This window comes from Microcoleus sp. K4-B3, assembly GCF_036704615.1.
In the GTDB taxonomy this organism is placed as follows: Bacteria; Cyanobacteriota; Cyanobacteriia; order Cyanobacteriales; family Microcoleaceae; genus Microcoleus.
Map to the genome: position 1 here is coordinate 57,672 of NZ_JAUBSF010000003.1, position 57,671 is coordinate 115,342.

Below are 57,671 nucleotides of genomic sequence, written 5' to 3' on the forward strand. Positions count from 1 at the left end.
AAGTTTTGCCTGACCACTCAGACTTATACTTGAGCATCGTACAAAATTGACCCCAACCACAATCTGATATTGCTTTCGCTAAGTTGTGATTGCGTACCATACCTTTCACATTCAGATTTTCTACGGCAATAACTTGGTTTTCGTTGACTATCTTGCGGGATAGTTTGTGTAAAAAATCTTCTCGAACTCGTCTAATTTTTGAATGGACTTTGGATACCTTACTTTTTGCTTTATATCTATTTTTACTACTCTTCTGTTTGCGAGCTAGACTTTGTTGTTTCTTTTTAAGATTGCGAGCATATTTTGTTGTATGACGCGGATTATCAAATTTACTACCATTGCTAGTAATGCAAAAATGAGTCAAACCTAAATCAATACCTATTGCTTTTCCTTCAGTAGAAAGTTGAGCAAGCTCTCTACCATCATCTACTAAAACCGAAGCATAATATTTGCCATCCGGGTTAAGTGAAACGGTAACAGTTTTGATTTGTCCGTCAAACTTTCTATCCTGTTTGCAATAAATTAAGCCTACTTTTCCAGGGATTTTGAGATGATCTCCATCAAGTTTGACGTTAGATGGGTAACTAATCGACTGTTTACCATACTTAGATTTGAATCTGGGGAAACCTGTTCGTTTTTCAAAAAAGTTTTTGTAAGCTGTTGATAAGTTCAGTGCGACATATTGTAAGCATTGAGAGTAGGCATCAGTTAGCCAAGAATACTCTTTCTTGAGACTTGGCAATAAACCTTGAATAGCTCCTCTAGACAAACCTTTCCCTGTTGTGAGATATGTTTCTTGGCACAAGTTCAAAGAATAATTCCAAAACCAGCGGCAACAGCCAAAAGCTTTGGCTAAAGCTATTTGCTGCTCATTGGTTGGATATATCCTAAACTTGTAAGCTTTGTACATTATCGGATTTACACAATAGTGATAATATTATAGCACAGACTAAAAAAATAATGTTGCTTCGCGGTTTGTTTTTTTGGTCGCTATCCATCCCCACCCTGTAGACGGATGGGGATGGATAGCGACATTTAGGTTAAAATTTGCAACCTTTCCCCTAGCATAATTAGCAATTACCAATTACCAATTACCAATTACCGATTACCAATTACCAATTACCAATTACCCAATCAAAAATCCTTAGCAGTTGTCAAAGTTTGCGGGTCAGAAGCAAAGGCTAACCACAGCGGAAATTGCAGCATTGACAAACTAATTAAATCCTCAGTTTCATCAATGACAATTAGCGGCAATTTGCCATCTTTCACCAGTCGATCGGCTTTTTGAGCCAAAGCTTCCGCAGACTCAAACATAATAATCCCCCTTTCCGGGCCAAAATCGCTGCGAGTAATGCCCAAACAGTCCTGCAAACCCCGGCGCCACTCTCCCAAGCGTTCGGGACTGTTGGCGAGCACCAAAGTCCGCACCCGTCCGCCGTAGACGCTTCTGAGTACAGAAATAATTGTCGAAGTAATCAAGATATTTTGCAAGCGCGAACCCATAGTCCGCAAAGCACCCCTTCCTCCTTGGGTGAAAAACCAGTTAGAAACTCGTTCCGCGTGGATGGGTTCAAAAGTGCGGCGGAGTTGCCAAGGGGGGCCGTAGTAGTCCGGGAGAGTGCGGTATTGATCGAGGGTGCGGCGAATTTGTTTGGCTTGTTCTTGAAATCCCTGTTCGGAAAATCTGGGATTTATCGGTGCTGAGGATTGAGACTCCTCAGCAGGAATTTGCTTGGGTGTCTCTTGCACCGGCGGGGTCAAATCTAAGAGTTCGGCGGTAGCGGCCAAATCCTGCAAACTGCCTACTAGATAGTCTTTGAAACCCTGGACTCGAATTGCTAAATCTTGGGAGACGCCGGCAAAAGTGGTTCGCATTTCCTTTTGAATTCGATCGCGCCGGCGTTCGAGTTTTTCTACTTCGATTTGTAACGTTTGTTTGCGGTGATCTAATTGAATCAAGCCGTCTTGTACCAAACGCCCGATCGATGCTTGAGCCTCGCCCAACGCTTCTAAGGCCTTGGCTTTGTCGGCTTCCAAGGCGGCAATTCTTTCAGTCAAGTTTTGTTCTTGCTGCTGCAATTCTTTGACTCTCTCTGCCAACTGTTCGGTAACATTTTCCGAGATGCGCGTTACCGTGTCTGCGCTTGCTGTTGGCGGGGAGTCGCTTGGAGGATCGATTTGAGCGATGGGACTTTCTGATTCGCGATCGTCGGTATTGGGCCCGATTTGGGCGAGTCCGCCTGCTTCGTTCACGAATTCGGCGATTTCGGCATCTGCCTCGCCCAGTGGCGGGTCTGTTTCGCCCGGGAGTTGGGCGGCGGACTCCTGAAGCTCGATCGACAAATCCGGTGTTTGAGATGGAAGTTGGTACTCCGTCTGATTCACGGGTAAATTGACTTCGCCGTCAGCGGTTGGGGCGGCTGGTTGTGCTTGCGGTTCTTGAGTTGGAGATTCGTCTGAATTCATGGGAAATTTAGTTCGGCGTAGGGCACGGAAAAGTTAAAAATTTAAAATTAACAACTTTTTTAGTCTTGACGGGGACAGCGCTGTTCTAAGCAGGTCTGTAGCATTTTACGATCGAATAGAATCGGGAAAGAGTGAATGCTGTTAATTTCTTTGAAGTAAAACCAAATCGGCACAGCGGGCCACAATATCCGCCAATTTTGCCATTCTCGGTAAGGAAAGCGGCGGATTAAGTTGGACGATCGATAAATGTCCAAATCGGTTGGGGTAAATTGCAGCCGGAGGGTGGCGGCTTGGTACATCAGAAACAAGCCGAACAGCGAAACCGACAAACTCGCCCACTTCTGCACGAACAGCAGCGGTACGGCGGCCAGTACCAAAACTAGGGGAAGCGCATAACTCGGAGCGAGTTCGATCGTACTTGTCGGCGCAGTCGAAGAGGCAGTGCTATTCACGGGTTTAAGTTAAACGAATTTTGTCAATACTTTATATTTTACCGTTTCCTAGCTTACAAGCCTTTGAGTACGCTAGAGCCCGTCCCCTGAAACATCAGCCAAGTCAGGAAAAAGTTCACAATAAAAATAGCCAGCAAAGCCGTCACCACCGCCGTAGTAGTAGATTGACCGACGCCTTTTGCCCCGCCAGTGGTGGTCAAACCCCAGCTAGTGCCGATTACAGCAATCAAACCACCGAATACAAAAGCCTTAATTGCCGCGCTGCAAATATCCCACAGACTTAGGAAATTGCGGACTGATTCTAAAAACACGCTTTGAGAAATGCCGTACATCGTCGTAGCAATTAGCAGTCCGCCGAGGATGCCGGTGACGAGACACATGATGGTTAAAATTGGCAGCATCAAGCAGCAAGCAAGGACGCGGGGAATTACTAAATAGTCGATCGGGTCTGTTCTGAGCATGAGCAGGGCATCTATCTGCTCTGTTACCTGCATCGTGCCGATTTCCGCCGCAAAAGCCGAACCTACCCGTCCCGTAACGATCACGGCTGTTAAGACGGGGCCGAGTTCGCGAGTCAAAGACAAAGCCAAAACGCCACCGACGACATTGCCGGCCCCGAGGTTAATAAATTCCCTCGCTACCTGAATAGTAAATACCATGCCGACAAAACCCGCAGTCAGCAAAGCAATCAGCAGAGATTCCGGGCCGACTGCTGCCATTTGGTCGAGGGTGTTGCGGCGGTGAATTTTGCCCTTCAGCAAGTGCAGCATGACTTGGCCGCCCAATAAAATTGCTGCCAGCAACCGCTGACTCCACAAACTGAGGCTCGAAGATTTAGTGGTGCTCAAGGGGATTTCGAGTATAGAACAACTGCCAAAAATGAAATCTATCTACAAATCTTAAACAAGTTTTTTCTATAACATTTAAGATTTCTGACAGAACTGGCCACTGAGGGCGATCGCTGCCTATTGTAGAAAAGGACAAGTTTTGTTTGCTTGCACCGTTCGGCAGTTTAGCTGAATTTACTGACTCTTATGAGCATTTTCCCCAATTTTCTTCGTTCTGTACTGCTGACCAGCCTGTTGAGCTTTGTCGCCCCCTTAGTGTTAATCGGCGCGGGATTGACTAGCTTTTCGCTGCTCGGCCTCGTGCCTGCTCTCCAAGGAGTTGGTCGTTCTGGAGAAGAGCTGATTTTGCAGTTCTTAACTACTTTCGGCAGCGGCTGTCCCCTCCAGGGTTTTTTCGTCATCGGCTTAACTTTTAGTTTGGTGGGTGCTTTGTTTGATACCTACGCTTCTTATCAGCATTCGCGGTGGGGTTAATTTTGTTTCGATTTTATATGTGGGATTTGAGATTTTAGGTTTGGAATTCTAAATTAAATCTAAAATCTCAAATTGTTGCGTTGCGGTGCGATCGAATAGCGCTACCTGCAATGACTTCGCCGAAAAACGGATACTTGGTAGCAGACAGGAGTGGTGGCGAGCTAAAAATTTTAGACTAAGGTTCAAACTTCCAGATTCATCTGTGGAGTCAATCTCAAATCTCAAATCTCAAATCTTCAACCTCAAATCGACTGACTCAACATTATTGATCGCAAATGTTCGGAAATGCGATCGCCCTTTTTTCGGAAAACCGAATCCCCCAGTTTCGGGAGCTGGAATATATTAAATACAGGTTGAGTCAAGTGTTTCTCAACCTCTAAAAACTTAAGAGATTCGAGGTATTAGTTATGGCACTTATTCGTTGGGAACCTTTGCGGGAAATGGACTCCTTGCAGCGAGAAATGAATCGGTTGTTTGATAGCTTGACGCCGGCAACCGATCGCGCATCTAACGGTGTTGCTTTTGTACCCGCCGCCGAACTCGATGAAACTCCCGAAGCCATCCACCTTAAATTAGAAGTTCCGGGCATGGAAGCTAAGGATTTGGACGTACAAGTAACCGCAGAAGCTGTTGCTATTAGCGGCGAACGCCGTCTGGAAACTAAGAGTGAAGATAAAGGCATGACTCGCTCTGAGTTCCGTTACGGTTCGTTCCGCCGGGTGATTCCCCTACCCGCACGGGTTCAAAATGACAGCGTAGAAGCTGAGTACAAAAATGGAGTTTTAAACCTGACTTTGCCTAAAGCGGAAGCCGAAAAGAACCGCGTAGTGAAAGTGCAAATCGGCGGTCAATAATTCTTTGCTACTTTAGTTAGTTAATTAGTAGGGGGGGCGCAAGGCACCCCCTATTTGTTTTGGAAATTGATTATTGGTCATTGGGAATTGATAATTGGGCCGAAAAGCATTGGGTATTGCGAGTTTGAGGAATGATCCTTCCTTTTTCCTTCTTCCTTCTTCCTTCTTCCTTCTTCCATCCATCCATCCGTTACATCCTCAGAAAGCGAATCCGTTGCCGAACTTCCTTGTTCCGATTCTTCAACCGTGCTAAACTCCAATAAGCAATGGTTGGTGAGGAGACTTGCGTGCCGAGCCAGGGAGTGGGAGGAAATGGAATTGCATCTGAGTTTGGAGACTTAACCGAGATGACTCGCCAAGAAGTCGATGATTTTTTGCGCGGATTGGGTGCAGAAATCAGAACTACTATAGATGGTTATGTTGCATATAAATTTTTTGATAAGTCAACAGTAATGATCCGTCCTAACGGTGAAGTGATTAGAACGCCTGCACCGAAATATGGCTCAGATGGAAGAAATATCAACAAAGGTTTGCGTCTCGATAGAGATGGTAATTTATTGCTGACGAGAGACGAATTTGGGAATTTAATTCCAGGTACTCACAATACGGGAGAAAAATTAAATGAGTGATTGGAAGGATGACTATAACTTGCTTGGATTGGGTGGTTTTACATCTTTAATCACAAAAGTCAACGTATCTTTATGGGGAAACGAAGTATTAATTGAATGCGTCTACAATCCAGAAGAAAGATTGCCTTATATGCTGGCATTCAAAGACTGTCGCGATATCAGTTGGACTGTACACGATGAAGAGGCAGTTGGCGAACTGGAAGCTGAATTCTTCGGAATTTCTTTGGGCGATACCGAACACCGCAAGCCTGCGGTGATTACTACAGACATTTTTGAAATTTCTATTTTGTACGGCAGTTTTAGCATTCACAAGGGAGAAAAATTAAATTCTGAAGATTTAGAAACAGAGGTTTTGGTATCACAAGGGCAAGCAGTCTTGTAGTAATTTCGATTTGAGCTTTTAGATTTGAGATTAAAGAAGTGGGAATGAGTTGATAAACAGAGGTTTTGGTATCACAAGCGTATTGCGTAGCTACTTGCACAAGGTAATGTGCTAAACTCTAATCAGCAATGCTTGATGAGGAGACTTGCGTGCCGAGTCAGGGAGTTGGAGGAAATGGAATTGCATCTGAGTTTGGAGACTTAACCGGGATGACTCGCCAAGAAGTCGATGACTTCTTGCGCGGACTGGGTGCTAAGGTAAAAAGTTCTTCAGGAAATTATGTTGAATACAAATTTTCTGACAGGTCAAAAGTCATAATCCGCACTAATAGTGAAGTTGTTCGCCTGCCAGCACCGCGATATGGCTCAGATGGTAGAAGAATAAACTGGGGTTTGCGTCTTGACAAAGATGGTAGCGTACTCCAAACACGCGATGAATTTGGCAATCAGATTCCTGATACGCACATTACTGGAGAAAAAGTGAGTAATTAATATGCCTGATGACTACAACTTGCTTAATTTAGGTGGACTTACATCCCTAGTGAAAAATGTCAATGTGTCTTTGTGGGGGAATGAAGTATTACTGGAATGTATCTACGATCCTACAGGCGATCAATTGCCTTACTCATTAGTTTTTCAAGACTGCCGAGAAATTATGTGGGAGGTGCATGATGAAGAGGAAGTAAAAGAACCATTAGCTGATTTGATTGGTTTTCATTTGGGTGAAAACGCGCACCGGAAAGCAGCTTTAATTCATACGGATATTTTTGAAATTTCAATTTTGTACGGCAGTTTTAGCATTCACAAGGGAGAAAAATTAAATGCTGAAGTAGCAGATTTAGAAACAGAGGTTTTGGTATCACAATCGCCCGCAGTCTTGTAGCAATTTAAAAGCACCGCGCCGTTAAATTGCCAAGCGGTTAGTAATATTATATCTGGTAAAATAACTATTAGAGGACTTGCGCACTCCGACTCCTAGAAACAGGGTTTTTTACCTAATCTGCGGGTTTTAACGCGTCTTTTCGTAAAAAACGCGGTTTCTGGGCCCCCATATGTAATATGTAAGTCCTATATTATTAGGTTTGTAGTGAGGACTGAAGTCCTCATCATCAAAAATCTGAGGATTGAAGTCCTCACTACAAAAGAATTACCAATTTTTCAAAAAAGACAGTAGGTATTGTTGCCCGCCTCAGTTTACGATACTTAATAGAACTTTTTTCCCAGATGAGGTAAAACACAATGCCTGATATTGTTGATATTGCCGTAGGCGCGGGTTCGTTCCAAACCCTCGTAACAGCCGTGCAAGTAGCTAATTTAGTAGACGCGCTCAAAAGTCCGGGCCCTTTTACTGTGTTTGCACCCACTGACGATGCTTTTGCGAAATTGCCGCCGGGAACTGTCACAACCCTAGTGCAGAACGTTCCCCAACTGACTAGGATTTTGATGTTTCACGTCGTCTCGGGCAAGTTTATGAAAGCTGATTTGGCAAAACTCGGTTTTGTTACTTCCTTAGAAGGTTCGCCGATTAAAATTGATTGTTTAGACGGTTTTGAGGTGAAAAATGCTACAGTTGTCGCTGCGGATATCGAAGCTGATAACGGCGTCATCCATGTGATAGATAACGTGATTTTAATGGGGTAGTTTCACCGTCCATCGATGATTTTCGATTTTCGATTTTTGATTGACTCTACAGATTAATTTGAGGGTTTGAACTTTGGTCTAAAGTTTTTTGATTTTGACCACGGAAGTCGGTAGCTTGCATCTGTCTTTGGGTGTGAAGTTAACTGTCGCAGCGGGAGCAAGAGCTGGCATCGAGCAGTGTCTCTTTGCTCCCGATCGCGCCCTTGTTTTTTAGCGGGTGAAGGTAATTTAAATATAAAAAAGTTGTTTTTTCGGCGAATGTATTTTAAGATCATTGCTTACAAAAGTTTCAAAATCAATAATTATAATATAAGCAAACCAGCGTGGTGAGCACTATGCAAATCCTAGCCGCCAGCCTCAAAGCAAAAGTCCGCCAGCGTACCTTGGAACTGCAAGTTCTCAACGAACTTACTGCGAAAGTACAACTCGCCACTTGCGCTGATGAAATTTGGTCTGCGTGTTTGGCACATCTCGATCGCCTGATTCCGGGCGCGGCGATCGCAATTTTGACGCCACCGGACGATCGACTATACCTGCAACACTTACAGCCCTTAACTGCTAGCGCCAGAGCCGAAATTGAAGGCCAGTTGCAAGCAGCTCGCGTTGAATGGCTCGCTGGAAATCGAGACTGGGCGGATAACATCGATCCGCCACCAATTGCTCAGTTTCAGTCGGTCTTGATGGCACCTGCTAACCCGGATGAAAGTGAAGAATTGTTGGGAGTAGTTTTCATTGGTGCAGAGCAAGCAACGGCTTTTAATTTGGAACACCTTTGTTTGCTCCACACAGTCGCTCAAATCTGTGCCAAATCGTTAATTACCCTAGCAGCTAAAACGACCAGTGTCAAGGGGAAAGCTCAAAATAATTTGGCTCTGGATGCGGAAAGTCAAGAACTTTTGTTGCGGGCTGTAATGGACGGTGCGCCGGACAGAGTTTTTGCGAAAAATAGAAACTTTAGATACATTTTGGTAAATCAAAGTTTTGCGGCATATTTGGGGAAAAATGTTGAGGAAATTATCGGCAAAGATGATATTGAATTAGGGTTTTCAGCCGAATTAGTATTTGGCGAGCGCAACGGCCGGGTTAGGGGCATCCGCGAGGAGGATCGAGCTGTGCTGGCCGGGGAGATTGTTCGCAATCCCTACCAGACGATCGCCTTTGAAGGCGGCAAACAGCACATCTTTGACACGCAAAAACTGCCGCTGTGCGATGCAGAGGGCAATATATTTGCGGTTTTGGGTTTTTCTCGGGAGATTGGTCAATTGCAGGCCACAGATGAAGCCAGGAATCAAAGCCAAGCCAAACTGCAAAAAATTACTGCTAGCGTACCCGGTACGGTATATCAAATTGACTTGCATCCAGACGGCTCAATGGCCTTCTCGTTTGTGAGCGCGGGCTGCCGAGAATTGTATGAAATAGAACCAGAGGCTGCTCAGCAGGATTTTAATGTAATTGTTGACATGATTCATCCCGAAGATCGAGATGATTTTCTCAACTCGGTGACGCTTTCTGCGGAAAATTTGCAGCCTTGGCGCTGGGAAGGAAGAATTGTCACTCCGTCAGGAAAACTTAAATGGGTTCAAGGAGCTTCCCAGCCAGAATTGCAAGCATCGGGGGAGATAGTTTACTACGGCTTGTTCACGGATATTAGCGCCCGGAAACAAGCTGAATTGAAGCTGCAACTTTATCAACAAATCTTTTTGAAATCCAACGATGCGATCGCGATCTTAGACCCCCAAGGCTATTACTTAGAAACAAATCAAGCTCACACGGCTTTGCTGGGTTACAGTTCCTCGAAATTGTGGGGGAAAACCCCGGCAACTCAAATGGGAGAACAGGCATTTGCCTCGGTAATGCAAAGCTTGGCAGAAACTGGGAGTTACCGAGGCGAAATGACCTGTATTAAGGCTTTGCAAGGGGGAACAGTTGAGGTGGAGCTTTCGGCTTTTGCGGTTCTCAATGATGCTGGGGATGTAGTTTGTTACGTAAGCGTCAAAAGGGACATCACCGAACGCAAGCGAGCTGAGGAAAAACTAAAACTTTACCGAGAAATATTTTTAAACTCCAACGATGCGATCGTCATTATAGATGCTGATGGGTTTTTCCTCGAACAAAATCGCGCTCACCAAATGCTTTTAGAATACACAGACGCGGAATTAGAAGCAGAAGGGTCGCCGCTGGTTGCGGGGGAGCGCTTTTCGGCAATTGCCAAAAGTTTAGCAAAAACAGGAAATTTTCGGGGCGAAATTACTAACTGCACTAAAAAAGGCCGCACGCTGGCGATCGACGTTGCGGCATACTCTGTGATTAACAACGCCGACGATGTAATTTGTCATGTCTGCGTCAAGCGCGACATTACCGAACGGATAAAAGGAGAAGAAGAACGGCAAAAATTTGTGTCGCTGATTGAAAACAGCAGCGATTTTATCGGTATGGCTACCCTGGAAGGTCAAACGCTGTTTGTCAACGAAGCCGGACGAAAACTGGTGGGTTTAGAAAATATTTCGGAACAGCTTTATACGGAGATATGGGATTATTTCGGCCCAACTTTTAAACAGGAATTCAGTCAAGAGATTTTGCCAATAATTATCAGTCAGGGTCAGTGGCAAGGAGAAGGTCAAATGCAGCACTTGCACACCGGAAGATGCATTGATGTTGTGATGAATGCTTTTCTGGTCAAGCACCCTCAAAGCAGCGAACCGCTGTGCTTGGCTGCGGTAATTCGCGATGTCACCGAACGCAAGCAAGCTGAGAGAAGGCTGCGGGAACAAGCAGAACAAGAACGGCTGGTTTCGGCGATCGCCCAGCGAGTCCGGCAGTCTCTCAACCTCACTCAAACTCTGAGCACTGCCGTACAAGAAGTGCGGCATTTGCTGGCAACTGACCGCACGGTAATTTATCGTTTTGATTCCGATGATACAGCGATTGTTGCTGTGGAATCTGTAGGGGATGATTGGATGCCGCTGCTGGGCAGAAAAGTTCAAAGAACATCCTTTGGGGAAAGTTATGTATCGCGGTACAGCGCTGGAAAAATTCAAGCAATGGCAGATATTTATACTGCCAGTTTGAGCGAGGTACACCGAGATTTACTTGCTAGTTTACAGGTAAGAGCTAATTTAGTTGTACCAATTTTTATAGGCGATGAAAGTCAAGACTTGGCAACAGAATATTCGCCGGAAACTGGAATTTTGCCGCCGGAAAGGAGTTTGGAAACGAGTCAAAGTCGGTTGTGGGGATTGCTGATTGCTCATCAGTGCAGCGCTGCCCGTGTTTGGACTGATTCTGAGGTGGATTTGCTGGGAAGGTTAAGCGTGCAGTTGGCGATCGCCATTCAGCAATCTACTTTGTTTGAACAAGCGCACCAGGCCCGAGAAGCGGCCCTAGAAGCATCTCGAATGAAGTCGCTATTTTTAGCAAATATGAGTCACGAAATCCGCACTCCGATGAATGGAGTGATGGGGATGACTGATTTGCTGCTGAAAACGAATCTTACTCCCGAACAACTCGACTTTGTGCAGACGCTGAAACTCAGCGGTCAAAATTTGCTGTCCATCATTAACGATATTCTGGACTTATCCAAACTGGAAGCAGGAGAAATGCGCTTAGAAACAATCGAATTTAACCTCAGTATCTGTATAGACGAAGTGCTGGATTTGTTGGCAACTCCCGCACAAGAAAAAGGTATAGAATTGGTGGCGGTGATTGACAGCGACGTGCCACTGCAAATTAGAGGCGATGCAGCGCGGTTGCGGCAAATACTTACTAATTTGATCAACAATGCTATTAAGTTTACAGAAGCAGGAGAAGTGGTAATTGAGGTTTCTATTGGCAGGGTTCAGGGGTTATTGGCAGACAGCGAGGAGCAGAAAGTTGTAGAGAAGATCCAACCGTTAGAACTCGCCAGCAATGGCTCGACATTCCTAGTTTTTAAAGTCACAGATACAGGAATCGGGATTGCTCAAGAAGACCAAAAAAAGCTATTTCAATCTTTTAGTCAAGTTGATGCTTCTACGACTAGAAAGTACGGTGGTACAGGTTTGGGTCTGGCTATTTCTAAGCAGTTAGTGGAGTTAATTGGGGGCAAAATCGGTGTGGAAAGTACCCCTGGCCGAGGCTCTACTTTTTGGTTTACTTTGCCGGCAGCCGAGGAAAATTTAACTGCTGTAGGAACGGCGTGCGAAGTGAATTTGCAAACGGTGCTGGCGGGGCTAAAAATGTTAGTTGTTAGCGATAAGCCGACAGTGCGAAAAGTGCTGCTGAGAATGGCTGTGGTGTGGGGAATGGAAGTTGAGGAGGTTGAGAACGGTTGGATGGCGATCGCATCTCTGTACAAAGCTGTCAGCGTTAATTGCCCTTACGATATTGTTTTGGTTGATATTCAGTTGCCGGAAATCGTGGCGGGAAGCGTGGAACGCTTGATGTTTTCTGAGCCGGCAATGCAGCAGACAAAGTGGGTGGTGTTGACTTCAATTACTCAGATATCGGAGGCGAAACGTTTGGTAAATAGCGGTTTTAGCGGTTATTTAACTAAACCAGTGAAAGCTCATCGGCTTTTTGGCTGCTTGGTGAATGCGATCGCCCCGGGTGCGGCGATGGATCAGCCGGTGGCAAATCCAAAGTCCAATGGAGCCTCAGCTATTGACAACCGGGAGTTAGCCAACTTAAAGATTTTGTTAGTTGAAGATACTCCGATTAATCAAAAAGTTGGTCTGAATCAACTCAGAGTTTTGGGATGCACGGCGGATGTCGCGAATAACGGTGCAGAGGCGCTATCGATGGTTGCTATCAAAAAGTATGACATTGTGTTGATGGACTGTCAGATGCCGGTTTTGGACGGTTACGAAGCGACGCTGGAATTGCGCCGCCTGGAAGCGGCAAATGCTGCTGCTGGTTCGATCGAGCCGCACCAAAAGACGGTGGTGATTGCGATGACGGCGAGTGCTTTGAAGGGCGATCGCGAAAAGTGTCTGGCGGCGGGCATGGACGATTATATTAGCAAACCTATTTCGATCGAAAAGTTAAAATCTGTGCTCGAAAATTGGTCTGCCCAGTTAAAAATTGAAAGTCCAAAGTTTAATGGCGAGGAACTCAAAAACTCTTCAGAGGATATTCAATCTTTAGTGGATATGCCACGTTTGCGCGAAATTGCTGGTGCTGATTTAGAGTTTGAGCGGGAAATACTGCAAGCTTTTGTGGTTGATACTGGCAGTTATTTAGAAGCGGCTAAGGTAGCGATCGCCTCGGCAGATGTCCAGACATTGGCCCGCCGCGCGCATCAAATTAAAGGTGTCAGTGCTACGGCGGCGGTGCGGTTAATGCCCGAGATGGCAGATCGGCTTCAAAGTCTTGGCGAATCAAACGATTGGGAGGAGGCCACGAAAATCATCGCTGAATTAGAAATAATTCTGGCGGGGGTTCAAAAGTGGGTGGCCCCTGAGTAAGCTGCTGCTATGTTCGAGAGGGAGAAGGTGAGAGGGGGAAAAGATTTGACTCTTTGGGGAATACGGCATTGAAATATACAATTTAAATGCGCAACAGCTTAATTAATTTTCTGGCGAACCGGGCAGGAGTGCCCGATCCCGGACAGCTCCTGGCAGCTCCCACGAGCTATAGTATGTAAAGATTGTTAATTTTTTATCAAGATTTTTATCTCAATGTGACAGAATTCGGAACTCTTATAACATCTTGTGTGTTGTAGCTTGTGACACTACTTTATTGAGTTATTGTGGTCAAATATAAAAAAATCATTAAGCCGATGGCTCTGACGGTGCTTTTCGTCTATCGGCTTGAGACACAAGACCAAGTTCTCGCCCAGTCCGCCCATTAACTGCGTATTTACGCTCCAGGAGGTTTTATGACTCCCATCATGTTACGTCAACTTTGGTCGTTAATTGAGACCACCCAAGCTACTCTGTTAGTGAATTTGGACGATGCCACCCTGGTACAGTGGCTGCTGAAGCAGTTGAAGATGAACTCTGCGCTTAATGGCAAAGAAGCAGATTTGTTGAACGAGTACATCGAGTCTCGGCTGTCCCTAATCCGCGATTTAGCTGAGCAGCGCCTAGCACCAGAGGTACAGTGAGCGCATTCAATCAAAATCGGATAAATATTCCAGGGAAGGGCGATCGCCGCGGGCAAAAATAGCAGCAAACAAACCGGGTTTCTATGATAAATCTTGGGTTGGACGGCGGTGCCTCCAGTCAAAAACCGGGTTTCTCACTCTCCGCGCCCTGCTTGCTGAAAAAAACACAGGCGGGTAGCTGGTGCAGTTGCCACAGTGCAGCACCGGATGCAAAACGGCTAATTTGAAGCCGGAGGCTGTTGTGCGCCACAGTTCTCGACATCTACAAGGTAGGATGATCAGGAAAGCGTTCTACTAAAATCTATGCGTAAATGGGGATTTCTGCTGCTAGCAAGCGTGTTATTTGCGGCACCGTTGGCATCTTGTAGGGATCGATCGGCACAAATCGGACAAACACCAGCAACAACTGCTGCAGGTGGCAACTCGCAACAAGGTTCGAGCCGGATAGATACAATTGTCAGCCGCGGCAAACTGATTTGTGGTGTCAGCGGCGAACTGCCGGGTTTTAGCTTTGTAGACGAAAAAGGCAAATATTCGGGACTGGATGTGGATGTGTGCAGGGCTGTCGCGGCGGCAATATTTGACGATCCCGAAAAAGTCGAGTACCGAAAGCTCAACGCTAAAGATAGATTTACAGTTTTGCAGGCTGGAGAAATCGACATTCTCAGCCGAAATACCACCTACACGGCGAGTCGCGACAGCACTACCGGACTGGAATTTGCCCCGGTGATCTTTTATGACTCTCAAAGCATCATGGTCAAAAAAGACAGCGGCATCAAAAGTTTAAAAGATTTTGCGGGCAAATCTATCTGCGTGCAGACAGGTACGAGCACCGAACAAAATTTGTCCGACCAAATGCGAAAATTAGGAATTAAATACACTCCTGTGGTGTTTGAAGATGTGAATACTACCTTTGCTACCTATCAAGAAGGTCGCTGTCAAGGTGTTACTGCCGATCGATCGCAACTTGTTTCTAAGCGGACAACTCTGCCGAATTCCGAGAATAATGTTGTTTTGCCGATCGTGATGTCAAAAGAACCTTTAGCCCCAGCGGTGAAAAGCGGCGATCCTAAATGGTCGGACGCCGTGAAATGGATTATTTTCGCGGCGATTGAAGCTGAGGATTTGGGAATTAATTCGGGAAATGTAGACAAAATTGTGGCAAGCACTACAGACCCCAACGTCAAACGTTTGCTAGGAACAGAAGGAGATTTAGGTAAAGGTTTGGGACTCCCGAACGACTACGCAGTCCGCCTTGTTAAGAAAGTGGGGAATTACGGAGAAATGTACGATCGCAACCTCGGCCCCAAAAGTACACTTAAGTTAGAACGGGGTCAAAACAGACTCTGGAAAGATGGCGGTTTGCTTTATTCACCGCCGTTCCGTTAATTTTAGTTAACTGTTGACTGTTAACTGTTGACCGTTGACTGTTAACAGTTAACCAACAAGATATTTGAGACAGCAAGGTACTCCGCGCTTACCCGACTTGTAAGGTGCTTGCTAGGTGCACCCTACAAGATATTTTAGGCAGGCTAAAGTTAGGTATAGTGTGTTCTACATTAAACAGTTATGAACCCAGAACCTCTACCGGGCAAATCGCAGAAATTGCCCAAATTTAAATATTTATCAAAACTGCTGCGGGACGATCGCTTCTGGAAAATTGCCGGACAGGCGATCGCCCTAATTTTAGTAATAGTTGTTATCGCGATTCTCTGGGACAATCTCAGTGCCAATTACTCGCAACTGGGGATTGCCTTTGGATTTGATTTTCTAAATTCCCAAGCATCTTTTGATATCGGCGAAAGTGTCATTCCCTACAGTCCAGAAAACAGTTACAGACAAGCTTATTTTGTCGGTTTAATCAACTCGCTGCGGGTAATGGGTATCGGCATTGTTTTCGCAACAGTTGCGGGTTTGACTGTAGGAATTGCGCGCCTTTCCGACAATTGGCTGCTGCGAAGTTTGGCTGGTTTGTATGTGGAAATTTTGCGAAATACGCCGTTATTGCTGCAATTATTTTTCTGGTATTTTGCAGTTTTCATTTCCCTGCCAAAACTGGAAGACAATCAGCAGATGAGGGGGCCGATTTACTGGACAAATCGCGGCATTGCTGTACCTTGGCCTGTGGCTTTGCCGGGTTTTGAGATTTGGGTGATTTTGCTAACTATCGGAGTTTTGGCGGCGGCGGGGCTGTGGATGTGGCGGGCACGGGTGATGTTGGAAGAAGCTAAGCCGGGAAGACAGTTGTTTTGGGCTATAGGTGCGATCGGGCTGAGTGCAATCTTAGCTTGGATTATCACCAAAAATCTGCCTTTTCGTCTAGATTTCCCCCGCCTGACACCAGCATTGCAACTCGAAGGAGGATTAAAAGTTACTCCAGAATTTGCAGCCTTGGTGACAGGGCTCAGCTTGTATACTGGCAGTTACATTGCAGAAATTGTCCGGGCCGGAATTCAGTCAGTATCGAGAGGCCAGTGGGAAGCCGGAAAGTCTTTAGGGCTGAAGTCTGGAACAATGATGCGGATGGTAATTTTGCCGCAAGCTTTGCGGGTGATTGTGCCGCCTTTAACCAGTCAGTATCTGAATTTAGCTAAGAATTCGAGTTTAGCGGTTGCGGTTGCTTATCCCGACGTTTATTTTGTGGTGGGCTCTCCGACTTTGAATCAGACCGGTCGGGCGATCGAAGCAATGTTAATTATCATGGTAACATACCTAACAATTAGTTTGATAGTTTCTCTGTTCATGAATTGGTACAATCAAACCGTACAAATCAAAGAGAGGTAACTGCTGAATATTGGAGATTTTTGATGTAGGATTAAAGGAGAACAAAATGGCATACAGTGATTTTAGTTTAGCAAAAGTATCTAAAACTTTTGAACTCAAACTTTTAGATGCAGTTAATATGTTTTCTGCTATCCCAGAGTTAGAAAGTAGTAATTTTTTAGTAGAAACCCTTCTATATACTGTGCCATTAGCTATTAGCAGTAATACTGAAAAAGCTCGCTCCGAAATGATTATTGCACCAATTTTGATCGAACTGAGAAAACAGTTAAATTCGGAAATTAGCTTTTTTTCAGGAATAGACTTTACAATCGATCCCGAAAAAGGATTAAATGGAAATTGCGATTTTCTGATTAGCCGTTCTCCAGAATTATTAATTCTTACCGCACCAGTAATTATCATTGTAGAAGCCAAAAAGGAAAATATCAATGGCGGATTGGGACAGTGCGTAGCAGAAATGCTAGGCGCTAGAATATTTAATGAACGTGAAGGTAACGATATTCCTGCGATTTTTGGCGCTGTCACTAGCGGGACTAACTGGAGATTTCTAAAATTAAAAGACCAAGTAATTGAAATAGATTTAACAGAGTATTACCTCAGAGATGTTAATAAAATTTTAGGAATTTTAGCGAACAGTATTAGAAATTAATCATAACTAAAAACTGATGGAAACAATACCTGTATTACCGCCCCCCGCCACCGAATCGCCTACCCCTTGGAATTGGGCGCGCAAAAATTTATTTAGTACCTGGTACAACAGCATTCTGACAGTAGTTTGCCTAATTATCGCCTTCCAAACAATTAAAGGAATTATCGTTTGGGCAACAACAAAAGCTCAATGGCGCGTGTTAGAAGCTAACTTGCCGCTATTTTTCGCCGGCAGATTTCCCCGCGACTCCTACTGGAGGCTGTGGATAGTAACGGGGATAATTGCCTTGTTGGGAGGATTAACTTGGGGAAATATTCAGCGGCAAGAACGTCTTTGGAATCCGCCTTTACTAATTATACTCGGTGCTGCGGTTGTGGGTGCGGTCATTTCGCCGATCGACCTAACCTCTCGCCTCTACCTCTTAGGAATAATTATCGCAGCCGCCGCCAGCTATGCCATCGGAAGGCAAATAAACCGCAACCCCCCCTCGCCCCCCCTTGCTAAGGGGGGGTTGGGGGGGGTTAACTGGATGCCGGCAATTTGGGCTCTTTCCTTCCCCATAATTTTGTGGCTAATTAAAGGCGGGTTAGGTTTGACAGAAGTGTCAACAAATGATTGGGGCGGTTTAGTATTGACGCTGTTTTTAGCAGTTATTAGTATCGTGCTTTCCTTTCCTTTGGGAGTATTGCTAGCACTCGGCAGACAAAGTTCTTTGCCAGTTGTGAGATTGTTATCAACATTATACATTGAAATTATTCGCGGCTTACCATTAATTGGCATTTTGTTTTTAGGTCAAGTGATGCTGCAACTCTTCTTACCGCCAGAATATCCGAAATTAGATAGAGTGATTAGAGCCATTGCTGGATTAACCTTATTTAGTGCAGCATACTTAGCGGAAAACGTGCGCGGTGGCTTGCAGGCCGTGCCGAGGGGACAAATAGAAGCAGCTAGGTCGATCGGGCTAAATACACCCCTACTCACAATTCTCATTGTACTGCCTCAAGCACTGCGAATAGTCATTCCGGCGATCGGCGGTCAATTCATCGGATTATTCATGGATACATCCCTGCTGTCTCTATTCGGAATGTTAGAATTAATCGGAATATCCCGCGCAGTTTTAGCAAATCCATCCTATATCGGTAGATACGCCGAAGTTTACATATTCGTCGGGATAATTTATTGGATATTTTGCTACTCAATGTCCCTAGCAAGCCGCAAAATAGAGCGAACTTTAGGCGTAGGTCAAAGGTAAAAAAAAATCTGCATTCATCCGCGTTCATCAGCGGTTTAAAAACAAAAAAATATGGAAACTCAACCCACAATCCCAGAACAAGTAATCGTAGCAGAAAACGTCCACAAATGGTACGGACAATTTCACGTACTGCGCGGCGTCAGCATGACCGTAAACCGAGGTGAAGTGGTTGTCGTGATGGGGCCCTCTGGTTCGGGAAAATCGACATTTATTCGCACATTCAACGCCTTAGAAGAATACCAACAAGGTAAAATTACGATCGACGGAATCGAACTTTCCCACGACTTGCGCAACATCGAGACAATTCGGCGCGAAGTAGGAATGGTGTTTCAGCAATTTAACCTGTTTCCCCACTTATCAGTCTTGCAAAATGTCATGCTAGCGCCGGTGTGGGTGCGCCGCTGGCCGAAGAAAAAAGCTGAAGAAGTGGCGATGCAACTGTTAGAAAGAGTGGGAATTTTGGAACAAGCACAAAAATATCCCGGACAGTTGTCTGGGGGACAACAGCAGCGGGTCGCTATTGCACGTTCTCTAGCAATGCAGCCTAAAATCATGCTGTTTGATGAACCGACATCAGCATTAGACCCGGAGATGGTGCGGGAAGTTTTAGATGTAATGCGAAATTTGGCTCAAACAGGAATTACAATGGTGGTGGTGACTCACGAAGTCGGGTTTGCGCGCGAAGTTGCCGATCGCATTGTATTGATGGATGGTGGCGTTTTAGTTGAAGAAGCGAAGCCGGAACAGTTTTTTCAGCACCCGAAGGAAGAACGCACGCGCAAGTTTTTATCTCAGATATTGTAACTGATTTTCAAGTTGAGTCGGTGGTTTTGTGGCGGTAGCAGCCGTAAAAATCCGCACAATTAAGGTAAAATAAAAGAGTGTACAATAACTCTCTATTTTGCTGAGATAGCTTGCAATGCCATCCACAAAAACTCTGCCGTTAGTTAAAGACTCGGAACGCCTAGAAAGTCGCCTCAAAGAAATTCCGGCGGTTCCTGGTGTATATTTAATGCGCGATGAGAGCGATCGCATCCTTTACATCGGCAAATCCAAAAAACTCCGAAACCGCGTCCGTTCCTACTTCCGCGAAAGCCAAAATCTCAGTCCCCGCATCGCGATGATGGTGCAGCAAGTGCGCGAAATTGAATTCATCGCCACCGACACAGAAGCAGAAGCTTTAGCCTTAGAAGCAAACCTCGTAAAACAGCACCAACCTTACTTTAATGTCCTCCTCAAAGATGATAAGAAATATCCTTATTTGTGCATCACTTGGTCGGAGGAATACCCGCGCATTTTTATCACCCGCAAACGCCGCGCAGGAAGTGCAAAAGACCGCTATTACGGCCCCTACGTCGATACAGGGGCGCTGCGGAGTACGCTACATTTAATTAAGCGAATTTTCCCCCTGCGGCAGCGCCCTCAACCGCTGTTTAAAGACCGTCCCTGTTTGAACTACGACATCGGGCGCTGCGTTGGCGTTTGTCAAGGGTTAACTTCGCCTGAAGAATATCGAAAAATCATCCAAAAAGTAGCGATGATTTTCCAGGGAAGGACTCAGGAATTGCTCGATATCCTGGAGCCGCAAATGCAACAAGCTGCCGAAGATTTAAACTTTGAAACTGCGGCGCGCCTTCGCGATCAAATTAAGGGTTTGGAGTCTTTGAGTGCGGGTCAAAAAGTGTCTTTGCCCGACGATACGGTTTCCAGAGATGCGATCGCACTTGCGGCCGATAGTCAGCACGCTTGCGTTCAATTGTTCCAAATTCGCGCCGGTCAATTGGTCGGAAGATTGGGATTTATGGCGGAAATACTCTCCCAACCCAGGGCGGGCACGGGGGCACCGCCCCTACAATCGGGGGAGCAAGAGTTATCTCAACTTTCTCTTTCCTCCCCACCTTGGCAAGGGGGGGTAGAGGCCGGAGCGATTTTGCAGCGCGTGTTGGAAGAACACTATCAAAATGTCGAATCTGTAGAAATTCCCAGCGAAATTTCAGTGCAGTACGAATTGCCAGAAGCGGAAATATTAGCAGATTGGTTGAGCAATCGTAAGGGGCGAAAAGTTACCATTTTGACGCCGCAACGGCAAACTAAGGCAGAATTGATTGAGATGGTGGAACGCAACGCTGAGTATGAATTGGCGAGAATGCAAAGATTGAGCGATCGCAATTCTCAAGCAATGGAAGATTTAGCAGAAATTCTCGATTTGCCTGAAGTTCCTCGCCGCATTGAAGGTTACGATATTTCTCACATTCAAGGTTCTGACGCCGTAGCTTCCCGCGTCGTATTTATTGACGGTTTGCCGGCAAATCAACACTACCGCCATTACAAAATTAAAAATCCTGAAATTAAATCAGGGCATTCTGATGATTTTGCTAGTTTAGCAGAAGTTATCGGTCGCCGATTCCGAGGATTGAAGGAAGAAGAAAAAGGGAAGATGGAAGATGGGTTTAGCGATTTAGAAGAACCGAAAGAACTCAGCAATTTATCTTCAGATTCTCCTAATATTTCCGACAAACCAGACTTAATTATGATAGATGGTGGCAAAGGTCAACTGTCAGCAGTTGTGGCTGTTTTGCGGGAAATGAATTTGCTAGAAGAGTTGCGCGTTGTCAGTTTGGCTAAGCAGCGAGAGGAGATATTTTTGCCGGGGGAATCTTTGCCGCTGCCAACTAATTCTGAGCAACCGGGCGTACAATTATTGCGCCGGGTGCGGGATGAGGCGCACAGATTTGCTGTGAGTTTTCACCGGGATCGAAGAAGCGAGAGAATGAAGCGATCGCGCCTTGATGAAATTCCCGGATTGGGACACCACCGACAAAAACAATTGTTGGCACATTTTCGGTCGATCGACTACCTGCGTTTAGCAACTGCCGAACAGTTGGCAGAAGTTTCTGGGATTGGCCCGCGTCTGGCGCAGCAAATTTACGATTATTTCCACCCGTAAAGTCTTACCCAGCATCGGAGAGATGGATTGTAGGCGCGATCGGGCCGCAAGTCCCGATTCAGCCACTGTGAGGGAGCTATTCAAAAATTTTGCACAGGCCTATTGCAATTCCCAGAGACTTGTGGTATGTTTAGTTTCTATGTGCGGGCATAGTTTAGTGGTAAAACTTTAGCCTTCCAAGCTAACTATGCGGGTTCGATTCCCGCTGCCCGCTTGCGCCTATAAAAACCTCAAACCAACGAGAAATCAACGGTTTGGGGTTTTTTATTGCCCAGAATACGGCTGAGTCGGGGGTCAAGGTGAGTATCAACTGAGTATCAAGTGACTTTCAAATGACTTTTTTGGATACCATTTGGAGACAATGTGACTAGAATTTGACTAGAAATATCCAGCCGATAGTCAATAACGGTAAGGTGCGCGGCAGAAGAGCACCCAACATAATTAGGTTTTGTGTAAGTCCTGTATCTGCAAGAATAATTGGTTAACATAGAGTGTCCTGATTTGACAAGATTGTCGATCGAACTCAGCGTGAGTTATGACTGATTCGGAGTCGCATCAGTCACAAGGAGATCCCGTGAAATATTTTTCAGTAGTAATGTATTTGCTGCGGGAACGGCAACAGTTTCTCGAAGAAATTCGCCAAGGTGTCAAGCTCAAATCTAAAATTTTCGGTTTGTTGATTTCTAGTACCGTATTTTTTGGCATTTACGGAGCGATATTAGGTGCCTCTAGTACGTGGATGCAATGTCTGGTTTCAGCAATTAAGTTGCCAGCACTTTACTTGCTGACGCTGATTATCTGCTTTCCCACGCTGTACTTTTTTAATGTCATGTTTGGTTCAAAACGAACTTTTGAGCAGTATTTGACATTGTTGATGACAGCGATGGCGATGATTAGCGTTTTGCTGTTTGGATTTGCACCTGTCAGTCTGTTTTTTCTTCTCAGTAGTACCAATTACAATTTTTTTCTGGTGTTGAATGTTGCTATTATGGCAATCACAGGATTTTTGGGGGTAAGTTTCATTTATCAAGGAATGCACTTTCTGTCCGAACAAGATGCGGAAGGCAAAGACCTCAGGCTAAATATTTTGCGCTTCTGGTTGGGACTTTATGCGTTTGTTGGCAGTCAGTTGGGATGGACGCTGAGACCGTTTTTTGGCGCACCTGGACAAGCTTTTCAACTATTCCGAAACCGAGAAAGCAATTTTTATCTGAGTTTGTGGGATTCAATTAGGTCGATTGGAGGGTTTTAATTAATGTCAAGTTAAGGAGATTTGAAATAGTGATACAAGCGGATTTGGATGAGTTGACAATTCCGGAAAGAGAGTTAGAGAATTTGAGCGGAATAGCTTTGAGCGACGGTTTTGCAGCCGACTTTTACCGACCTGCGGCACTCCTAAACGGGAAAAAGCTGTTCTCTCTTTTGTTGAATGAGTTGCTGATATTTTGCGTGACATTAGTTGTTTCACTGCCTGTTGCTTTACTGGCTAATCAACATAATGTTGGTTTATTTAGCGACGCTGAGATATTTGTCCGGGTTTTACAAATAACTTTGGGTTTGTCGCTGGCGATTACTGTTGCTTGGAATATCTATAAATGGGTTAAGGCAAAGCCTCTGGCAACGCTGGCGGGTCTGCTGGATGAAGTTGAGAAGTATCATGAGGTGATTCAGGCTTTAGATATTATCGATCGCCTAACGGCTGCTGGCAATTTACAAGCCAATTTAATTAATCGAGCAGATGCAATTGAGGCATTAAAAATTACTAGAGAAAGTTTAGTATGTGCTTTGAAAACCGAGAGGATTCTCAGGGAAAATCAGAAATTTATCGGCCGCCGTTACGAGTTATTTGCTAATATTGAAAGTAATTTGGCTGCTTTGATGGCACTGGATGTGAGCGATCGCGCGACTGAATACGGGCGGTTGTTGAATGAGGCGCTAGAAATTGGGATGAGCGTACACAAAGAGGTAAGAAAGTTGCAAAATGGCAAGTGAAGTTGAGTTGCAGGTTGGTAGTAAGGAATTTAGTCCTTAAATCTGAGTTTTTCAGGCAGATGCAAGTATCGCAGGGGTATGGTGCGTCAGAGATCGATCGTTTCGATTTTAAGAGGTTTAGACGATCTGACGCACCCTACGCATCTACAAACTTTTTTATCGACTTAAAGTTTTAATCCTCAAAAATATCTAACTGTTCGCCCTCAGACTCTTTTTTACCATTTTTTTTAACACCTTTCCGCAGCCCGATCGCAATTTTGCTATGTTTCTCAATCTGCTTCATCACCTGTCTCGCCCTGTCAATCACCGACGGCGGCAAACCGGCCAATCTGCCCGCTTCAATTCCGTAAGATTTGTCAGCACCTCCCGGCTGAACTTGGTGCAAAAATACGATTTGATCCGGCAATTCTTTCACTGTCACCTGATAATTTGCGACATTATCTAAAATAGAAGCTAACTCATTCAATTCGTGATAGTGAGTCGCAAAAATTGTCCGCGCCCGAATCTCAGTTGCTAAATATTCCGCCACAGACCAAGCAATTGACAGTCCGTCAAACGTCGCCGTTCCCCTGCCAATTTCATCTAACAACACCAATGATTGCGGCGTCGCGTGATTGAGAATATTTGCAGTTTCGTTCATTTCCACCATAAACGTAGATTGACCGGTTGCCAAATCATCTACTGCGCCGACGCGGGTAAAAATACGATCGCAAATTCCCAAACTCGCAGCTTTCGCCGGCACAAAACTGCCCATCTGCGCCATTAACTGGATCAAACCCACCTGCCGCAAGTAGCAGCTTTTCCCGCTAGCATTCGGCCCGGTTAAAATAATTAAATCTGGGCGGTTTAACGATTCTTCCCGACCCAAAAAAGCAGAATTAGGTACAAAAAATCCCGGCGGCAAAGACTTTTCCACCACAGGGTGACAACCTTCAATAATTTTAATTTCCCGACTTTCTGTCATAGTCGGGCGACAGTAATTTTGGTAAACTGCTACTTCTGACAAACCGCACAAAACATCGGCCGCCGCCACGGCACGGGAAACATTGCGAATAATTTCGGCGTGTTCTCCTACCTCCGATCGCACTTGAGCAAAAATATCGTATTCCAATTGATTTAAATCTTCCCGCGCTGTCAGAATTCGCACTTCCCTTTCTTTTAGTTCTTCAGTGCTATAACGTTCTTCATTGGTGAGAGTTTGCTTGCGGGTGTAGTCGTTCGGCACTTGGTCTACTTTCGATTTGGTAATGCTGATGTAATAGCCGAAAGCTTTATTGTAGCCTACTTTTAAATTAGAAATTCCAGTGCGTTTTCTCTCAGTTGCTTCTAAATTTGCAATCCATTCTTGGTCTGCTGATGCAGTGTGGCGCATTTCATCTAGCATGGCATTGATTCCCGCTCGAATCAAACCTCCTTCTTTTAAATGAATCGGCGGTTCATCAACTAAATGAGCGTGAATTTTACTGGCTAATTCTTCTAAAATTGGCGGTACATTTTGCAGTGCTTTTAAATATGGCGATCGCCCTTGGGCTGCGATCGAGGCTAATGCCGGCAGTTTTCCCAGAGAATCAGCTAAAGCGACCAAATCCCGCGCGCTAGCTGTTCCAGAACCGGCGCGGCCTGTCAGTCTTTCGATGTCGTAAATTTGGCGCAGCAACTGCTGCAAATCTTGGCGCAGGGCGTTATTTTCTACTAATTCTTGAATCGTGTCGTGTCGGGCGCCAATGCCTTTAATGTTGAGCAAAGGTTGCAGCACCCAGCGGCGCAAAGCGCGGCCTCCCATTGCGGTGCTGGTTTTGTCTATCGCCCACAGCAGCGAACCGTGAAAAACCCCATCTCTCACAGTTTGAGTAATTTCGAGATTGCGGCGGGTTTGGTAGTCGAGTATGAGAAAATCGGTGAGAGTGTAAGTATGCAATCTTTGCAAAGAAACTGCTTTTTCCTTTTGAGTTTCTTCGATATATTGCAGCAAACCGCCGGCGGCGCGCACTGCGAGGGAAAGGTGTCCGCATCCCATACCTTCGAGCGATCGCACTTTGAACTTTTGCAGGATTCTCTGTTTTGCTTCGGACAAAGTAAACGGAACTTGCGGTCGCAAAGAATAGCAAAACGAATTCGGCAAACAATCTGGCAAATGCTCAGATTTCTCTCCGGGCCTCAACATAGTCACCAAATCCGGCGCATTAGTTAGCACCACATTAGTTGGAACCAGCACTTCCGAAGGCTGCAAGCGCAGTAATTCTAGGGTTAATTGTTCTAAACTGTTGGCTTGGGTAGTGACGAATTCTCCCGTTGAAATATCAGTATAAGCCAATCCCCAATCTTCCCCACTGATGACGACTGCTGCTAAAAAATTATTTTGCCTGGGTTTGAGCATTCCGTCATCAGTCAAGGTTCCGGGAGTGAGAATGCGGGTAATTTCTCGCTTGACTTGGCGGCCTTCTTTAGCAGCAATTGAGGCATCTTCCACTTGGTCGCAAACTACTACAGCATAGCCTTTTTCTACTAACATTGAAGTGTAGCGGTCGAGGGCGTGGTGCGGCACTCCTGTCATCGGCACTCTGCCGATTTCCTTGCCGCTTTCTTTGCTAGTACAAACAAGTTCTAATTCCCGCGAAATCGTAACTGCATCTTGGAAAAAGCACTCAAAGAAATCTCCAACTCGAAACAATAAAAGTGCGTGGGGATACTGTTCTTTCACTTCCACATACCGCTGCATCATCGGCGTTAGCTTGGTGAATTCTAGTAGGCGGTGGTCGGCATTGCGGATGTTGGGTTGATTGGGGTCTGTTGGGGTAGATGCAGTGTAAGGCATAAAAGGCGATCGATAAATTTTAATCTTTAACAACTTTACCGCAAGCTCGGCTTTTAGTTATAACTAATGATACAATATTTGACTATTAATCATCCTTAAGCAGGGTGCGTGATTCTCAAGATTCTGGTAGAGTGTTGAGCGATACGAAACTTACGCATCCTACTTAATAATCGATCGACCCGCTTTTACTTGAGAAGTTTTAGGTCGATACTTATCTAATGTGAGTCAAAACAGCCGCTACAGTGAGATTCAGGGCGGATGTTTTATCTATTGTGAGAGAATAGGGATCGGCGATCGACAAAAACAACCTCATCCATCTCGTTGTTAGCTGTTCTAGCAGATGTTGAAAGCCTTTCAAGTTCGCTCAGGGTAAAAAGAAGGAAGAAGCAATCTTCCGCAAGGGTTTCAGCAATTAAGAACGTTCTAAACGTCGGGTGCGGTTGCTATAACTGTTGGGGCTTAACAGAAGAATGTGAAATCTCCCGCACTTTAGCCGGGGGAGAAACTTTACATTTTTGTTATTGAAAACATCCGGAAGATAGATTTATAAATTATACCTCGGATAGAGAGAATAAATAATTTATATGCTTAAGATTAGCAACATCCAAGCGAGTAATTTATCGGCTTAGTAAAGGTATGATTTAGAATCAAAAATTTGCTCGCTAGTAGTTAACTAGAGGAGAACGAAATAATGAAAGCTCTTTGCTGGCACGGAGCAAAGGATGTGCGCGTTGATAATGTACCAGACCCAACAATTATCAATCCGCGCGATGCGATAGTTAAAATCACGTCTACAGCCATCTGCGGCTCAGATTTGCACCTCTACAATGGCTTCATCCCGACAATGCAATCCGGCGACATTCTGGGTCACGAATTCATGGGGGAAGTAGTCGAACTCGGTAGCGAAGTCAAGAACTTAAAAAAGGGCGATCGCGTCATCGTTCCTTTTACTATTTCTTGCGGCAGTTGCTTTTTTTGCAACCGCGATTTGTGGTCGCTGTGCGACAACTCCAACCCCAATGCTGGGCTGGCTGAAAAAATGTTCGGTCATTCGCCTGCAGGACTGTTTGGCTACTCGCATTTAACGGGCGGCTATGCAGGAGGTCAAGCAGAATACGCGCGGGTTCCGTTTGCAGATGTCGGCCCTTTAAAAATTCCCGACGGACTTTCTGACGAGCAAGTATTGTTCCTCACCGATATCTTTCCTACCGGTTACATGGCGGCCGAAAACTGCGACATTCAGCCGGGGGATACTGTAGCTGTTTGGGGATGCGGGCCGGTCGGACAATTTGCAATCAGAAGCGCGTTTATGCTGGGGGCCGAGCGAGTAATTGCGATCGACCGCATACCGGAACGCTTGCAAATGGCGGCCGCGGCGAAAGCTGAAATCATCAATTACGAAGAAATAGACGCCGGGGAAGCCGTCACCGAAATGACGGGGGGACGCGGACCCGACTCTTGCATCGACGCGGTGGGAATGGAAGCCCACGGCACAGGTCTCGACGCTTTGTACGACAAAGCCAAGCAAGCCGTGCGGTTGGAGAGCGATCGACCTACGGCCCTGCGACAAGTAATCCTCGCGTGTCGCAAGGGTGGCACAGTGTCAATTCCCGGCGTTTACGGCGGCTTCGTGGACAAAGTGCCATTAGGTGCAGCTTTCAACAAAGCCTTGACCATGAAAATGGGACAGACGCACGTTCAGCGCTATTTGCGGCCTTTGCTCGATCGCGTTCAAAAAGGCGAAATTGACCCATCATTCGTAATTACGCACCGAATGAAATTGGATGAAGCGCCCCACGGCTACGATATTTTCCTCAACAAAAAAGACAACTGCATCAAAATTGTCCTCAAACCCTAACTCGCATTTACCCTTCACGGAAAAACTATGCTTTTACAAGAAAAAGAATCAGGCGACTTGATAGAAATCCTCGATATCGATGGTTTAATCAGCCCTGCAAAAAATGAGGTATTAGGGCGAAATCAAGCAGGTGAAGAAGAGCAAGAGCCAGCGAATTTTCCGAAGGGTAAATTAGTTTTTCCATCCGGCGAAGTTTTGCCGCGTTGCTGGACTGAGAAAAATTATAAAACTAATTGATATCGTTTCCGGTTGAATCGGAATGATACCGAGGACACGGCAGTGCCGTGTCCCTACCCCGATCGATTGTAGTAGTAGGGACACGGCACTGCCGTGTCCTGACTGTGGGTAATATTAATTCCGATGCTACCGGAGTTGATATGATTCAAGGGAAACCGCCAACCTAATACCCCGAGCCCAGACTTCTTTAAGAAGTCTGGGCTCTAACAATTTTAGGTAAAAAGGGAGATTAATTGTTAACGATCCACTCGACTTGATGCGCTTCTGTGATGTCTGGAATATCCAGCCGCGCAGCTAATTTGCGAATTACTGCTTCCGGTACAGTTGCTGTGCGCGATCGATTCCGCTGCAATATTTCTTCTAGAGGTACTTCCAGATAAACAATGTGAATTCGCGCTTGATAAGCAGCAAAAAAATTAATTAATTGCTGCCGCATTTGTTTAGTTGTATTCGTGGCGTTCCACACAAAAGAACGCCCCTCATTTATGTATTCGCGCGCTTTTTGTTTGGCTGCTGTCACCACATTTCCAGGTGTTTCGTTGGGAGGCACATTCATCTCTTTTCGCAGTGCATCCAGCGAGATTACTGGCAAATCTGGGAGATTTTTCCGAATCCAATAATCTTTACCGCTTCCTGGCAAGCCTGACATCAAAATTACTTCGCATTTAGTGTCGTCAAATGCTTCGTAATCCGGGTTTCCCTTCTCTTTGCGGAAGTAGATAAATCGGCTGTGTGCGGAGGCGAATTGTCGGGGAGAATCCAAGCAATTATTTTCTTGACAAAACTCCCGAAATAGTTGTATTTTATCGAGCAATTCTTGTTTGTCGGCGCAGTGGCGGCCGCGCACGTCTGCTTCGGCTAAAAGTGCGAGGAAATCGCAGCGGACAACTTGACTGACTTTAATTACCGACTGCTGCGGGTTGGGTTTGTCGATCAGCCAGATGGGTAAACTGCCGAATTTGACGATCGCCACAACTGTTTCGCGAATCTCAAACTGCACAGCCGGCTCGAATTGAGATAAAATTTGTCTGACCATTCTCGCACCTTGGCGGGCGTGACCTTTAGAGCTAATTCTGCCGTCGGCTTCGATTTTTGTAAAGGTTGGTTTTGCGACATCGTGCAGCAAAGCGGCGGCAAAAAGCATCGATCGTTCTTTTTCGGGAAGCTGCCGCCAATTTGGAGAAGATATTAAGGCTTCGCAGACCATTTTGGTGTGAATAAAAACATCTCCTTCGGCGTGGTAAATCGGGTCTTGCTGACATCCTTTGAGGCTGTCAATCCAGTCGAAATGCGTTTGAATACCGTCCCAATCCAGGAACCAATCGGGCGGTTCTGGACAAAAGGGAAAAGTCCAAGTTGGCGAGGGCGATAACAGTGTATTCATAAATTCACCTGCGGGTTAACTAAAATTAAATAAATCTGCACCTGGACGCAGAATATTAGGTACAATTGGGCGATTTAGCCAATGTCCTTCGGCATTTTTTATAGCAGTCAAAAAGCTGGAACGCACGTATTTGTAACGCGCCTTTACTATCCCATCTTCCTCAATTTTAATGTACAGACCCTCCATGCGATCGCTCTTGTCAGTCTCTTTCAAACACCGTTCTTCATCTAATCCCAATTCCCGGCAGTACAAACGCAAGCGTTCCAAATGTCCGGGTTGAATAAAATTAGATTTTTCCATAAACTGCATCATTTGCTTGGGAGATTTTAAAACTCCCGAAAACAGCACGGGAACGGACACTAACGGCAGTCCGTTTAACAACTTGCGGCGGGATTCTGTACTCAGAAATTGACTGGTTTCTAAGTCCAGTACATCGTATTCCATAAAATAGTGCGGCAGAAAGTCGTAAAAAACAGTGTGTTTTGCATAAAGCCATTCGCCGTAAAGAATGTAGCGATTTCCCAGCACTTCTCCCAGCGCCCCGCTGAGACTGAAAGCCCATTGTTTGAATAAGTTAAAATGTTTTTCCCTCGGCCCGCCGGTGAGATAGTGGCCGCGACTTTGCAGCAGCATTTGTCCGTCTGCTGCGAAGCTGATGCCTGTATTAGCGCCGTCTACCTTTTCTTCAATCACTGTCGGGCGATCGATCAAAGCGCTAAATGGCACGCTATCGAGGTCTTCATCACCCGGTTGAAAACGCGAACCTTCGATGTGATAAGTTCTAGGATATTTAATAATTTTGACCATCAGCCAATCCCTTTGAGATTTGAGATTTGAGACTTTAGATGCGACCCAATCTATTTAACCATTATAATGGAATAATCACAAAGGAGCGTGTAAGTTGAAAAGTCAAAGTTTCCAAAACATATCATCAACAATCGCTGGAATTATATTAGTAAGTGTGCTACTCCTCGGCTTCAACTCTTTCGTCGTTATCAATCCAGGTGAAGCAGGAGTAGTCAGCGTTTTAGGAAAAGCCACAGATGGAGCATTGTTAGAGGGGTTTCACCTCAGACCCCCGCTAATATCCAAGGTAGATGTGTACGATGTAACAGTGCAAAAATTTGAAGTTCCCGCCCAGAGTGCTACTAAAGACCTTCAGGATTTAAATGCTAGTTTTGCGATCAACTTTCGCCTCGATGCTGAAAGAATAGTTGAAATCAGAAGAACTCAAGGAACTTTGGAGAATATAGTCTCAAAAATTATTGCTCCTCAGACTCAAGAAGCATTTAAAACAGCGGCTGCACTGAGAACCGCAGAACAATCTATTACTCAAAGAAGTGAACTGAAGCGAGACTTTGATACTGCGCTGAAGGAAAGGCTATCAAAGTATGATGTAATCGTGCTCGATACGAGCGTGGTTAACATTCGATTCTCCACAGATTTTGCAAAAGCGGTTGAGGAGAAACAGGTTGCTGAACAGCGAGCGCAAAGGGCTGTTTATGTGGCTCAGGAAGCAGAACAACAGGCTCAAGCTGACATTAACCGCGCTCAAGGTAGGGCGGAAGCTCAAAGGCTGTTGGCTGAGACGTTGAAGGCTCAGGGCGGCAATTTAGTTCTGCAAAAAGAGGCGATCGAAGCTTGGAGAAGCGGCGGCGCTCAGATGCCAAAAGTGCTGGTTATGGGCGCAGGTTCGAGTCGAGTTCCTTTCATTTTTAATATGAGCGATATTCAGGAAGAACCCGATCACCCACCAGTGACCAACAATTAAAATATGACAGAGGGTAACAAACCCGGTGTCTCCGAAAATATTGGCTTTGCTAACCAGAAATCTCGCCATAAACCGGGTTTCCTCAGAAAGCACACATAAGTCCTATGAGAGTTGCCGGAATATGCTACACTTCTGAAAGCCACAATATAACGACAGTTTGAAACCTGTCGCTATAAAAGCGAAGTCCGCAATTAACACGCAGGCAACACACTCATTTTAGGAAGCAAGGAAAAATCATGACCCGCGCTATTATGGAAACCGACAAAGGCACAATCAATTTGGAATTGTTCGATGCGGATGCGCCTAACACAGTGAAGAATTTTGTTGACTTGGCGGAAAAAGGTTTTTACGATGGATTGGCTTTTCACCGAGTCATTCCTAACTTTATGATTCAAGGTGGCTGTCCAAAAGGCAATGGAACTGGCGGCCCCGGCTACAAAATCAAGTGCGAAATCAACTCCAACAAACATTTGGCAGGAACTTTATCGATGGCTCACGCAGGCCGCGATACGGGTGGCAGCCAATTCTTTATTTGCCATTCTCCCCAGTCTCATTTAGATGGAGTTCACACAACTTTTGGCAAAACTGAGGATATGTCTGTCGTCAATGCTATCCGCCAAGGTGACAAGATTATTTCGCTGAAAATTGAGCCTTAATTTCCACTAATTAGTTGCGTTTGTAGTAAGGACTTTAGTCCTTATTGCAAACAAAACTTGTGAAAGTTAAGAGTTTTCAAATCTACAACTTATGACCAATAATTTCTTGATGGTACCCGCCACGTGATTTATCCGTGGAATCAATCCCAAATCCAAAATCATTGCATCCTCAAGCCCCCGGATTTATCCGTGGTGTCAATCTAAAATCTAAAATCTAAAATCTAAAATCGAATGACTGTTATCAATGATTCTGCTGTGGTAACTGAGTTAACTGAACTATATTTAAAATACGAAAAAGCTCTTTGTACGAATGATATTGAAACTCTCGATAATTTGTTCTGGGATGCGCCGGAAGTCGTGCGGTTTGGGGTGACGGAGAACCTGTACGGGAGTGATGAGGTGAGGGCTTTTCGCAAAGGGCGATCGCCTGTAAATGTCGATCGAGAAATGTTCAACCTCAAAGTCGTGACTTTCGATGCAGACACAGCGGCTGTGACGCTGGAATTCCGCCGTGTAATGGATGGAGTGGTGCGGCTGGGGCGGCAAAGTCAGATGTGGCGCAAGTTTCCTCAAGGGTGGAAGATTGTTTCCGCTCACGTTTCTTTTTTGCCGATGGAGGGATGAGCGGTGACATACCTCAGATCAAGGTGAAATAATTTCCCCAGTCGGTATTTGAATTTGATTATTGTTGAGCCATTTAATTCGGCAGATATTCTTTTTTTCCTTTACTATTAGTGCCTCTCTCTGCCTTGTCACCTATCTTCTGCTTTCTTGCTTCTCCACTTTTGCAGTAGCTTCCTCATTACCGCTATTTTCCCTGCTCCCATCCCCTAATACAGTTCATATTTGAGCAAAGTACACGGAATCGAGCCATTGAAAACAGGAATTCGCCGCGATGTCCTGAGTCCCACCTTTTTACCCAACTCCTTATTCCCAGTCAAAATAAACGCATTCCAACCTTTAAAACGATTCTTGAAAATATCCCCCAACATCTTGTACAAATCTCCCAATTCGCTAGCATCTCCCAGGCGCTCTCCGTAGGGAGGATTGCAAATCAGAACGCCTCTGTCTGCGGGTGCTTCCAACTGAGATAACTCGGTTTGAGCAAAGTGAATCTTACCGGAAATACCAGCTTGCTGCGCGTTCGTGCGAGCTTGAGTTAACATATCGAAATCGCGATCGCACCCTGCAATCACCTCTTTAAGTTCTGGTAACTCACTATTTTCAGCTTCGGCCCACAATTTATCCCACAAAGGTTCGTCAAAATCTCGCCAAGTCATAAATCCAAACTTTTCTCGAAACAATCCCGGTGCAATATTCAAGGCCTTTAAAGTCGCTTCCAAAGGCAAAGTTCCAGAACCGCACATCGGGTCTAAAAACGGCAAATCAGGCGTCCATTCTGCCATCTCCAACAAAGCCGCAGCTAGGGTTTCTTTGAGGGGAGCAAGCCCCATCGCCGGTCGATATCCCCGGCGGTGCAAACTGCCGCCTGAACTGTCTAAACTTAAAATAGCTCTATCTTGATGAATGTGAATGTTAATTAGCAAATCGGGATGCTCTACATCGACATTAGAACGCTTGTTAAATTGAAGGCGCTGTTGGTCGGCGATCGCATTTTTGACCTGCAAAGCTGTAAAGTGAGTGTGGTTCAACTTTTCGTTGCCGCCGGTGCAGTTTACTGCTAAAGTATTTTCGGGATATAAGTATTCGTCCCAAGGGATTTTCTGCACTTCGCGGTAGAGCATATCCGAGTTGTAACACCGGAATTCGGCGATCGGCATTAGCACTCGAAAAATTGTTCTCGACCACAGATTGACGCGGTACAATAAAGTGCGATCGCCCGCAAAGTAAACCCCAGTAAAATCTGGCTTGACATCCTGGGCCCCTAAACGTTCTAATTCTTGGGCGGCAATTGTTTCTAAACCGCGCGCAACTGTAGCAAAATATTGATTCATTGATAATTGGTAATTGGGAATTGGGAATGGGTTTTTCTTGAGCGCCCTAAATTAGATAGTAGCTGGTTTTAATCCTAAGCCTCACAAAGAATACTCTACCTTAAGGTAGATGCCTCGGTTAAAAAAATACTAATTTTCCGAACAGCTTTGTCAACAGGCGATCGCCCCAACCCGCGCCCAATCTACCTTTCCCGACACAAAAACTCACGCCCAGAGGGTGCGCGGAGGGAGGCGCACCTCACCGCTGCAAGTCACAAACTGTCAGTAATACTGGTGAAATTAAAAGCTTTCACGCGCACTCCGGGCACGACACTACCGCCGTAACGCTTCACCGCACTAACTGCATCCACATCGCGCAACATATCAGGTAAAACTTGATTGAAACGCAGGTTTTTAATCGGGTAAGCAATTTTGCCATCCTCAATCCAAAAAGTACCGTCGCGAGTCATCCCCGTTACTTCTAATGTTTTCGGATTAACGTAGCGCACGTACCAAGCTCGACTGACGAAAATTCCTCGCTCGGTTTGAGCAATTAAATCTGCTAAACTTTGGTCGGAACCTGTCATCACGATCGGGTAATAAGCACCTTTTGCCTCTTTGCCTTTTTGTGCGGCCCAGTAGCGGGAATAAGACAAACTTTGAGGGACGCCATCTTTGATGATTTCCAAATAGTTATTGCTCAATCCGTCGCCGAAAAAAGTATTCGATCGCAGCAAAGGATGAGCCGGATCGCGCTGCACTTGTACTAACGGGCTGAAAAGTTTTTCCCCCGCACGGTTTCCCGCTGGTTTTCCCTCTGCATCGGCGATCGACATAAACGATCGCCCCTCATCCGCCGCCCTCGCATCCAAACTCCAAATTACCCACGGTAGCAAGCCCGCAAATGCAGCACCGTCAAGGATTACCGGATAAACGCCGGGAGTGATGGGGCGCGGGTTGCGAGATGCGATCGCCCGATCGAGCACTTGTTCTGCTAATTGGGCGATCGGCAATTCGTTGATACTCCAAGCAGTGCTCTGAGCCCAGCTAGAACCGTTGTCAATGCGAGCAGTAAAGCTGAAATCCGCCTCTGTAGACTGGTTGCAGGCGCGGAGTCCGGTTGACGAGGCGATCGCGTACAGCGACGCCTCCGCGCTCAAAGTACCAGAAGCGTTAGCACCTGCTGTTGAGGCGATCGCGCAAGCTTGCTGCACCATTTCTGCCCGCGCTAGAGGCGATACAGTTGCCGTTGCTGCGTCGAATGCGGGCGAGCGCAAATCGTAGGTTTGAGGCGGCAGCAGCGGCATCCATTCGGGGTCTGTCGGCGCAATTCGGGCCAATTCTTCCGATCGCTTGACGGCGGAGGCGATCGCATCTTCATCAAATTCTGTAACAGCAGCAGAGGCGCTTTTGTTACCGAAATAGCTAGTAATGCTCAGGTTAAATACAGTTTTGCTAATATTTTGGCTGATTTGATTTTCCGAGAAGCGGGAAAGAGATTCCTCGCCAGTAGAGAGACTGACAAATACTTCCTCTGCTTTGGATAGTTTGACTGCTTTTTCTACTACAGATAAGGCTTGGTCTTCACTTAAAAGTGCGGGCGATGTTGTTACAATCATGATTGGTAATTAGGCATTGCGAATTGGGCATTGCGAATTGGGCATTGCGAATTGGGCATTGCGAATTGGGCATTGTTAACAATTAACTAATAACTAAGAACCGATGCCCTATGCCCCATTCCCTATTACCCAATTTGAATATCCCTCACTCGCACCGGCACACAAGCGTGAGTCATTTGAGCAACCTGCATCGGCTCGCCTTTTCCGCATATATGAGTACCGCACTGAACTAGCTCCGAAGCTGGCCCGATCGCATCTATTTGATTCCAGAAATCAGTAGTCATCGCCTGATAAGTTACATCCTTCAACATACCGACAACTTTACCTTTTTCCACCTTCCAAAAAGCATCACCGCCGAATTGAAAATTGCGCCGCTGCTGGTCGATCGAATAACTACCCATACCGTCGATTAAAATCCCGTCTTCCGTATCCGCAATCATCTCTGCCAAAGTAGCAGTATGGCTGCCGCCATCCGGGCCAGGTTCCAATCCCAAATTGGGAATTCTCACCATCGGCACGCTCGACCAACTGTCAGCGTAAGCAGAACCGTTGCTGCTACCGCGTCCGAGGCGATAAGCCGTCTCTCTGTCAGTGAGATAATCAACTAAAATTCCATCCTTGACAACGTACCAATCTTGTGATTTTACGCCCTCATCATCGTAACCCATTGTACCGCGGCCACCCGGTTGAGTGCGATCGCACTTAAAATTCACCCAAGGTGCAGCATATTGCAGTTTATTTAACTTATCAGTAGTGGCAAAGCTAGTGCCTGCAAAATTAGATTCGTAGCCGTAAACCCGGTCTAATTCAGTTGGATGTCCTACCGATTCGTGGATTGTCAAATACAAATTTGTCGGCTGGAGAATCAGGGATTTGCAAATACCAGCAGGGATTTTGGGAGCGTGGACTTTCTCAATAGCTTCGGTGGCAACTCTTTCGACTTGGCCCAACAAATCATCGGGATTAATATGTTCGTAACCGATATTCAGGGGCGGGCGTTCGTAACTGCGACTTTGGGCATCGCCGCCCGCAATTGCCGTACAGCTAAAACCCGGATAGCTGCGGTAGATTGTTTGTTCGATTAGCGAGCCTTCTGTGGAAGCAAAAACTTTGTCTTCGCGGCTTGACTGCAAAAAAGAATCAGCTTTTTTGATGCCTTGTGCGCCGTGTGCTAGTAGCTTCTCGTTGATATTTAACAGTAGTTCAGCTTTGTCAGCAACGGGTACAGAAAAAGGGTCAATGGCGATGGGAGTAATGTAGGTATCGACATATTTTTCGACTGGTACTAACCGCACCGGTTCCTTCTGAGTCAAGCGGCTGCCTTTAGCGATTTCTACAGCCAAAGCGACTATTCTTGCAACCTCTGCGGGTGTTTTGCTGTGACTGGCGGCAAACCCCCAAGCGCCGTCTAGAAGCACTCGCACGCCAAAACCCGAACTTACATTATCTGACAGTTGACTTAAAGATCGATCGCGCGCGTAAAGATTCTGCCTTCGATAACTGCAAAAACGCACATCACCGTACTCGCAGCCTGTTTTCCGAATCAAATCTACAGCCAAATTAGCCAACTCGTTAGCAGAGATTTTTGCAGTTAATTGCACCATAGTTATTCGTCATTCGTCGTTAGTTGTCAATTATTATAGCGCTTTTTAATTATTTGAACGAACCGCGAAGAACACGAAGGAAGAACAGCATCTTCTTCTTTCTCATCCTTCGCGCCTTCGCGGTTCGTTTAATCTTACTCCATTTCCTGCAAAACCCCAGTCAAAATTTCTACAAGGCGATCGATATGTTCCTTCTCAATAATCAGCGGTGGCGATAAAGCAATAATATCACCAGTTGTGCGAATTAGCAACCCTTTTTCATAGCACTGCAAGAAACAATCAAAAGCGCGTTTCCCCGGCTTTCCAGCAATAGATTCCAACTCAATACCTGCCACCAGTCCCAGATTGCGGACATCAATTACGTGCCGCACTCCCTTCAAAGAATGCACCGCATCTTCCCAGTAACCAGCCATCTTATCGGCTCGTTCAAACAGCCTTTCTTCCTCATAAATATCCAGCGTCGCCAAAGCAGCCGCACAAGCCACAGGATGACCAGAATAAGTATAACCGTGAAAAAGCTCGATCGCATTTTCAGGAGCATTCATAAAAGCATCGTAAATGCCTTTTTTCACAAACACCGCCCCCATCGGCACCGTACCGTTAGTTATCCCTTTCGCCGCCGTCACAATATCGGGAACCACCCCAAAATATTCCGTTGCAAAACTAGAGCCGAGTCGCCCGAATCCGGTAATTACCTCATCAAAAATTAGCAGAATTCCGTATTTGTCGCAAATCGCCCGCAGCCGCTCTAAATAACCTTTCGGCGGAATCAAAACCCCCGTTGAACCAGCCACCGGTTCCACAATTACCGCTGCAATATTAGACGCATCGTGCAAAGCGACAATCCGTTCCAATTCATCCGCCAAATGCGCTCCCCATTCCGGTTGTTTGCGGCTGAAAGCATTGTGTTCGAGATTGTGAGTGTGAGGCAAATGATCGACTCCCGTGAGCAAACTGCCAAAAAACTTGCGGTTTGTACCGATACCGCCGACAGAAATTCCCCCAAAGCCAACGCCGTGATAACCGCGTTCCCTGCCGATCAATCTTTGGCGAGTTCCTTCACCTTTCACCCGGTGATAAGCAATCGCAATTTTTAAAGCAGTTTCTACAGATTCCGAACCCGAGTTAGTAAAGAAAACGCGATCGAAATTGCCCGGAATCATCTTTACCAAACGTTCCGCTAATTCAAAAGCACCCGGATGTCCCATCTGAAAAGCCGGAGAGTAATCCAAACGCAAAACCTGCTGTTTAACTGCTTCGGCAATTGTCTCGCGGGCGTGTCCTGCATTCACGCACCACAGCCCCGCAGTACCATCTAAAATTGAGCGGTTATCATCGCTTGTAAAGTGCATATCTTTTGCCGAAACCAATATTCGCGGATTCGCTTTAAACTGTCGGTTGGCAGTGAAGGGCATCCAGTAAGCGTCCATATTTGTCATCGTTTTTTTATCTTTTTATATTGATGATTCTGCCTTCAAACTATAACTTGCTACCGATTGCCTCGCGCCAGACGCTTATTATAATTTTACAAATATCTCTTGGCTCTTTTAATTAAAGCTTAGTTTATGATAGACTTAGGTATTAGACGGAGACTCGATCATGTCACTAACTGTCAAAGACTTAGAAAAAGTACAAGCCGAACATCCGGAATGGCGACTAGAGTTAATACAGGGGAATATCATTGCAATGGGCCCATGCGATTACACCTCAGATGAAATTGGTTCTAGGTTAATTATTCTTTTGGGAATCTGGGTACTGCCACGCAAGCTGGGTCGATTAACGGGTTCCAGCGCTGGCTTTATTTTACCAAATAGTGACTTGCGCGCACCAGATGTATCTTTTGTCAAAGCAGAAAAGCTGAAGCGGAGTCGGCGGGATTTTGTAGAATTGGTTCCTGACTTGATGGTGGAAATTAAATCTAAAACCGATCGCATCAAACCTATAAAAGAAAAAATACAATCATTTTTGAGTCTAGGAACGGAAGTGGGAATATTGATTGACCCGGACAGATTAACTCTCACAGTATATCGTACAGGAGCCGAGCCGGAAGTGCTAAGAGATGGAGACATATTGACCATTCCAGAGTTTTTCCCTGGCTGGGAATTGCCAATTTCTGATTTGTGGCCACCCGTTTTTGATTGAACAATTAGTCGGTTCGTAGTAAGGAAGGCAAGTCCTCTCTATCAAGAAAAACTCAAGTCCTCACTATGAACCATTGAGAGAAGCTTACATAGCTAATTCACGATCGCCCCCACAGACTCATGCTGCAACAAACCGGTCAGCATTTGGGCCGGTTGCTCCCCGTAAGGCCACGCGAAAGCATGGCGGAAAGCAGCATTTTGACACGCTTGCAATTGCCGAAAATCAATGATATCCAGAGTCAATAAATTCTCGTATTCAAAAGGCAGCCTCACGTTGTGCAATCCCGCGTTGTCAGTGCAAATCGCAATATCCACACCGGCTTCAAAACACCGATCGAATACTACCTTCAATTCTCGCATATCTTGCAAGGTTCCCGTTTTGAGATAGGTAGTCGGGCAAACTTCCAAGCACTGACCCCTGCGCGCGACTTCTGGCAGCAGTTCGGGATATTTTAACGGAATTTGAATCCCGTGGCCGATACGCATCAAATAGGGCAAAAGTTCGGGATAACAGCCAGAGGTTGTTTCGTAGAGGTGGCCGGTTGTTTTGATGCCGATCGACCTCGCGTACTGGTACAATCCGACAAACTCCTCCAAACGCTCGCCAATACAATCATCGCCGCCAGCTATATCGATCGCACAAACATATTCTCCCATTTGCGCCGCCAAATCTACGATCGCCCGATTCACCTCATAAGGCAAACGCGAGTGCATACACAAAATTTGGCTGGTAACAATCGGACAATCGCTAATTTGACTTGCCTTGCCCACAACCTTTACAATTTCTGCCATCAAATCAATGCGTTCTGACTGATTCAAATGTTCTGGAGTCCGCAAATAAGGCGTATAGCGCAACTCCAAATAAGCCATATTTTCAAACACGTAAGCGCCCCGCATCAACCGATAGATGAAATAAGGCAAAGTCTCAACAGTTTGAACGCTTTCTACCAGCGTGTGCAGTTCCAAATACTCATTCAGAGTATTGCGCGGACGAGTGTAAAAATCCTCAAACTCCGAGTATTTCTGAAATCGATTAACCATCTCAGCATTGTGGCGATCGAAATACCGCCACAGCACCCTAGGAACGACAGAACCACCCAGATGGCGGTGCAACTCAGCGTGTAAAGTCATGCGATTTTAGATTTTAGATTTTAGATTTTAGATTGAAAGAATTGAAGGATTGAAGAATTGAAGGATTGAAGAATTTGTAATTTAGTCCTATACGCATCAGTGGCCAGAAACCGGGTTTTCCCACATACTAGCCAACAACCTCCAGCAGGTAAACTGTTCCACATTTAAGCTGCACATTGGATTCCCATAAAAACTCATCAAATCCTCTCTCATTTTCCCCTCTCCCATTCTCCCCCTATCGAGCTCTCCCTTCCCAAGTCCCCCGATAGTGCTGGAAGTGGGTTAATGAGAGCAGTACAGCCTCAAGTCTCTCAATTGTAACAAAAATTTATTTGACATCCGGGACACGTTCGTACATAATCGGAGATTGTGTCAACCTGAACTGAACGCGAGAAACCCTTGGCTAACGTAGTTGTGATCGGCGCCCAGTGGGGCGATGAAGGAAAAGGCAAAATTACCGATTTGCTCAGCAAATCCGCAGATATCGTTGTCCGCTACCAAGGGGGCGTCAACGCCGGTCACACCGTGGTAGTAAACGGTCAGACTTTCAAACTGCACTTAATTCCGTCCGGGATTCTCTACCCTGATAAAGAGTGTATCATCGGCTGCGGTACGGTCATCGACCCTAAAGTTTTAATTGCAGAGTTAGATCAGTTAGAGGAACTGAATATTTCGACAGCCTCCCTGATGATTTCGGAGACGGCTCACGTAACGATGCCCTATCATCGATTAATTGATGTAGCATCTGAAACCCAGCGGGGAAATTATAAAATCGGGACGACGGGACGAGGCATTGGCCCTACTTACGCCGACAAGTCCGAACGCACGGGAATTCGGATGCTCGATTTAATGGACTTGGAAGGATTGCAAGAACAATTGGAATGGACGATTAATTGTAAAAATGTCCTTCTCGAAAAACTCTACAATTTGCCACCTCTAAATCCCCAAGATGTAATTGATGAATATCGAGTTTATGCGGAACGTTTGCGACCGCACGTAGTAGATAGTTCCCTGAAAATTTATGAGGGAATTCACAAGCGGAAAAATATTCTGTTTGAAGGCGCGCAAGGCACTTTATTAGACTTAGACCACGGCACTTATCCTTACGTTACTTCGAGCAATCCCATCGCTGGTGGGGCTTGTGTGGGAACCGGAGTCGGCCCAACAGCGATCGATCGCGTAATTGGCGTAGCAAAAGCTTATACAACCCGCGTCGGAGAAGGCCCCTTCCCTACCGAAATGGTAGATGGAATAGGAGCAGTTTTGGGCGAGAGAGGTGCAGAATTCGGCACGACAACGGGCAGGAAACGCCGCTGCGGTTGGTTCGACGCGGTAATCGGCCGCTACGCAGTCCGCATCAACGGCCTTGACTGTCTGGCAATTACCAAACTAGATGTTTTGGACGAATTAGAAGAAATAAAAGTTTGCGTTGCTTACGAAATTGACGGCGAAAAATGTGTTGATTTCCCGAAAAGTTCTCGGATATTTGCTCGCTGTAAACCTATTTACGAAACCCTTCCCGGTTGGAAGCAGTCTACGGAAGAGTGCCGCAATTTGGAAGATTTGCCGCAGCAAGCTTTGAATTATCTGAAGTTTTTGGCAGATTTGATGGAAGTGCCGATCGCGATCGTTTCTCTCGGTGCGAGCCGCGACCAAACTATTATTGTAGAAGACCCGATTCACGGCCCGAAACGCGCTTTGCTTTCTGCTGACGGTACGCCAGCCTAACGTTGCCTTAAAATATAATTTTGGGTCTCAATCAATAATACTCAAAGCTGTTGCCAGTCTCGCCGAGACCCACCGAGAGCGAGGTTCCAGGAGATTTAGTGCACTTGACCCACGTCGTGGTCAAGTGTATCATTCTTTACAGGGAGTCAAGTAAATGACTGACGAGGATGAACTGATAGCACGGCTAGAAGTTCACAGAGACATGATTGGATGGCTTATAATTGAGTTAAGCAAAGAAGGAATACAAGCCCAAAGAACAACCGGAAACAGTCCCAAAGGTGATATTTTGATCGTTGACGATCGGGATGTTCCGCGAGTTAAACAGCTACTCCGCAATTTGCATATCGAATTTAATGGTTAATTTATCAAAATAATAAAAAGTATAAACAATAATGAATGAACCGCATATTGAAATCAAAGCCTGGAAAAACAAAAAAATAGATTCCACAAAAGCTAAGGAAATATGTCAAAAAGGCACTGTGATTGGAGTTATGACCACAGGAAAAATTACTCAACCCGCTAAGATTATATTCGACAAAGCAGATATAGCTTGGGTAGAAAATTTTCCAGAAAGTAATTTGTTGAATCAGGAAGGTCAAGAGGAGAGCTAATGTTAGACATGATTTTTTATGCCTTCAACACTAATCAGCCACCGCACTATGTCGGAATGTCTGAAGAGGTTTACGAGTGGTTGGCAAAATCAGAATTTTCCAAAATCGGCAAATCTGTCCCCAGAAATATTTTGATAGATGAAGAGGAGGAGAAGCTACCTTTAGTTGAGTTAGATCGAGATATTCGCCAGAAGTTCAGAAAATTTTTCTGCGATGCAATTATCTCCGAAAGCGATACCGTCCTTGCTAAGCTGGGAGACTCCCCTCTCAAAGAAGAGTATCAAGCAGGAACGTACCGTTTGAGGAAAATGCTGGAATTGCTGAAGTGTCTGGAAAATGAGAATTATCAGTATCTTCAGCGAGTCGTTTAATTAGGCGCGATCGCAATATCACAATTCTGATAAAATGTAAAAACAATCAACAGAAAGTCATAAAATGGAACTCGCAGTAGAATGTCAAAAGCGGGCAGAAGGCAGCAAACCTAACGCCCTCCGCCGCTCTGGATTGATTCCCGCCGTCCTCTACGGTCACAAAGGCTCTGAATCCATTTCCCTTACCATTAAAGCCAAAACAGTTGAAAACCTGCTCAAAAAGCACGTAGTCAACAATGCCCTAATTGACCTCAGCATTCCCGACCTCTCTTGGAGCGGAAAAACCTTGCTCCGGGAAGTTCAAGTTCATCCTTGGAAGGGCTATCCTTACCACCTGAGCTTTTTCTCCGTGGCAACTCAAGACAGTCTGGAAGTTGAAGTGTCCCTGAATTTTGTCGGCGAACCAGTCGGCGTCAAGTTAGAAGGCGGCATCTTGGATACCGTGCTGACGCAACTGGCAGTTAAGTGCAAACCTGACAGCATTCCTGAAGCAATTGAAGTAGATATTTCTAATTTAAAGGTAGGGGATGCGGTGCACATTCACGAATTAGTTTTGCCTGCGGGAGTGGTAGCTCTCGGCGAACCAGATCAGGTGGTTGTTACCGTGCTGGGAATTCAAGCAGGTTCTGAAGCAGAAGACACAGAAGCAGACGCAGCCGCAGCAGCTTAATTAGTAATTGCTAATAGTTGTTAACTAATGGTTGAAAAAAAAGGGCGATCGCTTTCTCCCAAAAGGGCGATCGTTTTTTGCTAAAAAGGCTATTCTCGTTTGGGTTCGATTGCACATCTTTTACCCTGCTCAAAAACAGGCTTTCGGGCCTGTTCCACAAAGAGTGAATTTCTTTATTGTGGGCCGTTGCTACTAGCCCGCCGGTAAAAAGCCTATAGAAAAGGGTGCAATCTTCCTTACCCAATCAACAAGAAAGCATCCCACAAGCAAGCACCGGCAGTGTTTACTTTTATTTACAAAACGGGCGATCGACCCGAAGGTACAAAAGTCTGGACTGGCGCGCAAATCTCCCAGAAACCGTACTGATTCTTACATATTTAGCCGTAAAATCAAAAAATCAGCCGAGAATCCCGGTTCCTCGCCAGCACCGAGAGTCAAAAAAATTAAGAATTGGGGGAACAAGCCCGCTACTCTTAATGTCAAACGCGAGTATAATTGTGAAACGTTTTGACTACCCTATTTAATTCCTGCCTCTGGAGCCGCCGCCCATATGCCATCAACAGTGAGTACAGAATCAACAGCGGTTCAATTTAACCAACAGGGAGAAATATACTTATCCCAAGGAAAATTAGAAGAAGCGATCGCATCCTGCGAGCAAGCTTTGAAGATTCACCCCAATTTTGCACCAGCTTACAAGACTTTGGGCAACGCGCTGCAAGCTCAAGGCAGGATGGAAGAGGCGCGGCACTGGTACGCTAAAGCGATTGAAATAGAACCGAATTTTGCGGAAGTATACGCGAATTTGGGCAGTCTTGGCGCGCAGCAGCAAAAATGGCAGGAGGCGATCGGATTTTATCAAAAGGCGATCGCGATTAAGCCGAATTTCGCGGGAGTGTACCGGAATTTAGCAAAAGTATTCGGACAAATTAGCAAACCGGAAGAAGCCCAGCAGTGCTGGTATCAAGCATTTAGTTTGGAACCGGAAAAAGTAGCGCCTGGGGAACACTTGAATATGGGCGACGCTTTTTTTCGGCAGGAAAAATTCCCCGAAGCGATCGCTTGTTACGATCGCGCCATAAAATTAAATCCTAATGTGGCGACTGCTTACCAAAATTTGGGCGAAGCGCTAAAAAAACAAGGCAAGTTAGAGGAAGCGACAGCATATTATCGCAAAGCTATTGAACTCAACGCAGCTAATGCGAGAAACGGCAGCGAGGGACAGCAAACTTTGGCGGGTGCAACTGCGACAAACGGTGCAGTTAAGCAGCAGCCCGCAGCAACCGCAGTTAAGCCGCCAGTGCAGCCGCCAGTTAAGCGGCCAGTTCAGCAGGCAGTTAATTCTACAATTAATATAGAAGATCCAGAAGCATACAAAATACTGGCAGAAGGCTATTTTGCTCAGGGTAAATTGGAACAGGCGATCGCAGCTTGCAAGAAGGCGCTGCAAATTAAGCCGGAAGCGCCGCTTTACAAAATGCTGGGCAACGCCCTGCAAGCTGGCGGAAAAATTGATGAAGCTAAAAGTTGCTATGTCAAAGCAATAGAAATTAACCCAAATTTTGCCGAAGCTTACGCTAATTACGGCAGCATTTGCGCGCAGCAAGAACAGTGGCAGCAAGCGGTTTCTGCTTACGAAAAGGCGATCGCCCTGAAACCAGATTTTGCCGGTGCTTTCCGCAATTTTGCGAAACTTTTGACGCAGTTAGGCAAGTCGGAGGAGGCGGCTGAGGCTTGGTATCGGGCATATGCGATCGACCCCAAGTCGGGCACCGCTGAGGAACACGAGAATTTAGCCAAAACTTTGATCGAGCAAGGTAAGGTAGATAAGGGAATTGAGTGTTATCGGCGCGCGGTGGCATTGAACCCAAATGCTGGCGCAGCTTATCACGAATTGGGCGAAATTCTCAGAAATCAAGAACAGTGGGAAGCGGCGGTAGATGCTTACAGCAACGCTATTAGAAATAATCCCGAACTTTCTTGGTCGCACAACAATTTAGCTGAGTCCCTGGTTAAGTTGGAACGGTGGGAAGAATCTGTAAATGCTTACCGCAAGGCGATCGAATTAAATCCAGATTTTAGCTGGTCTCACAACAATTTAGCCGATGTGTTGCTGAAGTTGGAACGGTGGGAGGAGGCGGTAAATGCTTATAGGAAAGCAACAGAATTAAATCCCGATTTCAGTTGGTCGCACAACTATTTAGCAGACGCGCTGATTAAGCTGGGAAGGTGGGATGAGGCAATTTCGGCTTACCAAAGGTCGATCGAACTCAATCCCGACCATTTTTGGGCGCACAACAATTTAGCAGAAGCGCTGGTGAATTTGGAACGGTGGGATGAGGCGGTTGTTGCGTACCGGCGTGCTAACGAAATCAATCCGAATTTCTTCTGGTCGCAGAGCAAGTTGGGGGACGTGTTGCTAGAAATGGAAAGGTGGGAGGAAGCGATCGATGTTTACCGGCGCGCGGCCGAGTTAAATCCCGATTTTCCGTGGACTTATTACAACATGGGGACGGCTTTTGAGCAACTGGCACGGTGGGATGAGTCGATCGCCGCTTACCGCCGCGCTGCGGAAATTCAGGCGGATTTGCCGTGGATTTCGCAAAAGTTGGCTGATGCTTTGAGGATGCGATCGCAGTGGGATTTGAAGGAGGCGATGCGTTTGTACGGGCGGGCGATTCAGGAGAATCGTGATGACGTGCAGTTGTATCACAAAGCGCTGGAGATTGCGCCGAATGATGCTGACCTTTATGTTGGGTTGGCTGATGCTTTGGTGCGGAAGAATTGGCCGGATGGGGCGATCGTCTTTTATCAGATGGCGTTGCAGGTAAATCCCGAATGCGGTGAGGCGCACTTGCAGTTGGGGTTGCTTTTCGCGCAAAAGAATGATAAAGATCGGGCGATCGCTTGTTACCGCCGCGCTATTGAGGTTCAACCAAATGAGTATAAAGCTTACCAATTGTTAGGCGATGCTCTGGTTACACAGGGTAAGCGGGAGGAAGCGATGAACTGTTTCCGCCGCGCGATCGAGTTAAAACCTGACGATCCGTATATCCACAACAATTTAGCGGATCTGCTGCGACATCAAGGAGATTTGGAGGGAGCGATCGCTTGTTACCGCCGCGCGATCGAACTTAAGTCAGATTTCTCATGGTTCCACTATAATTTAGGGGAAGTATTGACTAAGAAAGGGCAAATAGATGAGGCGAGTTCTTGTTACCGTCACGCCTTAGAGTTAGAACCCAAGATTTTCTAATTTAGACTGCGATGTGGTCTACATTTCGTAGTGTAATGTCGGATAATCAATATTATTACCCTACAAAAGTCAATCGAAATTAGAGAAACCAAAATGACACCGGAAGAAGCTCAGCGTCTAGAATCAAATATCCAAAAGACTTTCTCTATTCATGCTAAAAGCGACAAGAGTTATCTCTGGATGGCCTATTGGGTAATCTTTGAGCGGGAAGCTGACCCTGATGGATTAGAAGGTTGGTTAAACGATATCAAGGCTGGTTTGAATCGAGCTGATGTCATCCAAAAGATGGTTGAGTCAGAGGAATTTCAAGAACGCCTTTCAGGTGTAATAAGCTTAGAAACGAGTCCAAATTAAAAGAAGTTCAATGAAACCGGAACAAGAAAAACGTCTGCAAGAAAGTATCCAAACTACTTTATCCGCTCATGCTAAGAGAGACAAAAGTTATCTCTGGATGGCATATTGGGTAATATTTGAGCGGGAAGCCGATCCTGATGGGCTGGAAGGTTGGTTAAATGAACTCAATACAGGTGCGTCTCGAGCTACTGTTATAAAAAAGATGGTTGAGGCGCATGAATTTAAACAAAGGCTGACAGGTGCAGAAGGTGGCAATCATGGCTTTACTGAAGAAAACATCAACTCTATTTTGGAGAATAAACTTCATAGTGCTCGCATGAAAATGGTTAGAACACTGCTACCGCCTGCTAATGCGATATTAGATTTGGGAGGTTATTCTGCATCAGATAAAAAAGGAGCTCTATTACAGCTCGGCTATCCTCATCTTCCAGAAAATTTATATATTAGAGATTTCCCGCCAGATAAAATGATGTTTCGAGGACCAGAATGGCCAATAAAAGTTAAGCACCAAAATTGCAATATTGAATATGTTTATGGAAGCATGACAGACTTAAGCTGCTTTCAAGAAAGTAGTTTTGACTTAGTTTGGTCGGGAGAGTCAATCGAACACATCACCACAGAAGAAGCAGAACAACTATTTGACCAAGTTTATAAATTGTTAAAGTCGGGTGGTAAGTTTGCTCTTGACACTCCTAATAGGAAAGCTACCAAGCTACAGTTTCCCAATAATTATATTCATCCTGAACACAAGCTAGAATACTATTTCGATGATTTGTGCAAGCTTTTGGAGAAGCATAATTTCAAAATAGTTGAGACGAAGGGTATTATTGATCTCTCACAATCGATTGAAACATCCAGCAAGGAAACTCTCAACCATGAATTTCTTCACAGCCAACTGTTAAATGATAATCCCCATAATTCTTATTGTTTCTACATTTGCTGTATGCGAGCGGAAGATTTGTAGAGTAATTTATCACAAGACGCACAATAAATAATCCCTGATGCCAGACAGTTGCTAATATCAAAATTGAAGCCTTGCTCTGTCTAGTTCTCTCTGAGCTTGCAGCGCCGCTTGCTTCCACGCTTGAGCTTGCGATTCAAACAACTTTTTCTCTTCTATTGTCCTCATAATATATTCAAGGCGATGTCTAATTTTTTGACCGATGGTTTGGGGATTGAATAAAGACCTAATCTCCTTAGCTGCTCTCCCTCCTACTTCCTCTGCTTGCGGGTAATTTTCAAAAACATACTGCATGAGCGAAGCTGTATGATCGATATCCGGCTCAGCCCAGATACTACCTTTTGGGTAAAGTCCATAAGCTTCAGTAGTTGCCACTAGATCGTATTTCACCAAAAAACTATTGCCGACATTCATAAAATCAGTATTAGATGAATAAGCAGTAGCTATGACTGGCTTGCCGTAATACATTGCCTCCGCCATAGTCAAACCAAAACCCTCAGCCCGATGTAGCGATACATAGCAGTTACAATTATCTACTAAGCCATGAACCTCTTCCTTGCTCAAATGCCCTTCGATAAGTTGAATAGACGGCCAGTCTTCTGTCATTGCTTTTAATTGATCGTACTGATTTTGATAATAAGGATGAGGTCGAAACTTAATAATTAGTAAAACATCTTCATTAGACTTCCCAAAAGCTTTTTTAAACGCCTCAATGGTAGCAAAAGGATTTTTTCGCTCAAAACCGCTACCCATGTCGAACATGAACAGAAAAATGAATTTGTCTTTGGATAATCCTAAAGATTCTCTCCCCAACTCGTTGGGCGGTAAATAAATGCTAGGTGGTAATTTGACAACCGGAAGAGGCGAGACATCGGAAATGGTTTCAGCAGTATAATTACTATAAGTCCACACCTCATCAAATCGATTAAAAGCCCCCATGAAAAAATCAGGAAATACCGGAAGTTCCCAAATCCAAAAGCCAATATTATAGCGATCATTAAAATATTCAGGATTAATAGAATTCAACAAGGACTCGTGAGGGTTGGTATGGACGATATTAATGGGATAAGAATGATCGCTGGAAAAATTGGTGTATGTAGAATCTAAGTTGCGTTGCGAATCTTCTTTCATATCCTTAATTGTGAAAGGAATGTTAGCTGCTTCTATCGCTCTGATAGTCCCTCGCACACCCCCGCCCAAGCCAAACTCGCCACTCACATGACCGATAATATTAACTCCAAAATTAAAACTTGTGTTGTTGGACATGACTGAACTCCTAATCAAAAATATTTACAGTAAATCAAATTTTTCAAGTCTTAGCAAGCCTTTGGTATTGCGCTAGTTCAGATTGAACTTGCTGTGTTGTCTGCCGCCAAACCTGAATTTGGGCGTGAGCAAAAGCGGTCTCTTGCTGCATCTGATGAATGCGAGTTGACCAGTTTGTAGATTGGTTCATTCTGTTTCTAATGATTTCCAATCGATTTTTGATTTTAATGCCTTGAAGTTGAGGACTCAGTAAAGACTTAATTTCCTGAGCAGCTCTCGCTCCTACTAGTTGTGCTTCCTGGGGATTTTCAACAACATACTGCATTAAGGATGCTGCATGATCGATACTGGGATCTGCCCAGTAATTGCCTTTAAAGTAAGGCCCATAATCTTCGGTCAGCGTCACTATGTCATATTTTACTGGAAAACTATTGCCGACATTCATAAATTCCATATTAGATGAGTAGCCAGTCGCGATTACGGGTTTGCCGTAGTACATCGCTTCCGCCATTGTCAAACCAAACCCTTCGGCCCGGTGCAGGGAAACATAGCAGTCACAATTGGCAACTAAAGCGTGAAGTTCTTCTCTCTTTAAATGCCCATCTATAAAGTGAACTGGCCAGCCCTCAGCTTGCGCTTTGAGTTGGTCTCGCTCTTTGGGGAAAAAGCTGCCATTAGAAAACTTGAGTACCAGTAAGACATCTTCATTCGATTGAGCAAAAGCTCGCTTAAATGCCTCCAAAGTAGCAAAGGGATTTTTGCGACCTATGGTACTGTGGAAGTCAAACATGAACAAAAAAATAAATTTTTCTTGCGGTAATCCTAATGCTTCTCTCTCAAAGGACGGTTCGGGAAATTCAAGGCTGGACATCATTTTAATCACAGGGACGGGAGATACGGGCGCGATCGCTTCAGCACAGTAATTGCTATAAGTCCATATCTCGTCAAATAAAGAAAAAGCGTACAGCCACCCTGATGGAAATATCGGCAGTTCCCAAGCCCAGAAGCCAATATTGTATCGACCTTTAAAGCATTCGCGATCGACCATGTTGAAAACCATGGGTTCTGGCAGAGTGTGGATCAGGTTAATGGGATAGGGATTTTGCTCGGAAAAACTTGTGTAGCTGTTATCTAAATTGCGATGCCAATGTACCTTAATATCTTTCAGTGCAAAGGGAATGCCCGCAGCTTCTATCGCTCTGAGAGTGGCCCTCGAACCTTCTCCCAGACCATATTCACCGCTCAGGTGTCCAATAAAATTGATGCCGAAATTAGAATCTAGGGTTTGATTTGACATAGCTAAGTCTTATACTTAAAAAACAGTGAGAATAAATCCTTGACAATTCAGCTCTATTGTAGTTTAAATTAAGAGTATTTTGCTAACTCTTTCTGTACCTGCAATGCTGTCTGTCTCCAAGCTTGGGCTTGGCGAGCCAATAGATCTCTTTCTGTCTGAAGTTCATGGAACCGATTTGACAACTGGGTATGATTGAGATGTGCCATGATAAATTCAAGGCGATTTTTAATTTTTATACCCACAGCTTGAGGATTTAACAAAGACCTAATTTCCTTAGCTGCTATTTTTCCTACTTTCTGAGCTTCCTGATAATTTTCAAATACATACTGCATGAGAGACGCAGCATGATCGATATCTGGTTCCGCCCAGACACTGCCTTTGGGGTAAGCTCCATAATCTTCAGTTGTTGTCACCAGTTCGTATTTAACCGGAAAACTATTGCCAACATTCATAAATTCCATATTAGATGAATAGGCTGTGGCTATTACTGGTTTGCCGTAGTACATGGCTTCCGACATTGTTAAACCGAATCCTTCAGCCCGATGCAGAGACACATAACAGTCACAACTATTAACCAAGCCGTGAATCTCTTCTTTTTTCAAATGCCCGTCTATAAACTGAAGAGATGACCAACCCTCAGCTAAATCAATTAGTTCCTGGCGCCGTTGCGGAAAAAGATGAGCATTGGCAAACTTGAGAACGAGTAAAACATCTGGATTAGATTTACCAAAAGCTCGTTTAAATGCCTCAACGGTGGCAAAGGGATTTTTCCGTTCAAAGGAACTCCCAAAGTCAAACATGAATAGAAAAATAAACTTATCTTTGGGTAAGTTGAGGTTTTCTCTTGTTAATAATGGTTGCTGGAAAGCGAGGCTAACAGGAATTTTGAGTACAGGAACTTGGGACACAGCCGCAAATGCTTCGGCACAAAAATTACTGGTAGTCCAAATTTCATCAAATAAATCAAAAGCCCACTGCCATTCAGAGGGAAATACGGGCAGTTCCCATAACCAGACACCTATATTGTATTTGCCTTTGAAATATTCAGAACCAATGCCGGGAAAGTATCCGGCTAAAATCTGCTCAACCCAATTGGGGTTGGTTTGGACTATATTGATTGGATATGGATTGTCGTCGGAAAATTTTTTGTAGCTGGTATCGGAGTTGGGTAACCAATCTATTTTTAGATCCTTAACTGCAAAGGGAATTCTGGCTGCTTCTAGGGCTCGGAGATTTCCTCTAGCGGCTTCCGCTAGCCCAAAATCACCGGTTATATGACCGGTTAAATTAACACCCAAAGAATTATTTAGTTGATGATTTAACATTCGTCTTGGTTTTAGCTGAGTAGAATTTTCTGAATATGATTGAAAAACGATTTAATCTATGAAGCCTTTTGAATGAGCAGCCCCAAGGATGTTGTGACATATTGTTCCAACTGAAGCTTTAAGTGTATCCGCGACCAGGGCGGTACGTCTATGTGACGATCGAATGGCCCGCTTCCGGTGTTGTAGTTGAGGACTATTTCGTGTCCTTGGCTTGTCAAATCTGCTGCGAGTCTGTCGATGTCCTGCCGTCGAAACAGTACAGTCTGTTGGTGGTCGATCGTCGCGTCATTAGAAAAAACGTTGAATTCGGTGGTATGTACTGCGATTCCGCCAGGACGCAGGCACTTAAGGCTGTTTTTGACAAATTGCAGCCCCAGTTCGATCGAGCCGACGTGCTCGAAAGCGCAAGACGAATAGACAAAATCGAAGCCGACCAAATCAGGATCTATGTTGTTCATATCTGCCACGCGGTAACTCACCTTGGATGCGAAGCGTTCGGGTGGGCAGATGCCGCGATCGTTAAGCGCTTCGAGTGTTGCTGCGTGTTGACCCGAACCAGCCCAGCCCTGCTTTGTCGCCTCTTCTAGATCAAGGTCTGTAGCGACTATCTCGCAGCCACGCTGGGCCATTACGGCGACTAGGGGTTCCTTGCCGACGCCAAAACCCAGCCCACGCCTGCCTGGTGACATCATTCCTGCCTCAGATAGGGCCTGGAGGATATAGCCGTACTCCCACACCTTGCGGTGGAAAATAGGCGGGTGAGGCAGACGAGTCTCTTGACACCAGTAAACAAAGGCATCTGAGCGACACTGCGCCTCGGTAGCCATTTGCGAAACGGGATTAGTGAGGCTTGGCTCATCGTTGATAATAACTGGCGGCTGATTGATGCCAGTTGTCGCAGCGTTTTTTTTAATCATAAATAGCAGCGATCCCTAACTTCAATGGAGTTCTGAGTTTTCTGTAGTTCTCTCTTTCCGCTTCTGTCTCAAGTTCAATGCGGTTTGATAAAGTTCCATATCTTCGCTATTGATAGCTGCTAACTTAGCTAGCAGATTTTTGTCACTCAACACATTGTTAACATAACCGTAATACCCGGGGTATCTATTTTTGTTATGCCAACCAATTTCTACCTCTGGCAAACCTAGCATCTCTCTCAGGTCAGTTAGGTCATCGCGGAAAAATTCTTGGATGCCGACAAAGTAAAAATCAGTTAGCTTCATTCCCAGCACGCACCTCGACATCAAGTTCTGGGTTGCGGGTAACTCAGCAAATTCCAGCAGACTCGGCTTGGTTTGACTGACATATTTCTGAAATTCATCCTCAGCAAGGTCACTCCACATACTAATAGAATCACAATACCAGGAAATTAACCGAGTAATTGGATGCCTTAACCAAATTATCGACGGAACGGAATGCAAAAAACATCCTTTGTACTTGACAGCCGGAAAATTGCCGTGAATTATTCTAGTTTCTCTATTAATCCAACCTTGTTGCACGATAGTAGCTAAAGACATATTTTTGTATTCTTTAACTAATTTATCGCTACCATAAACTTGCTCTAGAATCTTGCCAAACGTTACGCCTGCTGTTTTGGGTACGTGTACGGAAATTAATTTTACTTCCGAAGCTAAGGGCAAAAGCCCTTCCTCCACAAGCTTCCACAAAGCCTCGAATTCCGGTGAGTCCCGCATTTCACAGAGGAATTGCTGACGTGTGAACCTGCCATCCTGTAAAACTTGGATGTAGGTTTCTTTGCCTTCGCGGTCGGGATCGCGTTTGAGATAGGCGTGATAAGCTACTTCCAGAAAATCTCCATCCTTGAGGCTCTCATTTTCTTGCAAAAATTCTGAATCGTTGATTTGGGGGAGTTGAAATTGAGATTGCTCTAATTGCCTGCGAATCCCAATTTTCATAATATGTTGCAGGCGGCTTCTAATTGTGCTGCCAACTGTCTGCGGACTCAGTAAAGACTTAATTTCCCTAGCGGCTCTGGCTCCTACTTGCTCAGCTTCTTGATAATTGTGAAAAACATACTGCATTAAGGAGGCCGCATGGTCAATATCAGGCTCGGCCCAGACACTACCTTTTGGGTAAGGGCCATAATCCTCAGTCGTTGTAACTAGGTCATATTTCACCAGAAAACTATTCCCTACATTCATAAATTCAACATTGGAGGAGTATGCAGTAGCGATCGTAGGTTTTCCATAAAACATCGCTTCAGCCATGGTCAAGCCAAAACCCTCTGAACGATGCAGCGACACATAACAATTACAACAGTTAACTAAGGAATGAATTTCTTCTTTCTTTAAATCTCCCTCTATAAACTTAATAGATGACCATTCTTTTGCCGATCGCAAAAGTTGCTCTTGCTGCTCTTTAAACTTTGGATGCGGTCGGAATTTAATCACCAATAGCACATCATTATTTAGTTTATCAAAAGCTCGTTGAAATGCCTCTAGTGTAGCTATTGGATTTTTTCTTTCAAATATGCTTCCAAAGTCGAACATGAACAAAAAAATAAATTTATTTTTGGGTAATCCTAAAGCTTCTCTACCCAATGATGATTGTGGCAGATAAATGCTAGGTGCTACTTTTAGAACAGGAATAGACGATACCTTAGCAATGGCTTCAGCCGTGTAATGGCTATAAGTCCATATCTCATCAAATAAATCAAAAGCACCTTGCCAAAAATAGGGAAATGTTGGCAGTTCCCAAGCCCAAAATCCTATATTGTATCTACCCTGAAAGTATTCTGAACCAATTTGCTCCATATGGACTGGATTAGGATTGGCATGAACGATGTTGATTGGATAGGGATTACTTTCAGAAAAATCTTTGTATGTAGAATCTAAGTTCCGCTGCGAACTTTCTTTAATATCCTTGAGTGCGAAGGGAATCCCTGCTGCTTCTATTGCTCTAATGGTACCTCTCAAGCCTTCGCCCAGACCAAATTCACCTGTCACGTGACCTACAAGATTGACACCAAAAGTATAACTTACTTTTTTATTGAACATAGTCAATTTTATCCTCCTGATAATTGTGAATACAATTTAAGTTTGAAATTGAAAACCTACTGTTTTTCTCGTCACCTTCAGGAACGAACGAACGATTGATCGCTCTGTGAGGACAGTGTTCTAAGTTGATCGACGAACGTCAGATTGCGATGTGCGATCGCAGGTTGCTAGCAATCTCAGTCTAGTGCATCGGAATTACACTCTTGCCATTATGAAGACCGCGACGCATCAATTCCTTCCATTCCGCTGAGTTAATCAGGGAGTTGGTATCAAGGTGATACCCCTTTTCTGAACTGAACTGGGCAAAACTCTCTAACCATTTTAATACTGTTTCTGTTGCGGAGAAAGGGGTACACTTTAATGATTCCTTTAGAAAGTGAGCCATAGCTTTCATATCACCATTGTGATGAGCGTGCCAAGCCTCCCACACCAGCAGTTTGTAATCCAACGGGAGTCGTAAGTCAGAATCTCCAACCCTAGCTCCCTGAAACTGTAGTCTTTCCCCTTCAGCCTGAGTCTGGTGCAGTTGAGACTGAGATTGCTGCAATTCAGCCTGAGTCTGGTGCAGTTGAGACTGAGATTGCTGCAATTCAGCCTGAGCCTGGTGCAGTTGAGACTGGGATTGCTCCAATTCTTCCTGAGTCTGGTGCAATTGAGACTGAAATAGTTGCCCTTCAACCTGAGTCTGGTGCAATTGAGATTGGGATTGCTCCAATTCAACCTGAGTCTGGTGCAGTTGAGATTGGGATTGCTCCATTTCTTCCTGAGTCTGGTGCAGTTGAGCCTGAAATTGTTCCAATTCCGCCTGAGTCTGGTGCAGTTGAGACTGGGATTGCTCCATTTCTTCCTGAGTCTGGTGCAGTTGAGACTGAGATTGCTCCATTTCTTCCTGAGTCTGGTGCAGTTGAGACTGAGATTGTTCCAACTCTTCCTGAGTCTGGTGCAGTTGAGACTGAGATTGTTCCAACTCTTCCTGAGTCTGGTGCAGTTGAGACTGGGATAGTTCCAATTCCGCCTGAGTCTGGTGTAGTTGAGACTGGGATAGTTCCAATTCCGCCTGAGTCTGGTGTAGTTGAGACTGAGATTGCTGCAATTCTTCCTGAGTCTGGTGCAGTTGAGACTGGGATTGCTCCAATTCTTCCTGAGTCTGGTGCAAATCCAGCTGAGATTGTACCAATACTGCTTGAGTTTGGTGGAGTTGAGACAGGGATTGTTCCAACTCTTCCTGAGTCTGGTGGTGTTGAGACAGGGATTGTTCCAACTCTTCCTGAGTCTGGTGGTGTTGAGATTGGGATTGCTCTAACTCTTCCTGAGTCTGGTGCAGTTGAGATTGGGATTGCTCCAACTCTTCCTGAGTCTGGTGCAGTTGAGATTGGGATTGCTCCAACTCTTCCTGAGTCTGGTGCAGTTGCAACTGGGATTGTGCCAATTGACTTTGTGCTTGGTGCATTAGCACTTTGTATTGCTCCAATTCACCCTGAGTCTGGTGCATTAGCACTTTGTATTGCTCCAATTCACCCTGAATCTGGTGCAGTTGCACTTTATATTGCTCCAATTCTATCCGAGTCTCGTATGGCATATGATAATAGAGAGAGGTAGGTTCAACTTTTAAATTGAGCTGAAAGTTTTTTGAAAGTTTGGAAAGTTCTATAACAGCGATCGCATTTGCAAAGGGGAAAGGATGGTTGTACTCTACATTACTAAGTTCTATCTCTTCTATTTCTCCCCAAAGCATTTTGACGCTATCCTTTGTTGGATCTCTATTAATTAATTTTAAGAAACTTGTACGGATTGCTTCTCCAGGAATTCCATATTTTTTTAATAGTGCCAGATACTGCGCGCTGAACTGAATGTACCATCCTCCGTCCGTCAGGACTCCAAAGGGAACTGTAATCAATGCTTTTCCGTCAATAGCCAGCAAATCGTAGATCTTGGCGATTGCCTTCAGTGGAGATTCCAGATCGCGAATTTCGGTAGACTCACCGTAAGCACCACGCGGATCGAGTCCCTGACCTATATGTTCTACCGTAGAGATTGAAACTATAGAATCATATTTTTCCTCAGATTCAAGTGTCATTAAATCTTCGTTATCCACACCTATATCTATTTCAAATTTATCTATAATTCTTCTTTTAATAACCCCCATCTGTTCGCCTAGTGAGCTTTCATAGCGAGAAAGTACGTTTCCCACTTCTAGAACACGGTCTGAATTTTGGAGATCTA

At 45.2% G+C, this 57,671-nt stretch carries 49 protein-coding genes and 1 tRNA gene (2 of these 50 cut by a window edge); 32 read left to right on the plus strand and 18 right to left on the minus strand.

Going from position 1 to position 57,671, the window contains the following annotated elements; genetic code table 11:
• The 4 genes from QUA78_RS02725 to QUA78_RS02740 all read right to left on the minus strand — a co-directional run.
• Positions 1 to 910 carry the 5' portion of an RNA-guided endonuclease TnpB family protein gene (locus QUA78_RS02725; RefSeq protein ID WP_333300525.1) on the minus strand. The gene continues 284 nt to the left of window position 1, outside the view, so only the first 910 of its 1,194 coding nucleotides appear in the window; the start codon lies at positions 908 to 910; its stop codon lies beyond the left edge, outside the window.
• 224 nt (positions 911 to 1,134) lie between these two features.
• Positions 1,135 to 2,466, minus strand: coding sequence for a DUF3086 domain-containing protein (locus QUA78_RS02730; protein ID WP_333300524.1), 1,332 nt, complete (start codon positions 2,464 to 2,466; stop codon positions 1,135 to 1,137).
• Between the two features lie 59 nt (positions 2,467 to 2,525).
• Positions 2,526 to 2,918: a DUF3119 family protein gene (locus QUA78_RS02735; protein ID WP_333300522.1), complete on the minus strand. Its 393-nt coding sequence runs from the start codon at positions 2,916 to 2,918 to the stop codon at positions 2,526 to 2,528.
• Between the two features lie 53 nt (positions 2,919 to 2,971).
• A complete protein-coding gene (locus QUA78_RS02740) occupies positions 2,972 to 3,766 on the minus strand; it encodes an MlaE family lipid ABC transporter permease subunit (RefSeq protein WP_333300520.1) in 795 nt (264 codons plus the stop codon).
• A 186-nt stretch (positions 3,767 to 3,952) separates the two neighbouring features.
• Between QUA78_RS02740 and QUA78_RS02745 the strand changes: the two genes are divergently transcribed.
• From QUA78_RS02745 to QUA78_RS02830, 18 genes are all read left to right on the plus strand, one after another.
• Complete coding sequence (locus QUA78_RS02745) at positions 3,953 to 4,240, plus strand: hypothetical protein (protein WP_333300519.1); 288 nt, start codon at positions 3,953 to 3,955, stop codon at positions 4,238 to 4,240.
• A 407-nt stretch (positions 4,241 to 4,647) separates the two neighbouring features.
• Positions 4,648 to 5,094 (plus strand): Hsp20/alpha crystallin family protein, encoded by a 447-nt coding sequence (locus QUA78_RS02750; RefSeq protein ID WP_333300517.1) that lies wholly within the window; start codon positions 4,648 to 4,650, stop codon positions 5,092 to 5,094.
• Between the two features lie 266 nt (positions 5,095 to 5,360).
• Entirely contained in the window at positions 5,361 to 5,723 is a 363-nt protein-coding gene (locus QUA78_RS02755; protein WP_333300513.1) for a hypothetical protein, read from the plus strand.
• Positions 5,716 to 6,105, plus strand: coding sequence for a hypothetical protein (locus tag QUA78_RS02760; protein WP_333300511.1), 390 nt, complete (start codon positions 5,716 to 5,718; stop codon positions 6,103 to 6,105). Before QUA78_RS02755 ends, QUA78_RS02760 begins: the two co-directional genes overlap by 8 nt.
• A 128-nt stretch (positions 6,106 to 6,233) precedes the next feature.
• Complete coding sequence (locus QUA78_RS02765; protein ID WP_333300510.1) at positions 6,234 to 6,596, plus strand: hypothetical protein; 363 nt, start codon at positions 6,234 to 6,236, stop codon at positions 6,594 to 6,596.
• A 1-nt stretch (position 6,597) separates the two neighbouring features.
• Positions 6,598 to 6,987: a hypothetical protein gene (locus QUA78_RS02770; protein WP_333300508.1), complete on the plus strand. Its 390-nt coding sequence runs from the start codon at positions 6,598 to 6,600 to the stop codon at positions 6,985 to 6,987.
• Between the two features lie 356 nt (positions 6,988 to 7,343).
• Positions 7,344 to 7,745: a fasciclin domain-containing protein gene (locus tag QUA78_RS02775; protein ID WP_333300506.1), complete on the plus strand. Its 402-nt coding sequence runs from the start codon at positions 7,344 to 7,346 to the stop codon at positions 7,743 to 7,745.
• Between the two features lie 335 nt (positions 7,746 to 8,080).
• Complete coding sequence (locus QUA78_RS02780; protein WP_333300505.1) at positions 8,081 to 13,186, plus strand: PAS domain S-box protein; 5,106 nt, start codon at positions 8,081 to 8,083, stop codon at positions 13,184 to 13,186.
• A 413-nt stretch (positions 13,187 to 13,599) separates the two neighbouring features.
• Positions 13,600 to 13,827: a hypothetical protein gene (locus QUA78_RS02785; protein ID WP_333300503.1), complete on the plus strand. Its 228-nt coding sequence runs from the start codon at positions 13,600 to 13,602 to the stop codon at positions 13,825 to 13,827.
• Positions 13,828 to 14,130: 303 nt separating this feature from the next.
• Positions 14,131 to 15,216 (plus strand): amino acid ABC transporter substrate-binding protein, encoded by a 1,086-nt coding sequence (locus QUA78_RS02790; RefSeq protein WP_333300501.1) that lies wholly within the window; start codon positions 14,131 to 14,133, stop codon positions 15,214 to 15,216.
• 180 nt (positions 15,217 to 15,396) lie between these two features.
• Entirely contained in the window at positions 15,397 to 16,611 is a 1,215-nt protein-coding gene (locus QUA78_RS02795; RefSeq protein WP_333300500.1) for an ABC transporter permease subunit, read from the plus strand.
• Between the two features lie 46 nt (positions 16,612 to 16,657).
• Entirely contained in the window at positions 16,658 to 17,257 is a 600-nt protein-coding gene (locus tag QUA78_RS02800; protein ID WP_333300498.1) for a hypothetical protein, read from the plus strand.
• Positions 17,258 to 17,273: 16 nt separating this feature from the next.
• Positions 17,274 to 18,509, plus strand: coding sequence for an amino acid ABC transporter permease (locus tag QUA78_RS02805; RefSeq protein ID WP_333300496.1), 1,236 nt, complete (start codon positions 17,274 to 17,276; stop codon positions 18,507 to 18,509).
• Between the two features lie 51 nt (positions 18,510 to 18,560).
• Positions 18,561 to 19,313 carry an amino acid ABC transporter ATP-binding protein gene (locus tag QUA78_RS02810; protein WP_333300494.1) on the plus strand — a complete coding sequence of 251 codons (753 nt, stop codon included), beginning with the start codon at positions 18,561 to 18,563 and terminating at the stop codon, positions 19,311 to 19,313.
• 115 nt (positions 19,314 to 19,428) lie between these two features.
• On the plus strand, positions 19,429 to 21,456 hold the full coding sequence (gene uvrC, locus QUA78_RS02815) for an excinuclease ABC subunit UvrC (protein WP_333300492.1): 2,028 nt from the start codon (positions 19,429 to 19,431) through the stop codon (positions 21,454 to 21,456).
• A 143-nt stretch (positions 21,457 to 21,599) separates the two neighbouring features.
• Positions 21,600 to 21,670 (plus strand) — tRNA-Gly (locus tag QUA78_RS02820).
• A gap of 360 nt (positions 21,671 to 22,030) precedes the next feature.
• Positions 22,031 to 22,708 (plus strand): actin-binding WH2 domain-containing protein, encoded by a 678-nt coding sequence (locus QUA78_RS02825; protein ID WP_333300491.1) that lies wholly within the window; start codon positions 22,031 to 22,033, stop codon positions 22,706 to 22,708.
• 29 nt (positions 22,709 to 22,737) lie between these two features.
• Complete coding sequence (locus QUA78_RS02830) at positions 22,738 to 23,448, plus strand: hypothetical protein (RefSeq protein ID WP_333300489.1); 711 nt, start codon at positions 22,738 to 22,740, stop codon at positions 23,446 to 23,448.
• 172 nt (positions 23,449 to 23,620) lie between these two features.
• On the opposite strand, the gene mutS is transcribed toward QUA78_RS02830, so the two are convergent.
• On the minus strand, positions 23,621 to 26,263 hold the full coding sequence (gene mutS / locus QUA78_RS02835; RefSeq protein ID WP_333300567.1) for a DNA mismatch repair protein MutS: 2,643 nt from the start codon (positions 26,261 to 26,263) through the stop codon (positions 23,621 to 23,623).
• Positions 26,264 to 26,954: 691 nt separating this feature from the next.
• Here mutS and QUA78_RS02840 point away from each other — a divergent pair.
• Both QUA78_RS02840 and QUA78_RS02845 read left to right on the plus strand, forming a co-directional pair.
• Positions 26,955 to 28,121 (plus strand): zinc-dependent alcohol dehydrogenase, encoded by a 1,167-nt coding sequence (locus QUA78_RS02840; protein WP_333300485.1) that lies wholly within the window; start codon positions 26,955 to 26,957, stop codon positions 28,119 to 28,121.
• 27 nt (positions 28,122 to 28,148) lie between these two features.
• The gene (locus QUA78_RS02845) at positions 28,149 to 28,358 is read left to right on the plus strand and encodes an acetyltransferase (RefSeq protein WP_333300484.1); all 210 of its coding nucleotides are present in this window, start codon (positions 28,149 to 28,151) and stop codon (positions 28,356 to 28,358) included.
• A gap of 229 nt (positions 28,359 to 28,587) precedes the next feature.
• Here QUA78_RS02845 and QUA78_RS02850 read toward each other — a convergent pair whose 3' ends face one another.
• Positions 28,588 to 29,742 (minus strand): AAA family ATPase, encoded by a 1,155-nt coding sequence (locus QUA78_RS02850; RefSeq protein ID WP_333300482.1) that lies wholly within the window; start codon positions 29,740 to 29,742, stop codon positions 28,588 to 28,590.
• A gap of 15 nt (positions 29,743 to 29,757) precedes the next feature.
• Positions 29,758 to 30,549 (minus strand): RNA ligase family protein, encoded by a 792-nt coding sequence (locus tag QUA78_RS02855; RefSeq protein ID WP_333300481.1) that lies wholly within the window; start codon positions 30,547 to 30,549, stop codon positions 29,758 to 29,760.
• 94 nt (positions 30,550 to 30,643) lie between these two features.
• On the opposite strand from QUA78_RS02855, the gene QUA78_RS02860 reads away from it, so the two are divergent.
• The 3 genes from QUA78_RS02860 to hpxZ all read left to right on the plus strand — a co-directional run bounded on the left by QUA78_RS02860 (position 30,644) and on the right by hpxZ (position 32,793).
• Complete coding sequence (locus QUA78_RS02860) at positions 30,644 to 31,513, plus strand: prohibitin family protein (protein WP_333300479.1); 870 nt, start codon at positions 30,644 to 30,646, stop codon at positions 31,511 to 31,513.
• Positions 31,514 to 31,749: 236 nt separating this feature from the next.
• Complete coding sequence (locus QUA78_RS02865; protein WP_333300478.1) at positions 31,750 to 32,169, plus strand: peptidylprolyl isomerase; 420 nt, start codon at positions 31,750 to 31,752, stop codon at positions 32,167 to 32,169.
• 231 nt (positions 32,170 to 32,400) lie between these two features.
• Positions 32,401 to 32,793: an oxalurate catabolism protein HpxZ gene (gene hpxZ, locus QUA78_RS02870; protein WP_333300476.1), complete on the plus strand. Its 393-nt coding sequence runs from the start codon at positions 32,401 to 32,403 to the stop codon at positions 32,791 to 32,793.
• Between the two features lie 206 nt (positions 32,794 to 32,999).
• Here the strand turns inward: hpxZ and QUA78_RS02875 are convergent, their stop codons facing one another.
• The 4 genes from QUA78_RS02875 to QUA78_RS02890 all read right to left on the minus strand — a co-directional run bounded on the left by QUA78_RS02875 (position 33,000) and on the right by QUA78_RS02890 (position 38,765).
• The gene (locus QUA78_RS02875) at positions 33,000 to 34,124 is read right to left on the minus strand and encodes a THUMP domain-containing protein (RefSeq protein ID WP_333398568.1); all 1,125 of its coding nucleotides are present in this window, start codon (positions 34,122 to 34,124) and stop codon (positions 33,000 to 33,002) included.
• Positions 34,125 to 34,375: 251 nt separating this feature from the next.
• Positions 34,376 to 35,722, minus strand: coding sequence for a TldD/PmbA family protein (locus QUA78_RS02880; RefSeq protein WP_333307001.1), 1,347 nt, complete (start codon positions 35,720 to 35,722; stop codon positions 34,376 to 34,378).
• A gap of 125 nt (positions 35,723 to 35,847) precedes the next feature.
• Complete coding sequence (locus tag QUA78_RS02885; protein ID WP_333307003.1) at positions 35,848 to 37,326, minus strand: TldD/PmbA family protein; 1,479 nt, start codon at positions 37,324 to 37,326, stop codon at positions 35,848 to 35,850.
• Positions 37,327 to 37,460: 134 nt separating this feature from the next.
• Positions 37,461 to 38,765, minus strand: a complete 1,305-nt coding sequence (locus QUA78_RS02890; RefSeq protein ID WP_333398569.1) for an aspartate aminotransferase family protein — start codon at positions 38,763 to 38,765, stop codon at positions 37,461 to 37,463.
• Between the two features lie 160 nt (positions 38,766 to 38,925).
• Between QUA78_RS02890 and QUA78_RS02895 the strand changes: the two genes are divergently transcribed.
• The gene (locus QUA78_RS02895) at positions 38,926 to 39,468 is read left to right on the plus strand and encodes a Uma2 family endonuclease (protein ID WP_333301972.1); all 543 of its coding nucleotides are present in this window, start codon (positions 38,926 to 38,928) and stop codon (positions 39,466 to 39,468) included.
• A 92-nt stretch (positions 39,469 to 39,560) separates the two neighbouring features.
• Here QUA78_RS02895 and QUA78_RS02900 read toward each other — a convergent pair whose 3' ends face one another.
• A complete protein-coding gene (locus QUA78_RS02900; RefSeq protein WP_333301973.1) occupies positions 39,561 to 40,598 on the minus strand; it encodes an adenosine deaminase in 1,038 nt (345 codons plus the stop codon).
• Positions 40,599 to 40,997: 399 nt separating this feature from the next.
• Here QUA78_RS02900 and QUA78_RS02905 point away from each other — a divergent pair, with 399 nt between their 5' ends.
• The 8 genes from QUA78_RS02905 (at position 40,998) to QUA78_RS02940 (ending at position 48,549) form a co-directional block, all read left to right on the plus strand.
• Positions 40,998 to 42,326, plus strand: a complete 1,329-nt coding sequence (locus QUA78_RS02905) for an adenylosuccinate synthase (RefSeq protein ID WP_333301974.1) — start codon at positions 40,998 to 41,000, stop codon at positions 42,324 to 42,326.
• Between the two features lie 154 nt (positions 42,327 to 42,480).
• Positions 42,481 to 42,687, plus strand: a complete 207-nt coding sequence (locus QUA78_RS02910) for a hypothetical protein (RefSeq protein ID WP_333301975.1) — start codon at positions 42,481 to 42,483, stop codon at positions 42,685 to 42,687.
• Positions 42,688 to 42,718: 31 nt separating this feature from the next.
• Positions 42,719 to 42,937 (plus strand): hypothetical protein, encoded by a 219-nt coding sequence (locus tag QUA78_RS02915; protein ID WP_333301976.1) that lies wholly within the window; start codon positions 42,719 to 42,721, stop codon positions 42,935 to 42,937.
• A complete protein-coding gene (locus QUA78_RS02920) occupies positions 42,937 to 43,308 on the plus strand; it encodes a hypothetical protein (RefSeq protein WP_333301977.1) in 372 nt (123 codons plus the stop codon). Before QUA78_RS02915 ends, QUA78_RS02920 begins: the two co-directional genes overlap by 1 nt.
• Positions 43,309 to 43,372: 64 nt before the next feature.
• Entirely contained in the window at positions 43,373 to 43,978 is a 606-nt protein-coding gene (locus QUA78_RS02925) for a 50S ribosomal protein L25/general stress protein Ctc (RefSeq protein ID WP_333301978.1), read from the plus strand.
• A 550-nt stretch (positions 43,979 to 44,528) separates the two neighbouring features.
• The gene (locus QUA78_RS02930) at positions 44,529 to 47,231 is read left to right on the plus strand and encodes a tetratricopeptide repeat protein (protein ID WP_333398570.1); all 2,703 of its coding nucleotides are present in this window, start codon (positions 44,529 to 44,531) and stop codon (positions 47,229 to 47,231) included.
• A 93-nt stretch (positions 47,232 to 47,324) separates the two neighbouring features.
• On the plus strand, positions 47,325 to 47,585 hold the full coding sequence (locus QUA78_RS02935) for a DUF4214 domain-containing protein (RefSeq protein WP_333301980.1): 261 nt from the start codon (positions 47,325 to 47,327) through the stop codon (positions 47,583 to 47,585).
• A gap of 10 nt (positions 47,586 to 47,595) precedes the next feature.
• Complete coding sequence (locus QUA78_RS02940; protein ID WP_333301981.1) at positions 47,596 to 48,549, plus strand: DUF4214 domain-containing protein; 954 nt, start codon at positions 47,596 to 47,598, stop codon at positions 48,547 to 48,549.
• 57 nt (positions 48,550 to 48,606) lie between these two features.
• Here the strand turns inward: QUA78_RS02940 and QUA78_RS02945 are convergent, their stop codons facing one another.
• The 6 genes from QUA78_RS02945 to QUA78_RS02970 form a co-directional block, all read right to left on the minus strand.
• A complete protein-coding gene (locus QUA78_RS02945; RefSeq protein ID WP_333301982.1) occupies positions 48,607 to 49,812 on the minus strand; it encodes a glycosyltransferase in 1,206 nt (401 codons plus the stop codon).
• Positions 49,813 to 49,855: 43 nt separating this feature from the next.
• On the minus strand, positions 49,856 to 51,109 hold the full coding sequence (locus tag QUA78_RS02950) for a glycosyltransferase (RefSeq protein WP_333301983.1): 1,254 nt from the start codon (positions 51,107 to 51,109) through the stop codon (positions 49,856 to 49,858).
• Between the two features lie 68 nt (positions 51,110 to 51,177).
• Positions 51,178 to 52,434 carry a glycosyltransferase gene (locus tag QUA78_RS02955; protein ID WP_333301984.1) on the minus strand — a complete coding sequence of 419 codons (1,257 nt, stop codon included), beginning with the start codon at positions 52,432 to 52,434 and terminating at the stop codon, positions 51,178 to 51,180.
• Positions 52,435 to 52,490: 56 nt separating this feature from the next.
• Positions 52,491 to 53,351, minus strand: coding sequence for a class I SAM-dependent methyltransferase (locus QUA78_RS02960; RefSeq protein WP_333301985.1), 861 nt, complete (start codon positions 53,349 to 53,351; stop codon positions 52,491 to 52,493).
• Positions 53,352 to 53,372: 21 nt separating this feature from the next.
• Positions 53,373 to 55,448 carry a glycosyltransferase gene (locus tag QUA78_RS02965; RefSeq protein ID WP_333301986.1) on the minus strand — a complete coding sequence of 692 codons (2,076 nt, stop codon included), beginning with the start codon at positions 55,446 to 55,448 and terminating at the stop codon, positions 53,373 to 53,375.
• 181 nt (positions 55,449 to 55,629) lie between these two features.
• Positions 55,630 to 57,671 carry the 3' portion of a hypothetical protein gene (locus tag QUA78_RS02970; RefSeq protein ID WP_333398571.1) on the minus strand. It continues 889 nt past the right edge of the window, so the window shows 2,042 of its 2,931 coding nt (coding positions 890-2,931); its start codon lies off the right edge, out of view; its stop codon occupies positions 55,630 to 55,632.

Coding starts and splice junctions, on each gene's coding strand:
- hpxZ (WP_333300476.1), top strand. CDS start 32,401: ATGACTGTTATCAATGATTCTGCTGTGGTAACTGAGTTAACTGAACTA.
- QUA78_RS02840 (WP_333300485.1), top strand. CDS start 26,955: ATGAAAGCTCTTTGCTGGCACGGAGCAAAGGATGTGCGCGTTGATAAT.
- QUA78_RS02845 (WP_333300484.1), top strand. CDS start 28,149: ATGCTTTTACAAGAAAAAGAATCAGGCGACTTGATAGAAATCCTCGAT.
- QUA78_RS02775 (WP_333300506.1), top strand. CDS start 7,344: ATGCCTGATATTGTTGATATTGCCGTAGGCGCGGGTTCGTTCCAAACC.
- QUA78_RS02900 (WP_333301973.1), bottom strand. CDS start 40,598: ATGACTTTACACGCTGAGTTGCACCGCCATCTGGGTGGTTCTGTCGTT.
- QUA78_RS02945 (WP_333301982.1), bottom strand. CDS start 49,812: ATGTCCAACAACACAAGTTTTAATTTTGGAGTTAATATTATCGGTCAT.
- QUA78_RS02760 (WP_333300511.1), top strand. CDS start 5,716: ATGAGTGATTGGAAGGATGACTATAACTTGCTTGGATTGGGTGGTTTT.
- QUA78_RS02935 (WP_333301980.1), top strand. CDS start 47,325: ATGACACCGGAAGAAGCTCAGCGTCTAGAATCAAATATCCAAAAGACT.
- QUA78_RS02960 (WP_333301985.1), bottom strand. CDS start 53,351: ATGATTAAAAAAAACGCTGCGACAACTGGCATCAATCAGCCGCCAGTT.
- QUA78_RS02755 (WP_333300513.1), top strand. CDS start 5,361: ATGGTTGGTGAGGAGACTTGCGTGCCGAGCCAGGGAGTGGGAGGAAAT.
- QUA78_RS02810 (WP_333300494.1), top strand. CDS start 18,561: ATGGAAACTCAACCCACAATCCCAGAACAAGTAATCGTAGCAGAAAAC.
- QUA78_RS02920 (WP_333301977.1), top strand. CDS start 42,937: ATGTTAGACATGATTTTTTATGCCTTCAACACTAATCAGCCACCGCAC.
- QUA78_RS02965 (WP_333301986.1), bottom strand. CDS start 55,448: ATGTTCAATAAAAAAGTAAGTTATACTTTTGGTGTCAATCTTGTAGGT.
- QUA78_RS02890 (WP_333398569.1), bottom strand. CDS start 38,765: ATGACAAATATGGACGCTTACTGGATGCCCTTCACTGCCAACCGACAG.
- QUA78_RS02955 (WP_333301984.1), bottom strand. CDS start 52,434: ATGTTAAATCATCAACTAAATAATTCTTTGGGTGTTAATTTAACCGGT.
- QUA78_RS02940 (WP_333301981.1), top strand. CDS start 47,596: ATGAAACCGGAACAAGAAAAACGTCTGCAAGAAAGTATCCAAACTACT.
- QUA78_RS02745 (WP_333300519.1), top strand. CDS start 3,953: ATGAGCATTTTCCCCAATTTTCTTCGTTCTGTACTGCTGACCAGCCTG.
- QUA78_RS02790 (WP_333300501.1), top strand. CDS start 14,131: ATGCGTAAATGGGGATTTCTGCTGCTAGCAAGCGTGTTATTTGCGGCA.
- QUA78_RS02895 (WP_333301972.1), top strand. CDS start 38,926: ATGTCACTAACTGTCAAAGACTTAGAAAAAGTACAAGCCGAACATCCG.
- QUA78_RS02930 (WP_333398570.1), top strand. CDS start 44,529: ATGCCATCAACAGTGAGTACAGAATCAACAGCGGTTCAATTTAACCAA.
- QUA78_RS02880 (WP_333307001.1), bottom strand. CDS start 35,722: ATGATTGTAACAACATCGCCCGCACTTTTAAGTGAAGACCAAGCCTTA.
- QUA78_RS02885 (WP_333307003.1), bottom strand. CDS start 37,326: ATGGTGCAATTAACTGCAAAAATCTCTGCTAACGAGTTGGCTAATTTG.
- QUA78_RS02855 (WP_333300481.1), bottom strand. CDS start 30,549: ATGGTCAAAATTATTAAATATCCTAGAACTTATCACATCGAAGGTTCG.
- QUA78_RS02750 (WP_333300517.1), top strand. CDS start 4,648: ATGGCACTTATTCGTTGGGAACCTTTGCGGGAAATGGACTCCTTGCAG.
- QUA78_RS02730 (WP_333300524.1), bottom strand. CDS start 2,466: ATGAATTCAGACGAATCTCCAACTCAAGAACCGCAAGCACAACCAGCC.
- QUA78_RS02910 (WP_333301975.1), top strand. CDS start 42,481: ATGACTGACGAGGATGAACTGATAGCACGGCTAGAAGTTCACAGAGAC.
- QUA78_RS02785 (WP_333300503.1), top strand. CDS start 13,600: ATGACTCCCATCATGTTACGTCAACTTTGGTCGTTAATTGAGACCACC.
- QUA78_RS02915 (WP_333301976.1), top strand. CDS start 42,719: ATGAATGAACCGCATATTGAAATCAAAGCCTGGAAAAACAAAAAAATA.
- QUA78_RS02765 (WP_333300510.1), top strand. CDS start 6,234: ATGCTTGATGAGGAGACTTGCGTGCCGAGTCAGGGAGTTGGAGGAAAT.
- uvrC (WP_333300492.1), top strand. CDS start 19,429: ATGCCATCCACAAAAACTCTGCCGTTAGTTAAAGACTCGGAACGCCTA.
- QUA78_RS02850 (WP_333300482.1), bottom strand. CDS start 29,742: ATGAATACACTGTTATCGCCCTCGCCAACTTGGACTTTTCCCTTTTGT.
- QUA78_RS02780 (WP_333300505.1), top strand. CDS start 8,081: ATGCAAATCCTAGCCGCCAGCCTCAAAGCAAAAGTCCGCCAGCGTACC.
- QUA78_RS02795 (WP_333300500.1), top strand. CDS start 15,397: ATGAACCCAGAACCTCTACCGGGCAAATCGCAGAAATTGCCCAAATTT.
- QUA78_RS02950 (WP_333301983.1), bottom strand. CDS start 51,109: ATGTCAAATCAAACCCTAGATTCTAATTTCGGCATCAATTTTATTGGA.
- QUA78_RS02805 (WP_333300496.1), top strand. CDS start 17,274: ATGGAAACAATACCTGTATTACCGCCCCCCGCCACCGAATCGCCTACC.
- QUA78_RS02875 (WP_333398568.1), bottom strand. CDS start 34,124: ATGAATCAATATTTTGCTACAGTTGCGCGCGGTTTAGAAACAATTGCC.
- mutS (WP_333300567.1), bottom strand. CDS start 26,263: ATGCCTTACACTGCATCTACCCCAACAGACCCCAATCAACCCAACATC.
- QUA78_RS02800 (WP_333300498.1), top strand. CDS start 16,658: ATGGCATACAGTGATTTTAGTTTAGCAAAAGTATCTAAAACTTTTGAA.
- QUA78_RS02865 (WP_333300478.1), top strand. CDS start 31,750: ATGACCCGCGCTATTATGGAAACCGACAAAGGCACAATCAATTTGGAA.
- QUA78_RS02925 (WP_333301978.1), top strand. CDS start 43,373: ATGGAACTCGCAGTAGAATGTCAAAAGCGGGCAGAAGGCAGCAAACCT.
- QUA78_RS02770 (WP_333300508.1), top strand. CDS start 6,598: ATGCCTGATGACTACAACTTGCTTAATTTAGGTGGACTTACATCCCTA.